At 58.8% G+C, this 53,944-nt stretch carries 62 protein-coding genes (1 of these 62 cut by a window edge); 38 read left to right on the top strand and 24 right to left on the bottom strand.

Annotated elements, in window-relative coordinates:
- A protein-coding gene (locus AXW79_RS19535; RefSeq protein ID WP_073531772.1) for a GNAT family N-acetyltransferase crosses the window boundary here: on the top strand, positions 1-149 show its final stretch. 406 nt of this gene lie to the left of the window's left edge; the window shows 149 of its 555 coding nt (coding positions 407-555); the start codon falls outside the window, past its left edge; the stop codon is at positions 147-149.
- Between the two features lie 85 nt (positions 150-234).
- A complete protein-coding gene (locus AXW79_RS22535) occupies positions 235-417 on the top strand; it encodes a DUF5363 family protein (protein WP_011899104.1) in 183 nt (60 codons plus the stop codon).
- Here the strand turns inward: AXW79_RS22535 and tppF are convergent.
- Positions 386-997, bottom strand: a complete 612-nt coding sequence (tppF, locus tag AXW79_RS19530) for a type IVa pilus pseudopilin TppF (RefSeq protein ID WP_005320404.1) — start codon at positions 995-997, stop codon at positions 386-388. The genes AXW79_RS22535 and tppF overlap by 32 nt on opposite strands.
- Before the next feature lie 43 nt (positions 998-1,040).
- On the opposite strand from tppF, the gene AXW79_RS19525 reads away from it, so the two are divergent.
- The 7 genes from AXW79_RS19525 (at position 1,041) to deoD (ending at position 8,243) form a co-directional block, all read left to right on the top strand.
- Positions 1,041-1,829, top strand: coding sequence for a TatD family hydrolase (locus AXW79_RS19525; RefSeq protein ID WP_005320406.1), 789 nt, complete (start codon positions 1,041-1,043; stop codon positions 1,827-1,829).
- A gap of 213 nt (positions 1,830-2,042) precedes the next feature.
- Positions 2,043-3,317, top strand: coding sequence for a NupC/NupG family nucleoside CNT transporter (locus AXW79_RS19520; RefSeq protein ID WP_005320408.1), 1,275 nt, complete (start codon positions 2,043-2,045; stop codon positions 3,315-3,317).
- A 123-nt stretch (positions 3,318-3,440) separates the two neighbouring features.
- On the top strand, positions 3,441-3,611 hold the full coding sequence (locus AXW79_RS19515; protein WP_005320410.1) for a XapX domain-containing protein: 171 nt from the start codon (positions 3,441-3,443) through the stop codon (positions 3,609-3,611).
- A gap of 403 nt (positions 3,612-4,014) precedes the next feature.
- Positions 4,015-4,788, top strand: a complete 774-nt coding sequence (gene deoC / locus AXW79_RS19510; RefSeq protein ID WP_005320412.1) for a deoxyribose-phosphate aldolase — start codon at positions 4,015-4,017, stop codon at positions 4,786-4,788.
- A gap of 106 nt (positions 4,789-4,894) precedes the next feature.
- Positions 4,895-6,226, top strand: a complete 1,332-nt coding sequence (deoA, locus tag AXW79_RS19505; RefSeq protein WP_005320414.1) for a thymidine phosphorylase — start codon at positions 4,895-4,897, stop codon at positions 6,224-6,226.
- Positions 6,227-6,240: 14 nt separating this feature from the next.
- Complete coding sequence (locus AXW79_RS19500) at positions 6,241-7,449, top strand: phosphopentomutase (protein WP_005320416.1); 1,209 nt, start codon at positions 6,241-6,243, stop codon at positions 7,447-7,449.
- 77 nt (positions 7,450-7,526) lie between these two features.
- A complete protein-coding gene (gene deoD, locus AXW79_RS19495; RefSeq protein WP_005320418.1) occupies positions 7,527-8,243 on the top strand; it encodes a purine-nucleoside phosphorylase in 717 nt (238 codons plus the stop codon).
- Positions 8,244-8,316: 73 nt separating this feature from the next.
- Here the strand turns inward: deoD and AXW79_RS19490 are convergent, their stop codons facing one another.
- Entirely contained in the window at positions 8,317-8,934 is a 618-nt protein-coding gene (locus tag AXW79_RS19490) for a YtjB family periplasmic protein (protein WP_005320429.1), read from the bottom strand.
- Between the two features lie 119 nt (positions 8,935-9,053).
- Between AXW79_RS19490 and serB the strand changes: the two genes are divergently transcribed.
- Both serB and AXW79_RS19480 read left to right on the top strand, forming a co-directional pair.
- Positions 9,054-10,064 (top strand): phosphoserine phosphatase SerB, encoded by a 1,011-nt coding sequence (serB, locus tag AXW79_RS19485; protein ID WP_005320431.1) that lies wholly within the window; start codon positions 9,054-9,056, stop codon positions 10,062-10,064.
- A 54-nt stretch (positions 10,065-10,118) separates the two neighbouring features.
- Complete coding sequence (locus tag AXW79_RS19480) at positions 10,119-11,024, top strand: alpha/beta hydrolase family protein (RefSeq protein WP_005320433.1); 906 nt, start codon at positions 10,119-10,121, stop codon at positions 11,022-11,024.
- Between the two features lie 46 nt (positions 11,025-11,070).
- Here the strand turns inward: AXW79_RS19480 and AXW79_RS19475 are convergent, their stop codons facing one another.
- The gene (locus tag AXW79_RS19475) at positions 11,071-13,449 is read right to left on the bottom strand and encodes a PilZ domain-containing protein (RefSeq protein WP_005320435.1); all 2,379 of its coding nucleotides are present in this window, start codon (positions 13,447-13,449) and stop codon (positions 11,071-11,073) included.
- 100 nt (positions 13,450-13,549) lie between these two features.
- Between AXW79_RS19475 and radA the strand changes: the two genes are divergently transcribed.
- On the top strand, positions 13,550-14,914 hold the full coding sequence (gene radA / locus AXW79_RS19470; protein WP_005320438.1) for a DNA repair protein RadA: 1,365 nt from the start codon (positions 13,550-13,552) through the stop codon (positions 14,912-14,914).
- A gap of 92 nt (positions 14,915-15,006) precedes the next feature.
- Here radA and AXW79_RS19465 read toward each other — a convergent pair whose 3' ends face one another.
- Positions 15,007-15,387 carry a PilZ domain-containing protein gene (locus AXW79_RS19465; protein ID WP_005320440.1) on the bottom strand — a complete coding sequence of 127 codons (381 nt, stop codon included), beginning with the start codon at positions 15,385-15,387 and terminating at the stop codon, positions 15,007-15,009.
- A 102-nt stretch (positions 15,388-15,489) separates the two neighbouring features.
- Complete coding sequence (locus AXW79_RS19460) at positions 15,490-15,972, bottom strand: Rsd/AlgQ family anti-sigma factor (RefSeq protein WP_005320446.1); 483 nt, start codon at positions 15,970-15,972, stop codon at positions 15,490-15,492.
- 75 nt (positions 15,973-16,047) lie between these two features.
- Between AXW79_RS19460 and AXW79_RS23250 the strand changes: the two genes are divergently transcribed.
- From AXW79_RS23250 to AXW79_RS19450, 3 genes are all read left to right on the top strand, one after another.
- The gene (locus AXW79_RS23250) at positions 16,048-16,233 is read left to right on the top strand and encodes a hypothetical protein (RefSeq protein ID WP_129712387.1); all 186 of its coding nucleotides are present in this window, start codon (positions 16,048-16,050) and stop codon (positions 16,231-16,233) included.
- A 58-nt stretch (positions 16,234-16,291) separates the two neighbouring features.
- Positions 16,292-16,564 carry a nucleoid-associated protein HU-alpha gene (hupA, locus tag AXW79_RS19455; protein ID WP_005305063.1) on the top strand — a complete coding sequence of 91 codons (273 nt, stop codon included), beginning with the start codon at positions 16,292-16,294 and terminating at the stop codon, positions 16,562-16,564.
- 101 nt (positions 16,565-16,665) lie between these two features.
- Positions 16,666-17,091 carry a hypothetical protein gene (locus AXW79_RS19450; RefSeq protein WP_005320448.1) on the top strand — a complete coding sequence of 142 codons (426 nt, stop codon included), beginning with the start codon at positions 16,666-16,668 and terminating at the stop codon, positions 17,089-17,091.
- An 85-nt stretch (positions 17,092-17,176) separates the two neighbouring features.
- Here AXW79_RS19450 and AXW79_RS23370 read toward each other — a convergent pair whose 3' ends face one another.
- Positions 17,177-17,326, bottom strand: a complete 150-nt coding sequence (locus AXW79_RS23370) for a hypothetical protein (RefSeq protein WP_005320449.1) — start codon at positions 17,324-17,326, stop codon at positions 17,177-17,179.
- A 2-nt stretch (positions 17,327-17,328) separates the two neighbouring features.
- Positions 17,329-18,315, bottom strand: coding sequence for a tRNA dihydrouridine(20/20a) synthase DusA (gene dusA / locus AXW79_RS19445; RefSeq protein ID WP_005320450.1), 987 nt, complete (start codon positions 18,313-18,315; stop codon positions 17,329-17,331).
- A gap of 138 nt (positions 18,316-18,453) precedes the next feature.
- On the opposite strand from dusA, the gene zur reads away from it, so the two are divergent.
- From zur to AXW79_RS19430, 3 genes are read left to right on the top strand one after another with little or no spacing between them, the layout of a single operon-like run.
- Positions 18,454-18,912 carry a zinc uptake transcriptional repressor Zur gene (gene zur / locus AXW79_RS22530; RefSeq protein ID WP_005320451.1) on the top strand — a complete coding sequence of 153 codons (459 nt, stop codon included), beginning with the start codon at positions 18,454-18,456 and terminating at the stop codon, positions 18,910-18,912.
- The gene (locus AXW79_RS19435) at positions 18,902-19,363 is read left to right on the top strand and encodes a chemotaxis protein CheX (protein WP_005320452.1); all 462 of its coding nucleotides are present in this window, start codon (positions 18,902-18,904) and stop codon (positions 19,361-19,363) included. Before zur ends, AXW79_RS19435 begins: the two co-directional genes overlap by 11 nt.
- A 4-nt stretch (positions 19,364-19,367) precedes the next feature.
- Complete coding sequence (locus AXW79_RS19430; RefSeq protein WP_005320453.1) at positions 19,368-19,598, top strand: hypothetical protein; 231 nt, start codon at positions 19,368-19,370, stop codon at positions 19,596-19,598.
- A 75-nt stretch (positions 19,599-19,673) separates the two neighbouring features.
- Here the strand turns inward: AXW79_RS19430 and brnQ are convergent, their stop codons facing one another.
- Both brnQ and AXW79_RS19420 read right to left on the bottom strand, forming a co-directional pair.
- On the bottom strand, positions 19,674-20,987 hold the full coding sequence (brnQ, locus tag AXW79_RS19425; RefSeq protein WP_017412062.1) for a branched-chain amino acid transport system II carrier protein: 1,314 nt from the start codon (positions 20,985-20,987) through the stop codon (positions 19,674-19,676).
- Between the two features lie 185 nt (positions 20,988-21,172).
- Complete coding sequence (locus AXW79_RS19420) at positions 21,173-21,883, bottom strand: tRNA1(Val) (adenine(37)-N6)-methyltransferase (RefSeq protein WP_005320460.1); 711 nt, start codon at positions 21,881-21,883, stop codon at positions 21,173-21,175.
- A gap of 128 nt (positions 21,884-22,011) precedes the next feature.
- Here AXW79_RS19420 and srmB point away from each other — a divergent pair, with 128 nt between their 5' ends.
- On the top strand, positions 22,012-23,235 hold the full coding sequence (gene srmB, locus AXW79_RS19415) for an ATP-dependent RNA helicase SrmB (protein WP_005320462.1): 1,224 nt from the start codon (positions 22,012-22,014) through the stop codon (positions 23,233-23,235).
- Between the two features lie 188 nt (positions 23,236-23,423).
- Here the strand turns inward: srmB and yaaA are convergent, their stop codons facing one another.
- The 3 genes from yaaA to tapT are packed head-to-tail and all read right to left on the bottom strand — an operon-like array spanning position 23,424 to position 26,408.
- A complete protein-coding gene (gene yaaA, locus AXW79_RS19410; RefSeq protein ID WP_005320464.1) occupies positions 23,424-24,197 on the bottom strand; it encodes a peroxide stress protein YaaA in 774 nt (257 codons plus the stop codon).
- A gap of 31 nt (positions 24,198-24,228) precedes the next feature.
- The gene (gene tapU / locus AXW79_RS19405) at positions 24,229-25,338 is read right to left on the bottom strand and encodes a type IVa pilus ATPase TapU (protein WP_005320465.1); all 1,110 of its coding nucleotides are present in this window, start codon (positions 25,336-25,338) and stop codon (positions 24,229-24,231) included.
- 35 nt (positions 25,339-25,373) lie between these two features.
- Positions 25,374-26,408, bottom strand: a complete 1,035-nt coding sequence (gene tapT, locus AXW79_RS19400) for a type IVa pilus ATPase TapT (protein ID WP_005320466.1) — start codon at positions 26,406-26,408, stop codon at positions 25,374-25,376.
- A 39-nt stretch (positions 26,409-26,447) separates the two neighbouring features.
- Here tapT and AXW79_RS19395 point away from each other — a divergent pair, with 39 nt between their 5' ends.
- From AXW79_RS19395 to AXW79_RS19375, 5 genes are all read left to right on the top strand, one after another.
- Positions 26,448-27,149 carry a YggS family pyridoxal phosphate-dependent enzyme gene (locus tag AXW79_RS19395; RefSeq protein WP_005320467.1) on the top strand — a complete coding sequence of 234 codons (702 nt, stop codon included), beginning with the start codon at positions 26,448-26,450 and terminating at the stop codon, positions 27,147-27,149.
- A gap of 90 nt (positions 27,150-27,239) precedes the next feature.
- A complete protein-coding gene (gene proC, locus AXW79_RS19390; protein WP_005320475.1) occupies positions 27,240-28,064 on the top strand; it encodes a pyrroline-5-carboxylate reductase in 825 nt (274 codons plus the stop codon).
- 28 nt (positions 28,065-28,092) lie between these two features.
- Entirely contained in the window at positions 28,093-28,644 is a 552-nt protein-coding gene (locus AXW79_RS19385; protein WP_005320477.1) for a YggT family protein, read from the top strand.
- Positions 28,644-28,943, top strand: a complete 300-nt coding sequence (gene yggU, locus AXW79_RS19380) for a DUF167 family protein YggU (RefSeq protein WP_005320479.1) — start codon at positions 28,644-28,646, stop codon at positions 28,941-28,943. The genes AXW79_RS19385 and yggU overlap by 1 nt, the downstream gene beginning before the upstream one ends.
- An 18-nt stretch (positions 28,944-28,961) precedes the next feature.
- Positions 28,962-29,381 carry a DUF4426 domain-containing protein gene (locus AXW79_RS19375; protein ID WP_005320482.1) on the top strand — a complete coding sequence of 140 codons (420 nt, stop codon included), beginning with the start codon at positions 28,962-28,964 and terminating at the stop codon, positions 29,379-29,381.
- A 68-nt stretch (positions 29,382-29,449) separates the two neighbouring features.
- Here AXW79_RS19375 and AXW79_RS19370 read toward each other — a convergent pair whose 3' ends face one another.
- On the bottom strand, positions 29,450-29,749 hold the full coding sequence (locus AXW79_RS19370; protein WP_011899099.1) for a hypothetical protein: 300 nt from the start codon (positions 29,747-29,749) through the stop codon (positions 29,450-29,452).
- Between the two features lie 109 nt (positions 29,750-29,858).
- A complete protein-coding gene (locus AXW79_RS19365) occupies positions 29,859-31,463 on the bottom strand; it encodes a peptide ABC transporter substrate-binding protein (protein ID WP_011899098.1) in 1,605 nt (534 codons plus the stop codon).
- A 181-nt stretch (positions 31,464-31,644) separates the two neighbouring features.
- On the opposite strand from AXW79_RS19365, the gene AXW79_RS19360 reads away from it, so the two are divergent.
- Positions 31,645-32,352, top strand: coding sequence for a ParB-like protein (locus AXW79_RS19360; protein WP_005320489.1), 708 nt, complete (start codon positions 31,645-31,647; stop codon positions 32,350-32,352).
- Between the two features lie 47 nt (positions 32,353-32,399).
- Here the strand turns inward: AXW79_RS19360 and AXW79_RS19355 are convergent, their stop codons facing one another.
- Entirely contained in the window at positions 32,400-33,062 is a 663-nt protein-coding gene (locus tag AXW79_RS19355) for a CatB-related O-acetyltransferase (RefSeq protein WP_005320492.1), read from the bottom strand.
- 305 nt (positions 33,063-33,367) lie between these two features.
- Here AXW79_RS19355 and AXW79_RS19350 point away from each other — a divergent pair, with 305 nt between their 5' ends.
- Entirely contained in the window at positions 33,368-33,796 is a 429-nt protein-coding gene (locus AXW79_RS19350) for a DUF2753 family protein (RefSeq protein WP_005320494.1), read from the top strand.
- Positions 33,797-33,799: 3 nt separating this feature from the next.
- Here the strand turns inward: AXW79_RS19350 and AXW79_RS19345 are convergent, their stop codons facing one another.
- Complete coding sequence (locus tag AXW79_RS19345; RefSeq protein WP_005320495.1) at positions 33,800-34,549, bottom strand: enoyl-CoA hydratase-related protein; 750 nt, start codon at positions 34,547-34,549, stop codon at positions 33,800-33,802.
- An 89-nt stretch (positions 34,550-34,638) separates the two neighbouring features.
- Between AXW79_RS19345 and AXW79_RS19340 the strand changes: the two genes are divergently transcribed.
- The 3 genes from AXW79_RS19340 to AXW79_RS19330 all read left to right on the top strand — a co-directional run bounded on the left by AXW79_RS19340 (position 34,639) and on the right by AXW79_RS19330 (position 36,500).
- On the top strand, positions 34,639-35,079 hold the full coding sequence (locus AXW79_RS19340) for a copper chaperone PCu(A)C (RefSeq protein WP_005320497.1): 441 nt from the start codon (positions 34,639-34,641) through the stop codon (positions 35,077-35,079).
- Positions 35,080-35,171: 92 nt separating this feature from the next.
- Positions 35,172-35,801 carry a TIGR04219 family outer membrane beta-barrel protein gene (locus AXW79_RS19335; protein WP_034283590.1) on the top strand — a complete coding sequence of 210 codons (630 nt, stop codon included), beginning with the start codon at positions 35,172-35,174 and terminating at the stop codon, positions 35,799-35,801.
- A gap of 21 nt (positions 35,802-35,822) precedes the next feature.
- Positions 35,823-36,500 (top strand): SDR family oxidoreductase, encoded by a 678-nt coding sequence (locus AXW79_RS19330; protein WP_005320501.1) that lies wholly within the window; start codon positions 35,823-35,825, stop codon positions 36,498-36,500.
- Between the two features lie 224 nt (positions 36,501-36,724).
- Here the strand turns inward: AXW79_RS19330 and AXW79_RS19325 are convergent, their stop codons facing one another.
- On the bottom strand, positions 36,725-37,636 hold the full coding sequence (locus AXW79_RS19325) for a LysR family transcriptional regulator (RefSeq protein WP_005320503.1): 912 nt from the start codon (positions 37,634-37,636) through the stop codon (positions 36,725-36,727).
- A gap of 217 nt (positions 37,637-37,853) precedes the next feature.
- Here AXW79_RS19325 and aguA point away from each other — a divergent pair, with 217 nt between their 5' ends.
- Together aguA and AXW79_RS19315 are read left to right on the top strand one after the other, a co-directional pair.
- Positions 37,854-38,951 (top strand): agmatine deiminase, encoded by a 1,098-nt coding sequence (gene aguA / locus AXW79_RS19320; RefSeq protein WP_005320510.1) that lies wholly within the window; start codon positions 37,854-37,856, stop codon positions 38,949-38,951.
- Between the two features lie 128 nt (positions 38,952-39,079).
- Complete coding sequence (locus AXW79_RS19315; RefSeq protein ID WP_005320511.1) at positions 39,080-40,783, top strand: amidase; 1,704 nt, start codon at positions 39,080-39,082, stop codon at positions 40,781-40,783.
- Between the two features lie 534 nt (positions 40,784-41,317).
- Here the strand turns inward: AXW79_RS19315 and AXW79_RS19310 are convergent.
- Positions 41,318-41,902: a hypothetical protein gene (locus tag AXW79_RS19310; protein ID WP_005320512.1), complete on the bottom strand. Its 585-nt coding sequence runs from the start codon at positions 41,900-41,902 to the stop codon at positions 41,318-41,320.
- Positions 41,903-42,186: 284 nt separating this feature from the next.
- Here AXW79_RS19310 and cphA point away from each other — a divergent pair, with 284 nt between their 5' ends.
- Both cphA and AXW79_RS19300 read left to right on the top strand, forming a co-directional pair.
- The gene (gene cphA, locus AXW79_RS19305; protein WP_011899094.1) at positions 42,187-42,951 is read left to right on the top strand and encodes a CphA family subclass B2 metallo-beta-lactamase; all 765 of its coding nucleotides are present in this window, start codon (positions 42,187-42,189) and stop codon (positions 42,949-42,951) included.
- A 224-nt stretch (positions 42,952-43,175) separates the two neighbouring features.
- Complete coding sequence (locus AXW79_RS19300; protein ID WP_005320514.1) at positions 43,176-44,447, top strand: lipopolysaccharide biosynthesis protein; 1,272 nt, start codon at positions 43,176-43,178, stop codon at positions 44,445-44,447.
- 88 nt (positions 44,448-44,535) lie between these two features.
- On the opposite strand, the gene AXW79_RS19295 is transcribed toward AXW79_RS19300, so the two are convergent.
- Together AXW79_RS19295 and AXW79_RS19290 are read right to left on the bottom strand one after the other, a co-directional pair.
- The gene (locus tag AXW79_RS19295) at positions 44,536-45,789 is read right to left on the bottom strand and encodes a DEAD/DEAH box helicase (protein WP_005320515.1); all 1,254 of its coding nucleotides are present in this window, start codon (positions 45,787-45,789) and stop codon (positions 44,536-44,538) included.
- A 196-nt stretch (positions 45,790-45,985) separates the two neighbouring features.
- Entirely contained in the window at positions 45,986-46,855 is an 870-nt protein-coding gene (locus AXW79_RS19290; RefSeq protein ID WP_005320516.1) for a LysR family transcriptional regulator, read from the bottom strand.
- Positions 46,856-47,079: 224 nt separating this feature from the next.
- Here AXW79_RS19290 and AXW79_RS19285 point away from each other — a divergent pair, with 224 nt between their 5' ends.
- Positions 47,080-48,312 (top strand): MFS transporter, encoded by a 1,233-nt coding sequence (locus AXW79_RS19285; RefSeq protein ID WP_005320517.1) that lies wholly within the window; start codon positions 47,080-47,082, stop codon positions 48,310-48,312.
- A 19-nt stretch (positions 48,313-48,331) separates the two neighbouring features.
- Here AXW79_RS19285 and AXW79_RS19280 read toward each other — a convergent pair whose 3' ends face one another.
- Complete coding sequence (locus AXW79_RS19280) at positions 48,332-48,790, bottom strand: hypothetical protein (RefSeq protein WP_005320525.1); 459 nt, start codon at positions 48,788-48,790, stop codon at positions 48,332-48,334.
- 180 nt (positions 48,791-48,970) lie between these two features.
- On the opposite strand from AXW79_RS19280, the gene AXW79_RS19275 reads away from it, so the two are divergent.
- Positions 48,971-49,879: an SAM hydrolase/SAM-dependent halogenase family protein gene (locus tag AXW79_RS19275; protein ID WP_005320527.1), complete on the top strand. Its 909-nt coding sequence runs from the start codon at positions 48,971-48,973 to the stop codon at positions 49,877-49,879.
- Between the two features lie 53 nt (positions 49,880-49,932).
- On the opposite strand, the gene AXW79_RS19270 is transcribed toward AXW79_RS19275, so the two are convergent.
- From AXW79_RS19270 to AXW79_RS19260, 3 genes are all read right to left on the bottom strand, one after another.
- Positions 49,933-50,373, bottom strand: coding sequence for a DUF6515 family protein (locus AXW79_RS19270; RefSeq protein WP_005320529.1), 441 nt, complete (start codon positions 50,371-50,373; stop codon positions 49,933-49,935).
- 1 nt (position 50,374) lies between these two features.
- Positions 50,375-50,665 carry a hypothetical protein gene (locus AXW79_RS19265; RefSeq protein WP_005320531.1) on the bottom strand — a complete coding sequence of 97 codons (291 nt, stop codon included), beginning with the start codon at positions 50,663-50,665 and terminating at the stop codon, positions 50,375-50,377.
- Positions 50,666-50,811: 146 nt separating this feature from the next.
- Positions 50,812-51,372 carry a gamma carbonic anhydrase family protein gene (locus tag AXW79_RS19260; protein WP_005320532.1) on the bottom strand — a complete coding sequence of 187 codons (561 nt, stop codon included), beginning with the start codon at positions 51,370-51,372 and terminating at the stop codon, positions 50,812-50,814.
- A 236-nt stretch (positions 51,373-51,608) separates the two neighbouring features.
- Between AXW79_RS19260 and AXW79_RS19255 the strand changes: the two genes are divergently transcribed.
- The 3 genes from AXW79_RS19255 to AXW79_RS19245 all read left to right on the top strand — a co-directional run bounded on the left by AXW79_RS19255 (position 51,609) and on the right by AXW79_RS19245 (position 53,659).
- Positions 51,609-52,259: a ribonuclease T2 family protein gene (locus AXW79_RS19255; protein ID WP_005320534.1), complete on the top strand. Its 651-nt coding sequence runs from the start codon at positions 51,609-51,611 to the stop codon at positions 52,257-52,259.
- A 72-nt stretch (positions 52,260-52,331) separates the two neighbouring features.
- Complete coding sequence (locus AXW79_RS19250; protein WP_005320536.1) at positions 52,332-52,610, top strand: hypothetical protein; 279 nt, start codon at positions 52,332-52,334, stop codon at positions 52,608-52,610.
- Positions 52,611-52,612: 2 nt separating this feature from the next.
- Entirely contained in the window at positions 52,613-53,659 is a 1,047-nt protein-coding gene (locus AXW79_RS19245) for an NAD(P)H-dependent flavin oxidoreductase (RefSeq protein WP_005320539.1), read from the top strand.
- The last annotated feature ends 285 nt before the right edge of the window (positions 53,660-53,944 follow it).

Here is a 53,944-nt window from a genome sequence, read left to right as displayed (position 1 = left end):
GTGTCATGGCCCATAACGAAGTGGCTCATTCACTCTACCGCAAGTGTGGTTTCAGGGATGAGGGGTTGCGGCGGCAGGCGTATCGGCTGGACGAGGGCTATGTCGACGAGATCAGCATGGGGCTGCTGTTGCCGTCCGAAGCGCCATGATGCCGTTGGCCCGATTGTGCTTGGCCGGTATGAGGCAATGGAGCAGGGTATAGAACCGCTTTATAGCAACCCCAAGGAGCAGACGATGAAAGGTGTCTTGTTACGCTGGTTGGCCCGTTACGATGACTGGTGTCAGGAGTGGGGGCTCACCCCGGAGAACCGGCGCTGCTGCATGCCGGTTCGTTATGATGACGATGAGACAAAGAAGGCTGCGCCAGAGTGCGATGCAGAGTCTCTCAATCAAAATTGCGAGTCACGGCACCAGTAACGCTGTTGTAGTCAAAACTCAAGCCATCCGGGTAAGCTGGAAAGCGGGAGATGGAGTCACGCAGAGTATAGCGGCAGTTGTCATGGCGTAGTGGTCCATCGATCTGGGCATCGGCCGGGATGAGTTGTGAGATGTAATCGCTCTCTGCATCAGTATGAAGTTCATCGGTCGCTGTCTGATTGGTATCGAGCAGGCCTTCGAACAGACTCTCGCAATCATCCCGGCTACTGACGGAGATCTGATCACTGTCGCCACCCGGGAAAATGGTATCGGGGCTCTGGCCTCCCTGGTCTTCCTTGGTGCCCACCGGCCAGCCAAACCGGTTGATGTCGAGATCCTGCTTACCCATGCCGCTAAAGTTATAGAGTGCCAGCGGCTCCCCTCTCGTCTTGACCGCCCAGCCAGCATGGGCCAGTTGCACCGCACCGGCAAAGCTGGCTGCGGTGGTGGAGACAGTGCTCTTGAGCGCATCATCCTTGATATTGATGAAGCGGGGCAGGGCGGTGACGGCCAGGATCCCCAGCACTATGATGACCAGCACCAGTTCAATCAGGGTAAAGCCAAGGTTCGAGTGTTTCATTATTGAGTAGACCCATCAAATACGACAAACAGGTGAAAGTGACATGCAACTGATCGACACCCATTGCCATCTCGACTTTCCGGTCTTCGATCCCGACCGGACGGCGCTGCTGGCCGAGTGCCGGCAGTTGGGGGTCGGCGAGTATATCATTCCCGCCGTGGGGGAGGAAAACTGGACCCGGGTGATGGCGCTGAGCGAACAGCATGCGGGCATTGCCTATGGACTGGGTATTCATCCCTGGTACGTGGGCGCCCAGACGCCAGGGGTATTGACCCGGTTGCAAGGATTGCTGGCTGCCCGGCCCCGCGGGCTGGTGGCGGTTGGGGAATGCGGGCTGGATCTGCGCTCCCATGTGCCGCAGGAGGGTCAGCTTGAACTGTTCGAGGCGCAAATCAGGCTGGCCATGGAGCATGAGCTGCCACTGATAGTCCACTCGGTACGGGCCAACGATACGGTCGCGAAAATATTGCGACGCTTCAAACCGGCCAGAGGCGGAGTCATTCACGCCTTCAGTGGTTCCCTGCAACAGGGACAGGCGTTCTGGCAATTGGGGTTTCGGTTGGGCGTCGGAGGAGTGATCAGCTTTGATCGGGCCAACAAGACACGGGAGGCGATCCGCGATCTGCCGCTGGAAGCCTTGCTGCTGGAGACTGACGCGCCGGACATGCCGTTACAGGGTCAGCAGGGGGCGCCAAACACCCCCGCCAACTTGCCAAAAATTGCGCAACTATTGGCCGAGTTGCGGCAACAGCCATTGTCTCATGTTGCTTCGGTGTTACATGAATCCACTTTGCGTACTTTCCAGATTGAAAGAGGCTTTGGTAACATTTGATTAACGTCAGGTTGCGTTTTGCTGAAAGTTGCAGGGAGTAAAAATCGTTTGCGGTCTAATTTGGCGACCTTCAGCGCATTTCATGCTTATAAAATGTGACCAGCATTCTACTTTGTCTTCCCGTAATTAGTATAATGCGCACCCTTGATTGACAGCAGAAATACACAAGTTGTTAACAAGCTGGAAGGTGCTACTAAAGAGGAAGTGTTAATAATGAATTTGATAATGGGTCTGGTGGGGATGGCAACGCTCATCCTTATCGCGGTGCTGTTTTCCAGCAACCGCAAGGCAATAAGAATTCGCACCGTGGCCGGTGCCTTCGCAATCCAGGCTGGTCTGGGTGCATTTGTACTGTATGTCCCTGTGGGTCGCGATATTCTGGTGGGTGTATCTGATGCCGTTTCCAGCGTCATCGGTTATGGCCAGAATGGTATCGACTTCCTGTTCGGTGGCCTGGTCAGCAACAAGATGTTTGAAGTGTTCGGTGGCGGCGGCTTTATCTTTGCCTTCCGCGTTCTGCCCGTCATCATCTTCTTCTCTTCCCTGATCGCGGTTCTCTATTATCTGGGCATCATGCAGTGGGTGATCAAGCTGCTGGGTGGTGGCCTGCAAAAAGTACTGGGCACTTCCCGTACCGAATCCCTCTCTGCGACTGCCAACATCTTCGTTGGTCAGACTGAAGCGCCGCTGGTCGTGCGTCCTTTCATCTCCAAGATGACTGACTCCGAGCTGTTCGCCGTCATGTGTGGTGGTCTGGCCTCCGTTGCCGGTTCCGTGCTGGCCGGTTATGCCTCCATGGGCGTCAAGATGGAATACCTGATTGCAGCCTCCTTCATGGCCGCGCCGGGTGGTCTCTTGTTCGCCAAGCTGCTGGTGCCGGAAACCGAATCCCCCAGCTATGACGAAAACTCTGCCGATGGCGACCTGGAAGACAAGCCTGCCAACGTGATCGATGCCGCCGCTGCCGGTGCATCCGCCGGTCTGCAACTGGCCCTGAACGTAGGTGCCATGCTGTTGGCCTTCATAGGCCTCATCGCCATGATCAACGGTATCTTCTCTGGTGTGGGTGGGTGGTTCGGCATGCCGGAGCTTTCTCTGGAACTGCTGCTGGGCTGGTTGTTCTCCCCGCTGGCTTTCTTGATCGGTGTACCCTGGAGCGAAGCCGTGGTTGCCGGTTCCTTCATCGGCCAGAAGCTGGTTGTGAACGAATTCGTGGCTTACCTGAACTTTGCACCGTATCTGAAGGATGAAGTGCTGATCAACGGCGTGGCCATGTCCGACCACACCAAAGCCATCATCTCCTTCGCCCTGTGTGGCTTTGCCAACCTGTCCTCCGTTGCCATCCTGCTGGGTGGTCTGGGTTCAATGGCACCGAACCGTCGCGGCACCATTGCACGATTTGGTCTGAAAGCTGTACTGGCTGGCTCTCTGTCCAACCTGATGTCTGCCACTATCGCAGGCTTCTTCCTGGCACTGACTGCCATGTAATATTTGCCTGACACTCAGGTAAAGACGAACGCCACAGCGAAATGCTGTGGCGTTCGCGTTTGGGGCGGTGACAACCGTTTTCCTTTCTAAACTAATAATAAAATGAGTCAAATCGGAGGTTATATGAATGAAGTGCTACTGGCGATGGCGGCCGGCTTTATTGTTGGCTTGTTGTTTTCTTTCCTCAAATTGCCGATCCCGGCACCACCCGTCCTGTCCGGGGTGATGGGGATCGTCGGAGTCTATCTCGGGGGCATTGCTTACTCCTGGGTACTCACACGTTTCTTCTCTTAACGCACTTTCCAGTACCGGATTTGCCAGATGTGAGGTACCTCTGAAATTGGCAAATCCGGCTTGCAAACACGGGGTATCTCGGCTGAAATAGGCATTGCCAGCAGGGTGCTGGCATTGACTAATACCCGATCAAGTCGGGTGTTGGCGGTCAAATGGAATTGATTGGGAAGTCGGGTCAGAAGTCGTCGGCCTTTCTCAAGTCTTCATGGAACCAAGTCCGCACTTTTGTAAGAAAGTGACAGGGCTCTTGCCTTATTTACAGTCGTAGTGCCTGCATGGTGCCTGTGCATTCGCGCTGTAATTCCATTCCCGTATCCTGGGGAGTCGTGTCTTGCTGGTTGCGTTGCGACAGGCAGACGCTCGCCCTTGAGATCTGGATTAAATCGAGACTTTGGAGAATAGAATGACTGATCTGAAACTGGCCGCTCAACGCGCTCTGAACCTGATGGACCTGACCACCCTGAACGATGATGACACCGATCAGAAGGTTGTCGACCTGTGCCGCAAGGCCAAGTCACCGGCCGGCCTGACCGCCGCTGTCTGCATTTACCCCCGTTTCATCCCCATCGCTCGCAAAACTCTGCGTGAAATCGGTGCCGCCGACGTGCGCATTGCGACCGTGACCAACTTCCCCCATGGCAACGATGACATCGAGATCGCCGTGGCCGAGACCCGCGCCGCCGTCGCCTACGGTGCTGACGAAGTGGACGTGGTGTTCCCGTACCGCGCCTTCATGGCTGGCAATGAACAGGTTGGCTTCGATCTGGTCAAAGCTTGTAAGGAAGCCTGTGGCGACAAGGCACTGCTGAAAGTGATCATCGAGACAGGTGAACTGAAAGAAGAGGCGCTGATCCGTCGTGCTTCCGAGATCTGTATCGATGCCGGTGCCGATTTCATCAAGACCTCCACCGGTAAAGTGCCGGTCAATGCGACCCCGGAAGCGGCCCGCATCATGATGGAAGTGATCAAGGCCAAGAACCCGAAAGTCGGCTTCAAGCCGGCCGGTGGCGTAAAAGATGCCGCTGTCGCGGGTCAGTACCTCGCCATGGCTGAAGAGATCCTGGGCAAAGAGTGGGTATCCGCCCGGACCTTCCGCTTTGGTGCATCCAGCCTGTTGGCCAGCCTGCTGGCCACGCTGGGGCATGGCGACAAACCTGCCAACACCAGCGGTTACTAAGTTGATGAGAGGGCGAGCGCGGCTCGCCCTGTTATGCCCCCGCCAGACGGCGTGCGGGCAGGGATAACGGCTTATGTAACGCCAGCAATGGTGGAGGGAATGAAAGATGTTTTTGCCTCAAGAAATTATTCGCAAGAAGCGTAACGGTGAAGCGCTCAGTACCCAAGAGATTCAATTCTTCGTTCAGGGCATTACCAACAACACCATAGGCGAGGGCCAGATTGCGGCGCTGGCGATGGCGGTTTACTTCAAAGACATGACCATGGATGAACGGGTCGCCCTGACCTGCGCCATGCGCGATTCCGGCATGGTATTGAACTGGGAGCACCTCAATCTGGGGGGCCCGATTGTCGACAAACACTCCACCGGTGGCGTGGGTGATGTGGTCTCCCTGATGCTGGGCCCCATGGTCGCCGCCTGCGGTGGTTTCGTGCCCATGATCTCCGGTCGTGGTCTGGGCCACACCGGCGGCACCCTGGACAAGCTGGATGCCATTCCCGGCTATCAGACCTCGGTCGACAACGATCGTTTCCTGAAAGTGGTGAAAGAGGCGGGTGTGGCCATCATTGGCCAGACCGGCGATCTGGCGCCCGCCGACAAGCGCATTTATGCGGTACGCGACATCACGGCCACCGTTGAATCCATCGCCATGATCACCGGCTCCATCCTCTCCAAGAAGCTTGCCTCCGGGCTGGAAGCGCTGGTGATGGACGTCAAGGTGGGGTCAGGTGCCTTCATGCCGACGTTTGAAGCATCTGAGGAACTGGCCAAGAGCATAGTGGCAGTGGCCAACGGTGCCGGTTGCCGTACCTCTGCCCTGCTGACCGACATGAACCAGGTGCTGGCCTCCAGCGCCGGTAATGGGGTGGAAGTGCGTGAAGCAGTGCGTTATCTGACCGGTGAATATCGCAACCCGCGCATTCACGAAGTCACCATGAGCCTGTGTGCCGAGATGCTGATCTCTGCCCATCTGGCCAGCGATGACGCCGATGCTCGCCGCAAACTGCAGGCGGTGCTGGACAACGGCAAAGCGGCCGAGATCTTCGGTCGCATGGTCACTGGCCTTGGTGGTCCGTCCGATTTCATGGAACGTTATGACAGTTACCTGCCCAAGGCTGCTATTGTGCGCCCTGTGTATGCAGCCAATGCCGGCTTCGTGACCGCCATGGATACCCGCGAACTGGGTCTGGCCGTGGTTGCCATGGGTGGCGGTCGCCGCGCGGCGGGTGACAAGCTCGATTACGCCGTCGGTCTGACCGACTTTATCCGACTGGGTCAAAGCGTCGATGCTGACAAGCCGCTCGCGCTGATCCACGCTCAAACTGAAGATCAATTTGCTCAGGCTGCCAGCATGGTGCAGGCAGCTGTCAAGATCGGTGATACCCAGCCCCAGGCGTTGCCTGAGGTTTACCGTCGCATCGGTCTGGCTGATTTGTAACAAGGGGAAAACCCATGAAACGTACCTTTATTCTGATGATGGACTCTTTCGGTATTGGCGCTGCTGCCGATGCCGACAAGTTCGGAGATGTGGGCGCCAATACCCTTGGCCATATCGCCAAGGCCTGCGCGGCGGGTGACATTGAAGGCCGTAGCGCCCTCAATCTGCCGAACCTGAACAAGCTGGGGCTGGGCCACGCGGGCGAACTCGCTTCCGGCTACTTCCCGGCAGGGTTGAAGAAGGATATCGAGGTTGTCGGTGCCTACGGTTTCGCTCAGGAGCTCTCTTCCGGCAAGGACACACCGTCCGGCCACTGGGAGATTGCAGGTGTGCCCGTGCTGTTCGAGTGGGGCTACTTCAAGGATCACCACAACAGCTTCCCGCAGGAGCTGCTGGACGCCATCGTCGAGAAGGCTGGGCTGTCGGGTTACCTCGGCAACTGCCATGCTTCCGGTACCCAGGTGCTGGATGACCTTGGCGAAGAGCACATGAGCACCGGCAAGCCGATCCTCTACACCTCTGCCGACTCCGTGTTCCAGATCGCCTGCCACGAAGAGACCTATGGCCTCGAGAAGCTCTATGAGCTGTGCCACATAGTGCGCGAGCTGCTGGAGCCCTACAACATAGGGCGCGTCATCGCGCGTCCGTTCGTGGGCAGCGGCAAGGGCAACTTCAAGCGTACCGGCAACCGTCACGACTACTCCGTGCTGCCGCCGGCGCCGACAGTGCTGGATTACATGAAAGAAGCGGGTGGTCAGGTGGTCTCCATCGGCAAGATCGCCGACATCTATGCCAACAAGGGTATCACCAAGCAGGTGAAGGGCACGGGTCTGACCGAGCTGTGGGATCGCACTCTGGAAGAGGTGAAAGCGGCCGGTGACAACACCATCGTCTTCACCAACTTCGTCGACTTCGACTCCTCCTACGGTCACCGTCGTGACGTCAAGGGCTACGCCGATGCGCTGGAGTACTTCGACTCCCGTCTGCCGGAGCTGTTCGAGATACTGCAGGACGGCGATGTGGTGGTGCTGACCGCCGACCACGGCTGCGATCCGACTTGGGGTGGCACGGATCACACCCGTGAATACATCCCCGTGCTGTTCTTCGGCAAGCCGGTCAAGGCGGGTTCCGTCGGTCGTCGAGAGACCTTTGCCGACATCGGTCAGAGCATAGCGGCCTACCACGGTTTGCCGAAATTGGAATACGGTACCAGCTTCCTGTAATTTACCCGCCCGTCACCCAGGTGGCGGGCAACCAATAAAGACAATAAAACTCAACCTAGTGTGAAGGAATCAAGAGAATGGCAACTCCTCATATCAATGCGAAAGATGGCGCCTTTGCTGATACCGTACTGATGCCGGGTGACCCCCTGCGCGCCAAGTACATCGCCGAAACCTTCCTGGAGAACGTCGAGCAGGTGTGTGACGTGCGCAGCATGCTCGGCTTTACCGGCACCTACAAGGGTCGTCGCATCTCCGTCATGGGCCACGGCATGGGCATTCCGTCCTGCTCCATCTACGCCAAAGAGCTGATCACCGACTACGGTGTGAAGACCCTGATCCGCGTGGGTTCCTGTGGTGCCGTGCGTGAAGACGTGAAACTGCGCGATGTAGTGATCGGCATGGGTGCCTGCACCGATTCCAAGGTCAACCGTCTGCGCTTCAAGGATCACGACTTCGCTGCCATCGCCGACTTCGACCTGGTCGCCAATGCAGTGCAAGCCGCCAAGAACAAGGGCGTACCGGTGCGTGTGGGTAACATCTTCTCCGCCGACCTGTTCTATACCCCGGATCCCTCCATGTTCGACGTCATGGAAAAATACGGCATCCTGGGTGTCGAGATGGAAGCGGCCGGTATCTACGGCGTGGCCGCAGAGTACGGTGCCAAGGCATTGACCATCTGCACCGTCTCCGACCATATCCGTACCGGCGAGCAGACCACCTCCGAAGAGCGTCAGCTGACCTTCAACGACATGATCGAAATCGCGCTGGACTCCGTCCTGCTGGGCGACAAGTAATCCCCATTCACATCATGCAAAACGGCGACCCTCGGGTCGCCGTTTTTTATGAGTCGACTGTCCTGTTGCCGGTTCAGCTTGCCGGCGTATCCGATGAGGGCGGACTCTTCTTCTTGTGTTTGCGCACCCGCATGTAGTTGCGGCGTACACCATAGGAGATAAGCAGACCGGCCAGCAGCGCCACCAGCAGCATCAGCCGCTGTTTTTCCTGAATCACCTTGAGCCGGGTGTCCTTCTCCGCCAGTAATTGATGCTCTTCCAGCGTGATGCGCAGGTAACCCAGCGTCTGTTCCTCATCAACTATCTCCTGCACAAACTGGATGCGTCCCTTGCCCTGCTCAGGCAGCGACTTGTTGTCACCGCCGATGGGGAGCAGGCTGTCCAGTGGCACGGCCTGATCCGATTGGGCGAGGGGAATGCCACGGGCATCATAGAGGGTGGCATCGAGGATCTCGGGCTCGGCGGCCAGATCCTGGGCCAGCCGTTCCAGCTCGCTGTTTTTGTCCTCCTTGATCCAGCGTTTCATGTCGCGGGCAGCATAGGCGACCAGTGCCTGCGCCCGGTTGCGCGCCTCGCTGTGCAGCGATGCCTGGCTCTCGCTCTGCATGTGGATGAGCACACCGAGCACCCAGAGGCCGAGCAGTATACCGGCGCCCAGGCTGAGAACGCGTTTGATGGGAAGATGACGCAAGCGTTGAGCCTCCTGATGACAAGCGGTGGCGGGATCTTGGCGCTTGCCTGTACAAAAAGCAATACGCTACTCTGGGCCAGTTTTGTAACCCCATGATCACCAAGGAAGGCTCTATCTCTATGCTGTTGTCCCAATTACCCGCTGCCTTGTCCGAGTGGCCAGAGTGCCTGCACAGCGCCCCCTGGTGGCAGCTGACGCCACAAGCCTTGCTGCCCGTTGCCCAGCCGCTGGACGGCGCCTGGCTGGTGCTGTTTGGCAAGCCTCTTGCCGCCCGGCATCTGGCGCGTCTGGCCGAGCTGCTGGCGGCGCAGGATATTCAGGCGCAGCTCTATCCGCCGAGTACACCAGCCGGGGTGCCCTTGCTGTTGCTGGGCACGGACAGGTTCTCCCCCGAGCTGGTGCAGTTGCTCAAGGCCGAGGAGTGGGACATTGACATCTGCCATCTGTCCGCGCTGCCTACCCTGAACGAGCCCGGCTTGCTGGTAATGGACATGGACTCTACCGCCATCCAGATCGAGTGCATCGACGAGATTGCCCGTCTGGCAGGCGTGGGAGACCAGGTTGCCGCCGTGACGGCCGCCGCCATGCAGGGCAAGCTGGAGTTTTCCGACAGTTTGCGTAATCGGGTCGCCCTGTTGGCGGGCGCACCAGTGACCATTCTCGATGAGGTGGCGGCCCAGATGCCCTGGATGCCAGGGCTGCAGCTGATGGTCGATACCCTCAAGCAGGCCGGTTGGAGGGTGGCGATCGCCTCGGGCGGTTTCACCCGTTTCGCTGGTGAGTTGCAGCAGGCGCTGGGGCTGGATGCCATCTTCGCCAACGAGTTGGCAGTCGAGGGGGCACAGCTGACCGGCCAGGTGAGCGGGCGCATCGTCGATGCCAGCGTCAAGGCAGACGTGCTGCAACAGCTGGCGACAGCGTTCGGTATTCGTCCTGCCCAGACAGTGGCCATTGGCGATGGCGCAAATGATCTGAAAATGATGGGGGTGGCCGGACTCGGTATCGCCATTCACGCCAAACCGCTGGTGCGGGCCCAGGCTGCGGCCACCCTAAACCATCATGACCTGGAAGGGGTGATCTGCCTGCTGGGGGCTCTTGCCTGTCGCGATCGCCGCTGGGATCGCAACTGATCCCTGATTAGCCGCGAACAACTGACCCCACGTCACGGAGGACGTCACATCGAGATGGAACTGTTACAGCAATCCCTGTTTATCCCCTGTGGCGCACATCAACTGCATGTGCGCCATATACAGCCGCGGGTGGCGGTACATGGCGAGCCGATCCTGATGGTGCACGGCGCCATCGAGAATGGCCGCATCTTCTACACCGAATCGGGCAAGGGACTGGCCTGCTTTCTGGCACGCCACGGTTATCAGGTCTATGTGGCCGATCTGCGGGGGCGGGGCTTGAGCACTCCGGCCATCGCCGAGCAGTCGGAGCATGGCCAGCATGAGTTGATCACCGAGGATCTGCCCGCTTTGCACCGCTGGATTGCGGCGCGTCACAGCGGTTTCAAGCTGCACTGGATGGCCCACTCCTGGGGTGGCGTCATCATGGCCTCGACTCTGGTGCGTTTTCCTGAGCTGATCGAGCAGATCGCCAGCCTGGTGTTTTTTGGCACCAAGCGCGGGGTATCGGTACAAAACCCCGAGCGCTGGTTGAAGGTGGATCTCATCTGGAATCGACTGGCGCCCTGGCTGGCACGTCGCACCGGTTTTCTGGCGGCCCGCCGTCTGAAGATGGGGGCGGATGACGAGCCGCTGCGCTATTTGCAGGAGACGATTCCCTGGGTCAAATGTGGTCCCTGGCAGGACCCGTTTGACGGCTTTGCCTATGACGAAGCCGCGGCGTGGGTCAACTGGCCGCCGCTCTGGATGATTTCGGCCAAGGCTGACAAGGTGCTGGGTCACCCGACCGATGTGCGTCGTTTCACTGTCGAGATGGGGTCAGCTGCGCGCCACACCCGGCTTGGCAAGGATAACGGCAACCGGCTCGATTACGATCACATCAATATGCTGACTGCGCCGCAGGCGCAGGAGGATCACTTCCCGCAGATCCTCGCATGGCTGCTCAACCCGCAGGCGGCATGACAATAAAAACAGGGCGCATGTTGCGCCCTGTTTCGTTCAGGCGGGCTCAGTGTTGCGGCGAAGTGATGCCGAGCCGGAACAGGGTGGCCTGACTGGTATCGGTCAACTCACCCACGCCCACCACGCTCCACAGCTCCTCTTCCAGCTTTTTGGCCTTGTGAATGGCGAACTTGGCGATGTAGTCCAGCTCGTTGGCGATAAAGTTGGTGTCGGGTCGCCCGGTGCGGGAGATGCCGACCAGCACAGAGTAGAAGTCCCCCTGGCGCAAGGCCTGTTCGATGAAGCTGCGTTTTTCCGCCAGGCTCTGAAAGCTGCTGGCCAGTCGGCTGGTAAACACGGGCAGGCCGGCTGGCGTATGCAGGCTGGCGATGTAGACCTCTTCCTCCTGGGGCTTGTCCTCCCGCTCGATAGCGCGCAGCGGGTTCATGACCAGTTGTTTGAGCAGGTCTCCCTGGAACAGGGGATAGAGGTTGTCTTGATCGCTGCGCTCGGCATAGGCCCGCAGCAGACGTGACAGGCTGCGTGTATGAGGGGCATGGCCGATGGAGGCCGGTCTCGGGGCTCCCTTCAGCTTGTTGATGTACACAGGGGTACTGAAGACATGGTGGGTGTAGATGTTGCGCAGCGCCCTGGCCATGCCGCGATAACGGCGCTGTTCCTGCGCCGCCTTGAGTTTGTTCTGGTTGCTTTCAATCAGCAGGCTGAAGAACTGGCGGCCGGTATGGCGCTCCGGGTCCCCCTCGATGCAGAGATGCAGCACAGTCCGTGTCTGGTTGATGCTGACCAGCCGATAGGAGAGGTGTTGCAAGTCCATGCTCTTGGAGAGCTCCTGCAAACGGGGCAAGGCGATGGTGACTATGTCGTCTTTCGCGCCATCGATCGCCTCTTCCAGCTCTATCTGCATGCCGTGGGCCGAGATGTCGCGGGTCCAGCCCAGCCAAGCCTTGCCATTGTGCTTGATGGCAACGGCCGTCTTGTGGATGTAGCGTGCTTCTTTGCGCAGTTGAACATAGTGCAGCGTCTCGATTTCAAAGGGGGCCGCCCCGGTATCGTGGCCGAAGCGCTGCAACTCGTTGGCGTTGTGCTGCAAGGTGGCATCGTATTGAAACTCTTCCCGCTGGTTTTCAAGGCCAATCTCCTGCAGCAAGCCGACATGGCTTATCTGCTTGAGCCGTTCTTGCAGCAGCATGTCCTGCAACTGCAGGCTCTCCTGGTTCTGCTGGCTGGCGAGGTCGGCCTCGTGCAGCGCGCAGCGTTCGAGGCTGAATTTATAGACGCGCCAGCTGGGCCGACGAGCACCAACCTGGAAAAACAGTGAGGTCAGGCCGCTCTGCTGCAACTCTTCCAGGGTGGCGGAGAAAAAATAGAGGTGGCTGCGAACCGAGTGGGTGAAGCAGTAGATCAGGGTCTCACGCAAGGTACCCGCTGCGGGCAGCAGGGATTGCATACGGGCTGCCGAAAAGAGGCTGGCGAGCATGTCGCGGTTCTTGGCATCGCGCCAGTATTCGAGAATGTGCTGGTTATTCTCGGTACGAAGGGCAATCTCGAGGCTGGGGCTGTCTCCCGAGCCGAAGAAAAGCGGCATGCCGGTCATGCGAGGCAGGTAGAACTGCTCGTAGCCCTTGATGATGGCGGCCGACAGCAGGTAGTCGACACTGACCCGATAGCGGCTCTTGTTGTTCTCGATAAATTCCGTGAGGAAGGTATCAAAACCCGGGTGCTCACCTGTCTTGACCAGCCTCAGCCAATATTTCCCCTCCTTGCTTTCTTCTCCCAGGATCTGGTAGCTGACCGGTTGGTGCAGGACTGGGTTGGGATGGTCCCGTTCCAGGCCGGTAAAGAAGACTTCGACCTGGGCCCCGGTCTGGTAATTGGGCAGATAGGAGACCGAGACGCGAATGCCGCCGATGGAGAGATCCGAGCTTTTGGCAAACAGCTTTTCTCCATCGGCAAACTTGATCACCACGGGAGAGCTGAAGTGCATTCGCTCCTGACGTCGACCATAGTAGCTGGCGAAGGGAATGGCATTGACGTCGAATTGTCGAAAGGGGCTGGTGGGCGGCTGCAACTGATTGTCGCTCTTGTGCTGGTGGTGCTTCTGCCAATATTGCAGCGTCTCGTACACGCCGAGGGTGTACAGATCGCGATAGAGATAGCATTGGGACTGGAACAAGCCTATGGCCTCGGCAGGCATGAAGTGGGTGACCCCTTCAAATTCATGAACCAGGCACTCCTCTCCCAGCTCGTCACGCATGTCGATGATCCGCCGGCAGGGAGTACATCTGCGCTTGATCTCCATCTTGATCAGAAAACGGCTGTTGCTGTTTTCACCTTGAGTCAGGCGGTTGAAGATGTCATCGAAATCTTTTTCTCTGAGCAGAGGAATGAGCTGTTCGATCAAGTGTTGTTGTTGTTCTGAATCCATGTGTTCCTGCCACGGAAAGTCATTTTTCCGATTCTGGGTTTGATCTGTCGGTCGCAAACAAGTATATCAAGCAGGAATTCATCCTGTCCCCGAGTTATCCATGGCCAAAAATAAAACTGCCTATGTTTGTACCGAATGTGGTGCCGACTTCACACGCTGGCAAGGCCAGTGTGGTGAATGCAAGGAGTGGAACACCATTACCGAGGTTCGTCTGGGGTCGGTGACGCCAGGCAAGAACGCCCGCTATACCGGCTACGCTGGCGCCATCGGCAGTCAGGTACAGACGCTGGCGGAGATCGCCACCACAGAGATCCCCCGTTTCTCCTCCGGTTTCAAGGAGCTGGATCGGGTGCTCGGCGGCGGTGTGGTGCCGGGTTCTGCCATTCTTATCGGCGGGAATCCGGGGGCGGGCAAGTCCACTCTGCTGCTGCAGACCATGTGTGGCCTGGCCGAGCGGATGAAGACCCTCTATGTCACGGGGGAAGAGTCGTTGCAGCAGGTGGCGATGCGCGCCGGCCGGCTGGGGTTGCCCACTGACAAGCTGCGGATGCTGTCGGAGACCAGTGTCGAGCAGATCTGCATCATAGCTCAGCAGGAGCAGCCGCAGATCATGGTCATCGACTCCATCCAGGTGATGCATGTGGCGGATGTGCAGTCATCCCCCGGCTCCGTCTCCCAGGTGCGGGAGGCCGCGGCCCTGTTGACCCGTTATGCCAAGCAGAATCACGTCGCGATCTTCATGGTGGGCCACGTCACCAAGGACGGCACCCTGGCGGGCCCCAAGGTGCTGGAGCACTGTGTCGACTGCTCAGTGCTGCTGGATGGTGCCAATGACTCGCGTTTTCGCACCCTGCGCTCCCACAAGAACCGCTTCGGTGCCGTCAACGAACTCGGCGTGTTCGCCATGACGGGGCAGGGCATGCGTGAGGTGAGCAATCCCTCAGCCATCTTCCTCAGCCGGGGTGAAGAGCAGGCGCCTGGCTCCATCGTCATGGTGATCTGGGAGGGCACCCGGCCACTTTTGGTCGAGCTGCAGGCGCTGGTGGATTACTCCCAGCTCTCCAATCCGCGTCGGGTGGCGGTAGGGATGGATCACAACCGGCTCGCCATGCTGCTGGCCGTGCTGCACCGTCACGGCGGGCTGCAGATGGCGGATCAGGATGTCTTCATCAACGTAGTGGGGGGCGTCAAGGTTGAAGAGACCAGTGCCGATCTGGCTCTCTTGTTGGCCATGGTCTCCAGCTTTCGCGACCAGGCCTTGCCCAAGGATCTGGTGGTCTTTGGCGAAGTGGGTCTGTCCGGTGAGATCCGGCCAGTGCCGTCCGGTCAGGAGCGGTTGCAGGAAGCGGCCAAACATGGTTTCCGCCGTGCCATAGTGCCCTATGCCAATGCACCCAAGCACCCTATCGAGGGGATGGAAGTGGTACCGGTGAAGAAGCTGGCAGATGCGCTTGAGGCGTTGTAACCCCACATCCAGCGTTGTTTGCACAGTGTGAAGATTCAGCAATAAAAAGGAGCGCAAACCGGCGCTCCTTTTTATTGGTTCTGGACTGGTATTCAGGGGTGAGGATGTTCCAGGTGCTCATCCAGCAGTTGCTCCAGTTCACGGTGGAGCAAGTCCTCGTCGCCGACATTGAGCTCTATCATCCGCTTGAGGTGGGTCGCACTGTCGATATCGATATGGTGGCAGTAGAACCCCAGTTTCTTGCTGGCTTCATGGGTCAGCTCCACCTGCATCTTGATCTCGATGTCACTGCCGCTCAGGACAAAGCCGAGTTCATACTCTTTGTTATCACGGCTCTCCCAGTCATCGGGCCGGATCAGAAGCGCCCCTTGCAGAGAGACATCGACCAATTGGGTCCGCCATGTTTTATCTCCCTGGACGAGGTCGGCCATGGTCAAGTAGAGGATCCGTGAGAAACGGCGACGCTCGGACATTATCATCTCCTGTCAGCAATAGGGATTAGCGCTATAAGGTCATGACATAGAGTGTAATGCACCTTGCGCATCAGGATCTTGAACTGGCTCCGAAATTGGATATCAAACCCGTTGGGCGCTGAGTGACTCTACCACTTGCAGTGCCTTGACCAGCCGATCTTCCTGTTTGAAGCGATCCTCCAGCACCGGCCCCAACTGATTCAAATCCTCATCCAGCAGCAACATTTGAGCTTCGTCTGCGTTGCTGTACTTGTCGTTGAATTCCAGTGCGAATTCAGTGCATTCCCGAATGTGGGGATAGATGCGCTTGGCCAGTTCCAGCTTGTCACCGCTGGCCTGTTCAAAGGCGGCGACCACATGGTTGTAGATCTCGAAGTGACCGGCGCTGACGTAGTCGACCAGCTGATCACAAAAGCGCTGCAGCTCGGATGGACTGGGCAGTGAGCGTTGTTTGTTGCGTGCGGGGGTCAGCCCGGCGAGCCGCATGTATTCGACCAGCAGTGCCTGCCTGGCATCCAGCCAGTCATCGATAGCACGGTGTTTTCCTGCCAATGCGCGCTTTGTTTTTTCCAGTTCAGTTAACATAATCCCTCCGTGGGGCATAGGCATGGAGTGCTATCGCTACAGTGACGACACTCCCTATAACTAGGGAAAATCCGGTTGACCGTCAATAGGTGTATGGGGATATTGTTACGTCAGGTGGTGTTTTGGCTACAAGACGTCATCATTTGTTCTCCCCTTCCTGTCGCTCACGATAACGAAGTGGCGAGATATGTGACTATTTCCGCAGATCTTGATGAAAACCCCAGCATTCAAGCCAATCTGGCTGATAAAGCCTTTGCCTGAGTGTTTTTTTTTGAATAGAGTGGCTTGGTGCTAAATGCCCGATCATAAAGGAAATGTTATGAACAAAGCTCAACTTGTCGATGCAATTGCAGCCAAAGCAGATCTGAGCAAAGCTCAGGCCAAAGTGGCTCTGGAAGAGATCATCAATGGTATTACCCAGAGCCTGAAAGAAGGCGATGCCGTGCAGTTGGTGGGTTTTGGTACCTTCAAGGTGAACCATCGCGCTGGCCGTACTGGCCGTAACCCGCAGACTGGTAAAGAAATCCAGATTGCAGCCGCGAATGTGCCGTCCTTTGTGGCAGGCAAGGCGCTGAAAGACGCCGTCAAGTAATCGTGCAAAACCCGGCGCCAGCCGGGTTTTTTATTGCCATCGTCAGCGGAATTTGTTTCAGATACACTCAAGATATGGCGTGCGCCGTAGTGAGGTGGATGATGGAACAGAAAAATGCCATTCGGCAGGTTGCCGTACCTTGGGCTCCGTCCCGCCAACTCCCCCCAGGCCTGGTTGTGGCCGAGCTTCATCAGGATATCTGGAGTGACTCCCTGACCGTCATGCTGGGTCGGGCGCGCAGTATCGATCTGCCGCCACAGATCCTGTGTCGAGTCTATTTTCGTCATATCTTCGCCGTTCGGGTCATGGAGGACTGTGATCTGTCGGAAGGCAAGGAGAGCCATGCCATCGAGGAGCAGATCCAGCTCATCACCCCGTCCCGTTTCGCCAGCTGGTTCCATCAGGAGTCGGAGGGTCTGCATCTGGATGAGGATCTGCAGCACTATCGCATCTCGACCTGGGACTACTGTGCCGACGTACTGACATCATTTGCGCCCGAACTGCAGTTTGTGGACAAGGGGGAGTAACTCAGGAGCGATGGCCCCATAGAGAAAAGCGGGTAACACCTGGTGTTACCCGCTTTTTCATTGGTTGGCAGGGAGGTGACAAGGATCAGCTCAGCAAATGATCCTTGTGCAGGCCCAGCACGATCAGCAGACCGAGAAAGTAGAAGGCGTTGAGCTTGATGCCGAGGATGGCCAACAGTCCGGCGCAGAGCCGGACGACTGCCTTGTGCAGCCATGAACCCGTGAAGCGGTACATGATTACTCTACCGATTCGGCGCTGGCGAATTCCGGCACCTTGGCCATGGCATCCAGCACGACTTGAATGCCGGCGCCCTGCTTGCAGGCGTTCTCGCTAAGGTGACGACGCCAGGCACGGGCTCCCTGCATGTTCTGGAACAGGCCCAGCATGTGGCGGGTCATGTGGGAGAGGTAGTTGCCTTTGGCCAGCTCCTGCTCCATGTAGGGGAGCATCATTCGCACCACCTCATGGCGGCTCGGGATCTCGCTCGCCAGACCGAACAGCTGGCTGTCTACCTGCGCCAGTATGTAGGGGTTCTGGTAGGCCTCACGCCCCATCATGACCCCATCCACCTGCTGCAGATGTTCCAGCGTTTGCTCGAGGCTGGTGACACCGCCGTTGAGGGCTATGGTCAGCTCGGGATAATCCTGTTTGACCCGATAGACGCGGGGATAGTCGAGTGGCGGGATTTCGCGGTTTTCACGTGGGCTCAGACCACTGAGCCATGCCTTGCGGGCATGGACGATGAAGGTATCGCAACCGGCATCGCGCACCTGCTCGATAAAGGTCTGCAAAAATTCGTAGGAGTCCTGATCGTCGATACCGATCCGGGTCTTGACCGTCACCGGGATATCGACCACATCGCGCATCGCCTTGACGCAGTCGGCCACCAGCGCCGGTTCACCCATCAGGCAGGCACCGAAGCGGCCATTTTGAACCCGATCGGACGGGCAGCCGACGTTGAGGTTGATCTCGTCATAGCCGCGCTCCCGGGCCAGCTTGGCGCAGTGGGCCAGATCCGCCGGATTGCTGCCACCCAGTTGCAGGGAGACGGGGCGCTCCTGCTCGCTGTAACCCAGATAATCTCCTTTGCCATGGATGATGGCACCCGTGGTCACCATTTCGGTATAAAGCAAGGTCTGGCGGGTCATCAGACGGTGGAAATAACGGCAATGCCGATCGGTCCAGTCCAGCATGGGGGCGATGGAAAAACGCTGCGCCTGCATAAAAATCATCCGGGTTGGCTAAACAAAGGGGCAGGATTTTATCACAACGTGAGGCAGCCCCAGAAAATGAATTTTGTCGCCGCGCCATGCGAGGCCCTGTGGTAGTATCCGGCTAATAGAAAGGGTATTTGCGTGATCATGAATCAAGACCAACTTTTACAACGAGCCGAACGACTCTGCGAACAACGCGGGATCCGCTTCACCCCTACCCGGCGCCAGGTATTCACTCTGCTGGCTGCCCACGGCAACGCCATTAGTGCCTATGATCTGCTGGCTCAACTGCAGCAAACCGAGGCTCATGCCAAGCCGCCGACTGTCTATCGAGCGCTCGATTTTTTGCTCGAGCAGGGTTTTGCCCACAAGGTGGAGTCGCTCAACGCTTTCATATTCTGCTGTCATTTTGACCATGCCCATCCGATGCAGTTGCTTATCTGTGACGAGTGCGGGGATGTGGTAGAGCTTCATGACACTGCCATCGATAGCGCGTTTTCCGAGCAGGCCCACCAGCATGGCTTTACTATTACCAATAAGACAATAGAGGCACATGGACAATGTGCTCGCTGTACGCCCACCGTAGGAAGTCAACATGAAGGCTGATTTTGTAAACCCATTCCTGCTTTCCCTGCTCAATGTGCTTTCTACCATGGCACAGCTGGAGCTCAGACCAGGGAAACCCAAGCGCAAGATGGACGAACTGGCGCGCGGCGATGTCTCAGGTCTTATCGGCATGGTCGGCCCGCAGACCCGGGGTTCCCTCTCCATCAGTTTCGAGAAGGGACTGGCACTGGAGATCATGCGCCGCATGCTGGGTGAAGCCCCGGCGACCATCAATGAAGAAGTGACCGACATGGTGGGCGAGATCACCAACATGGTGACCGGCGGCGCCAAGCGCATGCTGGGGGAGAAGGGGTACGAGTTTGATATGGCGACCCCCATCATAGTTTCGGGCCCGAACCATACCATTACCCATAGGGCCGACGGCACCAAGATCATGATGCCGTTCGAGTCAGACTACGGTCGTGCCACCATCGAAATCTGTTTCGAGTAATGCTATGTGGAAAGCGCTGAAATGGCTTTTCATCGGCTGGGTTTTGCTACTCATATTGTCTGATGTCCAGATCAGCACCTCGCTCTACAAGTACGACGACAACAAGGTGGTAGTGAGTTTTCCGCGCTGGCAGGCAGACAGGCCCTGGGGCACGTTTCAGTGGCATGCCGGTCGGATCGAGACGCACTGGTATGGCCTGGAAGGCAAACCCAAACCGATAGTCCCGCTGCTTTGATGTTGTGGTGACGGATCAGAGAAAAGAGAGAGGCCAGCATATGCTGGCCTCTTTTTATATCGGAACAAATTGTTGTCAGGCGGCTTCGGCAGCCAGCTTCTCGCTGGAGCGCACCGCCATGCCCAGGCCACAGGCCAGCAGGGTCGGCAGCAACCAGGCCAGGCCCTTGTCAAACAGTGGCAGGAAGGCAAAGGCATCCATCTTCATGCCGGCAGCACCCAGACCATCCAGGCAACCGAACAGGAACGCTACCATCAGGACAGAGCGGAATGCCAGACGGGGACGACCGAAGTATCCCTTCAGGAAGGTGACCAGCACCAGTGCCACTGCGACCGGATAGATGGCGACCAGCACAGGGATGGAGAGGCTGATAAGCTGGCTCAGACCCACGTTGGCGACGATGGCGCAGATGGTACCCAGCAGGACAACTAGCTTCTTGTAGCTCATGCCTGTGAGATTGTGGAAGAAGTCGGAGCAGGCGGAGATGAGGCCCACTGCGGTAGTGAAGCAAGCCAGGGTGATGATGCCGGCCAGAATGAACTGACCCGGTTGACCGAACAGGCTCAGCACATAGGCGTTGACGATGGCGCCGCCATTGCTGACGTCGGTGGCAACCCCGGCTGCGGTATTACCCAGCTGGAACAGGGAAACATAGACCACGGACAGACCGATCGCAGATATAAGGCCTGCAATGGCCAGATATTTGAACTGGCTCTTGTAGTCGTTGATCCCCTTCTGGCGCAGCAGATCGATGATCAGGGCACCAAACATCAGGGAGGCCAGGGTATCCATGGTGTTATAGCCTTCCAGGATCCCCTTCACGAACGGGCCCTCCAGATAGTCACCGGTGGCGCTCGGTATTGTGCCTTGCGGTGCGACGAAGACGCCGACGGCCAGGGTTAGCAACAGTACCATCAGAACCGGCATCAGGTATTTGCCGATGGTATCCATCAGCTTGCCCTGATTGAGGGAGACCAGTATGGCAATGCCGAAGAAGATCACTGTATAGGCGGCAAGACCGGCTTGCCCCATATCACCGATAAAGGGCTTGAGGCCCATTTCATAGGCAACCAGACCGGTACGGGGAGCAGCAAAGGCTGGGCCAATGATGATATAGATGGCCACGGCCAGTGCGGTTGCCAGTCCGGCAGGCAGAAATTTTGTCATGCCAGCCCAGCCATTGCCCGCTTTGGCGACAGCAATGATAGTGATGAGGGGCAGGCCCACGGCTGTGACCAGGAAGCCCAGCATGGCCAGGGAGAGGTGCTCACCTGCCATGTAGCCTGCCAATGGCGGGAAAATGATGTTACCGGCGCCCAGATAGAACGCAAAGGTCATGAAGCCCAATCCGAGTACATCGGATAATGTGAGTGATTTCGTCAAGTTCAACCTCGTCTGTCTTGTAAACTATTGCTTGTTATAGTTTTTTATTGGTCAGTGACCGGCGTTATTCAGGGGTAAAAAAAAGGAGCCCCGCGTATTTTTTCATCACAACCAGTGGTTTGAGCTGGTCTGGAGCGGGCGCTCGTTTGAGAGTCAGCATAATGGCGTGAAAAAATAGTTCAAGACGAAATTTACATCTTCAAATAGAAGGGGTGGGTCAGTTGGATGTATCTGTCGGAATAGGCTCCCCCAGCAGAATGGATCACAATCTCACCCTGCTCACACCTGTTTAATCCTCTGCCAAGTAGCAATAAAACACGATTTGCCTCTTTCCCGGCTCTGTTGATAACAGCTGTATAACAAACCCCATGCAGATCATAATCTGCCGAGATGCATAAAATTTCATCGGCCATGGCGGTTGGCAACACCAGCGCGACTTGTCCGACAGGGGTCAGCAAGCGATCGCATGCGGCCAGCAGATCCCGGCTGTCGAGGGAGCCTGTATGTCGAGCCAGTGCCCTGGCAGGGTCGCGCAGAGACTGGCCTGCTCCAAAGTAGGGAGGGTTGGAGACGATGAGGTCATAGGGGGTCGCCTGATAATCCTGAATGGCGCCCTCCATGATGTTGATCCGGGTTTCCCAGGGGGAGGCCGCCACATTCTCTCTGGCCTGAGTCGCTGCATTCATATCCAGCTCTACCGCATCTATGATGCAGTCGGATCTGCTGCGTTGGGCCAGCATGAGTGCAACCAGGCCGCTACCGGTACCTATGTCTAGTACCCGGCGGGTCTCGGCCACCGGTGCCCAGGCGCCCAGCAGTATGCCGTCCGTGCCGACTTTCATGGCGCAGCGGTCGTGCTCGACGTGAAACTGTTTGAAGGTAAAGCCGCTGTTTCGTCCCATCTGACCCCCGTCATATGCCAGTTACACACAAAATGGTCGGCGATTATAGCGACTAAGCCACAGTCACCATAGGAGCCGACGGCATAATCGCCTATAATCTGCCGTTTCCTTAATGACCGAGTATTGCCATGAGCCAGTCCTTTGATGATTTCGACCTGCATCCAGCCCTCAACCGGGCCTTGGCCGAGATGGGATTCACCCGCCCGACCACCATCCAGCAGATGGTGTTGGAGCCAGCCCTGGACGGCCGCGATATTCTGGCATCCGCTCCGACCGGTACCGGCAAGACGGCGGCCTTCGTGCTGCCTGCCCTGCAACATCTGCTGGATTTCCCGCGCCGCAAGCCGGGCCCGTGCCGCATGCTGATCCTGACCCCGACCCGCGAGCTGGCGTTGCAAGTTACTGCCCACGCCAAGGCGCTGGCGGTGCACACCAACCTCAGCATCGAGACCATCATTGGCGGCGTCAGCCACGAAGAGCAGCTGCCTGCCCTGACCAAGACCACCGACATAGTGGTCGCTACTCCGGGCCGTCTGCTCGAGTACATAGATAAAGAAGAGTTCGAGAGCCACGACATCGAAGTGCTGGTGCTGGATGAAGCGGACCGCATGCTGGACATGGGTTTTGTCAAGGATGTGAATCGCATAGTGGCGGAGGCGCGCTATCGCAAGCACACCATGCTGTTCTCTGCGACTCTGGAAGGGGCCGGGCTGGAGAAGTTTGCCAACGAGATCCTCAACGAGCCGGTAGAGCTGCATGCCGAGCCGCCCCGCAGCGAACGTCGCCCAATTACCCAGTGGGTACATCTGGCCGATGACGCCGCCCACAAGCTGGCCCTGTTGATCCACATCCTCAAGGATCCGGAAACCCAGAAAGCCATCGTCTTCGTCAGAACCCGCGAGCGCCTGGCCGAACTCTCAGGCCAATTGCAGGCTGCGGGTATTCCATGTGCCTGGATCCGTGGCGAGATGGAACAGAGCAAACGTGTCGAGTCGATCCGCAAGTTCCATGCAGGTGAAGTCCCCTTCCTCGTTGCCACCGACGTTGCCGCCCGTGGTATTGACCTGCCCAACGTCAGCCATGTCATCAACTACGACATGCCCTATGGTACAGACGTCTATGTGCACCGCATCGGCCGTACCGGTCGCGCCGGCAACCGTGGCTGCGCCATCAGCCTGGTGGAAGCCCACGACATGGGCATGGTCGCCAAGATTGAGCGTTATACCGAAGAGCGTCTCAAGCGCCGGGTGATCGATGAGCTGCGTCCCAAGCACAAAGAAGCACGAGTGCCGGTGAAGAAGAAAAAGCCGAAGGATGGCAAGAAGAAGAGTGCCAAGAAGAAAAAGAAGTAAGCCATACCTGCAGCAACGGCCATCCTCGGATGGCCGTTTTGCCAAGTGGATCCTGGATGGGGGAGTAGCGCGGGAATCGCGCGCAGAAAAAAGCCGACGCATAGACGTCGGCTGATAAAAAGTGCTTACAACAGAGGATTCACGTATTCAGACCCGGGGATCCTGAATTTGGTTCCCTCTTTCTGTAATTAATTTTCGGCACGTTTAAACATCAGGGTATGAGCGTCAGACTCTTCTGGCACGAAGTAGTAACCATCGACGTTGAAACCAGTCAGTTGCTCAACCTCGGTCAGCCTGTGTTTGATGATGTGGCGGGCCATCATGCCGCGCGCCTTCTTGGCGTAGAAGCTGATGATCTTGAACTGGCCATTCTTCTCGTCCTTGAACACAGGGGTGACGATCCTGCCCTTCAGTGCTTTCGGTCGTACCGACTTGAAATACTCGTCAGAGGCCAGGTTGATCAGCACCTCGTCCCCCTGCGCCGTCAGCGCTGCATTGATGTGCTGGGTAATCACATCCCCCCAAAACTGGTAGAGGTCCTTGCCGCGACTGTTATCTAGCCGGGTCCCCATCTCCAGCCGATAGGGCATCATGAGATCGAGCGGGCGCAGCACGCCGTAGAGGCCGGAGAGCATGCGAAGGTGCGCCTGGGCAAAGTCGAAATCCCCGTCGCTGAAATCTTCTACCGCAAGCCCTGTGTAGACATCTCCCTTGAACGCAAGCAGCGCCTGGCGGGCATTGTCTGGATGGAAGTCATGTTGCCACTGGGCAAAACGGGCGGCATTGAGGCCGGCCAGCTTGTCGCTGATCTTCATCAGGCTGGCGATTTGATCCGGGCTTAGCTGGCGGGCCCGGGTGATCAGCTCAGCCGAGTGATCCAGCAATTGGGGTTGGGTGAAACGGGAGATCACCAGAGGTGACTCGTAATCCAGCGTCTTGGCCGGGGAAACCACAATCAGCATAACGATCCTTTATAGCGGTGACACACGCCCCTCATTCATCCAGGGTGACGTTGTCGAGTGTGCCTGCACCCATCTGCTCACGGCCGGACAGCTTGATCAGCAGTCGCAGGTCGTTGGCCGAGTCGGCATGGGCAAGGGCCTCACTGTAGCCAATTTGGCCGGCACAAAACAGGGTAAACAGCGCCTGATCGAAGGTCTGCATGCCAAGCTCGGTGGATTTGGTCATCACCTCTTTGAGGCGATGAACCTCGCCTTTGCGGATGATATCCGTGATGAGCGGCGTGTTGAGCAGCACTTCAAACGCCGCGAAGCGGCGGCGGCCATCCAGGCTTGGCACCAGTTGCTGGGCGACGATGGCGCGCAGGTTGAAGGAGAGATCGAACAGTAACTGACGGTGTTTCTCCTGCGGCACCAGATGCAGGATGCGATCCAGCGCCTGGTTGGCATTGTTGGCGTGAAGGGTCGCTAGGCAAAGATGGCCGGTCTCGGCAAATTGCAGTGCGAACTCCATGGTTTCCTGGCTTCGGATCTCGCCGATGAGGATAACGTCAGGGGCCTGGCGCAGGGAGCTCTTCAGCGCCACATCGAATGATTCCGTATCTATGCCCACTTCCCGCTGGGTGATCAGACTGCGGCCGTGCTGATGCACGAACTCCACCGGATCTTCCACCGTCAGGATATGGCCATCCGCATTCTGGTTTCGATAGCCGATCATGGCTGCCTGAGTGGTGGATTTGCCCGTTCCGGTGGCGCCGACGAACAGCACCAGGCCGCGCTTGGCCATGGCCACCTCCTGCAAGATGGGCGGCAGGGTCAGTTCGTCGAAGGTTGGAATGCGGGTCTCGATACGGCGCACCACCATGCCCGGCAGCTCCTGCTGCCAGAAGGCACTCACCCGAAAGCGTCCCAGTGCCTCGCGGTGGATGGCGTAGTTGCCCTCCCTGGTGCGGATGTAGCGCTCGAAATGCTCAGGGCTGAGCGTCTCCCTGACCAGGGTCAGCGCGCTCTGCTTGTCGAGCGCTTCGCTGCCGAGGGAGACCAGATGCCCGTTGATCTTGAGGGTGGGGGGCGTCCCAACCGTGATGAACAGATCCGAGCCTTTGCGTGCGACCAGTTCGGCCAACAGGGCATCCAGATTCATAACGACTCCTTCCTTAGATTCGTTTTCCGTTGTGGTTACACGCTATTGGGGTCGACCGCCTTGGCCTTGGCATCGAGTGAGGCGACCACACCACGGCTGACCAGCTGCTTGAGGCTCTGATCCATGGTCTGCATGCCATGGGTCATCCCGGTCTGGATCACGGAGTAGAGCTGGGCGATCTTGTCTTCCCGTATGAGGTTGCGCACAGCGGGTATGCCCATCATGATCTCGTGGGCCGCCACCCGGCCGCCGCCTATCCGTTTGAGCAGGGTCTGGGAGATAACCGCCCGCAGGGATTCGGAGAGCATGGATCGCACCATGTCTTTTTCCGCACCGGGGAAGACGTCGATGATCCGGTCTATGGTCTTGGCTGCCGACGAGGTGTGCAGGGTGCCGAATACCAGATGGCCGGTCTCGGCCGCCGTCATTGCCAGACGAATGGTCTCGAGGTCACGCATCTCGCCCACCAGTATGATGTCCGGGTCTTCCCGCAGTGCCGAGCGCAGGGCGTTGCTGAAGCTCTTGGTGTCCCTGTGAACTTCCCGCTGGTTCACCAGACAGCGTTTGTTCTCGTGCACGAATTCGATGGGGTCTTCGATGGTGAGTATGTGGTGATGGAAGTTCTCGTTGATGTAGTTGACCATGGCCGCCAGTGTGGTGGACTTGCCCGAGCCGGTCGGTCCTGTCACCAGTACCAGGCCGCGCGGGTATTCGGAGATCTTGCGGAAGATTTCGGGGGCATCGAGATCCTCCAGGCTCAGCACCGTGCTGGGGATGGTACGGAATACGGCCCCCGAACCGCGGGATTGCTGGAAGGCATTGACCCGGAAGCGGGCCAGATTGGGGACTTCGAACGAGAAGTCGACCTCGAAGTTCTCTTCCAGTTCCTTGCGCTGGTGGTCGTTCATGATGTCGTAAATGAGGGCATGCACTTCCCTGTGTTCCAGGGCGGGTAAATTGATCTTGCGAACCTCACCATCAACCCTGATCATCGGGGGAACCCCGGCCGAGAGGTGTAGATCCGAGGCTTTATGCTTTACACTGAAAGCCAATAACTCTGTGATATCCATAGACTTGTCATTCTCCCATCACAAGATCACTAACGAAATATGAGCCAGATTGCCCAGCACCTGCTTCAGGTAAAGGAACGTATTGTACAGGCCGCTCGCCAGGCGGATCGCTGTGTCGATCACATCAACCTGCTTGCGGTCAGCAAAACCAAGCCGCTTGAGGCCATTCGCGAAGCTTATGCCGCCGGTCAGCGACGCCTCGGTGAGTCCTATGCCCAGGAAGCGGCGACCAAGATAGATACACTGCGCAAGCAAGCCGTCTGTACAGACATAGAGTGGCACTTTATCGGCCCCTTGCAATCGAACAAGTCCAGGCTGGTGGCCGAACGGTTCGACTGGGTACAGAGCGTGGATCGTGACAAGCTGATCGAGCGTCTCAACAACCAGCGTCCAGCCGGGTTGGCGCCGCTAAATATCTGTCTGCAAATCAATATTAGCGGAGAGAGCAGCAAATCCGGAACGTCGGAGCAAGAGATTTTCCGGCTGGCCGAGCTGGTCTCCCGCAGTGAAAGGCTGGTATTGCGGGGGCTGATGGCCATTCCGGAACATACCAGTGACGAAGCGGTATTGGCTGCCCAGATGGTGCGCATGCAGACTCTGTTCACCGAGCTTGCGCAACAATACCCGAGCGTCGATACCCTCTCGATGGGGATGACCGAGGATCTCGAACTGGCCATCGCCCATGGCAGCACCATGGTGCGGGTCGGTACCGCCATCTTCGGTGCCCGTGACTATTCATAAGCAAGACCACCTGATGCAATATGGAACCCTCGCCTTTATCGGCGCAGGCAGCGCAGGTGTTTGCAGCCATTTCATCCACAGGAGTGTTTGATGCAGCAGAGAATCCTCGCCTTTATCGGCGCAGGCAATATGAGCCGCAGTATCATTGCCGGCCTTATCCAGGCGGGTTATTCGGCCGAGCGTATCATCGCCGCCAATCCCAGCCGCCCCAAGCTGGATGCGCTGGCGAGCGAATATGGCATTCGCATCACCCAGAATAATGCCGAGGCGGCCCGCGAGGCCGACGTCATAGTGCTGGCGGTCAAGCCCCAGCTGATGGCGGGCATGCTGAGTGCGCTGGTCGGTGAGCTGGGGTCCCTTGAGGGCAAGCTGCTTATCTCCATCGCGGCCGGCATCAAGGTGGCCCGTCTTGGCGAGATGGCGGGCGGTCATACTCGCATCATCCGCACCATGCCCAATACCCCTTCTCTATTGGGGTTGGGCATGACGGGTCTCTATGCCCCACTCGGGGTTGAGCAAGCCGACCGCGACGTTGCCGAGCAGATGATGCAGGCCGTGGGCAAGACCCTCTGGACAGCGCAAGAGTCCGGCATCAATGGCGTGATAGCGGCGGCAGGCAGTGCGCCTGCCTACTTCTTCCTGTTCATGCAGGCGATTGCCGAAGAAGCGGAGGCCATGGGCTTCAGCCCCGAGCAGGCCCGCCTGCTGGTGCAGCAGACAGCCCTTGGCGCCGCCGCCATGGTGGAGCAGAATCCCGATTTGTCGCTGCAAACCCTGCGCGAGCAGGTGACCAGCAAGGGGGGCACCACAGCCGAGGCCATCAAGACATTCGAGGAACAGGGGCTGATGCCGCTGACCGCTCACGCCATGCAGGCAGCCGTTGCACGGGCTGCCGAGATGGAAACTCTTTTCTGAACACTCTTCTCTTACCGCTGGAGCTCAGATGAACACCGCTTACTTTCTGATTAACACAATTTTTGATATCTACCTCATGGTGGTGCTGCTGCGCGTCTGGTTGCAGTGGGCCCGCGCCGACTTCTACAACCCCATGAGCCAGATGGTGGTCAAGGTGACCAATCCGCTGGTGATACCGCTACGCCGGGTCATTCCTGGCTTCGGTGGGGTGGACATGGCCTCGGTGCTGCTGGCGATTATCATTGCCTTCGCCAAACTGGCACTGCTCAAGAGCATGAACGTGCTGCTGGCAGACTGGCTCACCATCAGCCTGTTTGCCGCCCTGACAGTGCTGAAAAAAGCGGGTTCCATGATCTTCTGGGTGCTGCTGATCCGCGCCATCCTGAGCTGGGTCAGCCAGGGTCGCAACCCCATCGAACACGTGATGCACCAGCTGACCGAGCCCTTCCTGGCCCCTATCCGCCGCATCCTGCCGGCACTGGGCGGGCTGGATCTCTCCGTGCTGGTCGCCTTTATCGGGCTGCAGGCCATCAACTATCTGCTGGGTGATCTGTTCGGCCAACTGTGGTGGATGATTTGATGCCAGCCGTCCTGCGGGAAGGGGATGAGCTGATATTGCATCTGATGATCCAGCCCAAGGCGAGCCGGGATCAGATCGTCGGATTGCACGGAGACGAGTTGAAAGTGGCCATCACGGCGCCGCCGGTGGATGGCCAGGCCAACAGCCACTTGATCAAGTACCTGGCCAAGCAGTTCAAGGTGGCCAAGGGACAGGTTCGCATAGTGCGCGGGGAGCTGGGACGGCACAAGACGGTTGCCATCGAGTCGCCCAGGCAGATCCCCGCCGAGATCCATGCCCTGCTGGAGACTCAGGGATAACACGAGAAGGATGACACCATGAAAACAGCCTGGATAAGCTGCCTGCTGGCACTGCTGATGACGTTGCCGCTGCGGGCGGAACAGATGAAGGAGCTGGGGCCCTGGCAAGTGCACTACAGCGCCTTCAACTCCAGCTTCCTTACTCCGGACGTGGCCAAGGCCTACGGTCTGGAGCGCAGTCGCTACAACGGCATCATCAATATCGCTGTGCAGAACAAGCAAGGGGTGGCACAGGCGGTGGGGATCACGGGCGAGGCCAAGAACCTCACCGGCACACTGCGCACCCTGACCTTCCAGGAGGTCAAGGAGGGGGACGCCATCTACTATCTGGCTGTGCTGCCCTATCGCAACCAGGATACCTACCAGTTCACCTTGAAGATCATGGGGGAGGGGCAGCAACAGACGCTCACCTTCCAGCAGACCTTCTACGTCGACTGAAGCAAGTGTCTCGTTCGATAAATGAAAAAGCCCCGAACTCAGGTTCGGGGCTTTTTCATTTGGCTGATTCAGCTGGCGGGCGTGAAGTCGTGGATCTCCCCCGGTCTCGGGTTGAAGCGGGGGTCCTGATCCTGGTGATGCGTCGCCCACTCCATGGCCTGACAGAAGCTCTCCTGCTTGGCAAATTCGTCGCGCATCTGATCGATGGCCCGCTCGGCCAGGCGTCGCTTCATCTTGCTGGCATTGCGATCGCTGAATTGCTGGTGCTGGGTCAGCATCCAGTCCGTGAACGCCTGACGGCATTGTGACTCGCTTGCAGCGTGGGCAGGCAGTGTGACCAGCAGGGGGATCATCAATAAGAAACGCATAACAAACCGGATAAGAGAGTGGAGGTTGATGGAAAGGGCGGCATTTTATGCCTAAAACGTGAGCATGAACAGCCCTGAATGGGGGCCAGTCAGGCTGGCCCCCACATGATCAGTGCTTGATGAGGTAGAGCTGGCGGCTATAGGCCACGTCTTCCGGGTTGTTGATGGGATACCCCTTGAGCCAGGGTTTGATCAGCCGTGCATTGGTGTACTGATAGATGGGGGCGATCGGCGCCTCATCTTGCAAGATGGACTCGGCTTCGTCGAACAGGCGGGCGCGCTCACCGGGATCCCGGCTCTTGGCCGCTTGAGTCAGGATCTCGTCATAGCGTGCGTTGGCAAAGCGGGCCATGTTGCCACTGTGCCGGGAGCCCCACAGGCCGAGGAAGGCGGAAGGATCGTTGTAATCAGCCACCCAGGAGGAGCGGATCACCTCGAACTGACCGCTCTGGCGGCTGTCGAGATAGGTCTTCCACTCCTGATTGGTGAGCTCGACTTGCGCCCCCAGTTTCTGTTTCCACAGGTTGGCGATGGCCAGCGCCATCTTCTTGTGGATTTCGGCGGTGTTGTAAAGCAGGGTCAGCTTGAGCGGCTTGGCCGGGCCATAGCCCGCCTCTTGCAGCAATACTCTGGCCCTGGCATCGAGATCTTGCTGGCTGGTGCTGGAGAGCAGGTTGGCCTTGGGTTCAAAATCGGCCGTCACATCCGGCGTGAAGCGATAAGCCGGTTTCTCGCCAGTGCCCAGTACCTTGGCGGCAATGAGGCCGCGGTCGATGGTGTAGGAGAGCGCCTTGCGCACCCGCACATCGTTCAGCGGTGGCAGCTGGGTATTGAAGGCGTAGTAGTAGGTGCCGAGTTGATCCGGGGTATGGACCTCACCCGGGATCTGCTGCATCAGCTTGTGATACTGCTCCTTGGGGAAGGATTCCGTGATGTGCAGATCCCCTGCCAAGTAGCGATTGGTGGCGGCGGTTTCCTGGTTGATGGGGACGAAGGTGACCTTGGTCAGCACTGTATGAGCCCTGTCCCAATAATGGGGATTGGGGGCCAGCTCCAGCTTCTCGTTCACCACCCGTTGGCTCAGCACGAAGGCGCCGTTGCCGACCAGCTTGCCCGGCTGGGTCCACTGGTTGCCGTATTGCTCCATGCTGGCCTGATGCAGGGGTGACAGACTGGGGTGGGTAAGCAGGCTCAGGAAATAGGGCACAGGCTGGGAGAGGGTCACCTGCAGCGTGTGCTCGTCGAGGGCTTTTACCCCGAGCGCCTCGGGCGGCAGCTTGCCAGCCACTATCTCGTCCACCTTGGTGAAGTGAGCCAGCTGGGCAAACCAGGCGAAGGTGGCGGCCTCCTTTGGATCAACCAGCTTGCGCCAGCCGTAGACGAAGTCGGCAGCCTTGACCTTGTCACCGTTGGACCAGCGTGCATCCGGTCGCAAATGGAAGGTAAACTGCTGATTGTCCTTGTTGTCCCACCGCGTCGCGACGCCGGGCAGCACCTTGCCATCCGGTCCCTGGGTCAGCAGTCCCTCGTAGAGGTCTCGCAATACCTGCAGTTCGGGCAGGCCGACCAGCTTGAGCGGGCTCAGGCTTGCCGGTTCATCTTTCAGGTGACGCACGACGGCCTGTTCGGCGGCGAGTTGGGTGCGGGGCGGAACATCGGCGGCCTGGACACAGGCACAACCCAGCAGGGCCAGCAAGGGACTCCATCCTTTCATGGTTAATCCTTCAAATAGTGTGAAGCGGGGAGAAAACTCGGCGAGAAATGATCGCCGGCAGACGGGAAATCATGATATCCCCTTTGCTGGTCAGACCGCCAGTATGAGTCCCGGTATTTCAGGGACGGTATGGAACCTTATTTGACCCGCTGATCTGCGATCAGGGGAAGAGGAGTGAACGATGAGAGCATGGATCCTGTTGGCCTTGGCCATCAGTCAGGGCGCCTGGGCGCTGGCGCCTTGTGAGCGCGAGACTCAGGTCGGCAGCTGGTGCGAGGTGAACATAGATCAGTTGCATCCGACCCAGGGCGGTGTTGGCCAGATCCAGGTCGATAATACTCAGGCAGAACTGGCGGGCAAGAGCGAGAAGCAGCTTGATAAAGTGATGAAAAAGAAAGAGATCCCCATCGTCATAGCACCGGATGGCGGCTACTGGCTGGTGGACAGGCATCACCTCACCAAGGCGCTGTGGCAACTGGGGGTGAAGCAGGCCAGGGTCAAGGTGATAGCGCGGCTGCAGGACAAGTCCAGCTTCTGGAGCCAGATGCAGGGCAATCACTGGGCCTGGCTCAAGGATGAGAAGGGAGCCCCCCTGACTCCGGAGCAGTTACCTGTCCATATCGGCGACTTGCCCGATTACCCCTACCGGACTGTGGCGGGCATGCTGCAGGATGCGGGTTATTTCGAGAAGCGGGATCAGGTCTATTTTGTCGAGTTTGCCTGGGCCAGCTGGCTCGGCCAGCAGCTGAACTGGCTACCGGTCGATGGCGCCAGCTTGATGGAACGCCTCAATCAGGCCAAACGGCTGGCGTGCAGCAGCAAGGCCAGTGATCTGCCCGGTTATCCCGGCAAGCAGTGTCGGGTCAATCAGTCACGCAGCGGCAGCTGAATCAGGGAAACAGCAGGTCGAGTACGGGGCGCCCCGTACTCGTGTTTTTACTCCTGTTCGGCTGAGTGCCAGCGAGCGGCGGCCTGTTCCAGCAGCGCCACCTCTCCTTGCTGGATCAGCGGCAGCAGGGCTTGCACCTGCTCATCCGGCCAGTCCCACCAGGCCAGTGCTTGCAGCCGTGTTGTTTCTTGCACAGCAAAGCGCTGGCGGATCACCCTGGCGGGCGCACCCGCCACCATGCAGTAAGGTGGCACGTCCTGTGTCACCAGGCTTCGGGCGGCGATAATGGCGCCATCCCCGATAGTGACCCCCGGCATTATCATGGCGTCCATCCCGATCCAGACATCGTTGCCGATACGGGTATCGCCGGCGGGGCGGTAGCTGCGCTTGAGGGCATCCGGATCGGCAAACGGATAGGTGCTGATAAACGCCGGGTTGTGGGTGTGGTTGCCTCCCATGATGATCTTCACGCCCGCGGCGATTTGCACATAGTCGCCGATATGGAGCCTGTCTATGTGCCAGAGCGGCTCCCAGCCGGTGTCGGGTGAGCGGCTCCAGCTGTCACCGTGCAGATAGCGCACGGCCTCCTCTTCAAAAGGACCGTCCCAGGCCCCCGAGTAGTAGCTGTGCTGCCCCTTGAGGCTGATATTGGGATTGGTCACCGTCAGATGCAGGTACTCGACCTGCGACCAGTGTTGGCAGTGCTTCATGGCTGTGTTCCTCGTTCAATGGATAAAGGGATAAATGGCGCGAGGAGCGCAGCTAATAGATCCAGACCAGCAGGCGGGGCACGCACAGTGTCGAGCAGCCGAGCTCCTGGGGTAAACGGGGTCGCAACATGAAAAGGGGATCCTGACAGTGGAGGCCAGATAATGGGACCGGATGGTAAGACATGAGAAGGGCGATGCCAACCGGTTGAACGCCTTGCTGGTCAAATCCTGCACAAAAGGTCCGGTTGATATTCATTCTCAACTGGGCATGATAAGGATCACACCCATAGACTCGGGAGATCAGCATGACCCATCATATCTGGCAGCGTTACATGCTGGAGGCGGAAAACGCACTGGGCGCGGGGGCGCTGGGTGCGGCTATTTGCCTCTATCAGCAAGCCCTTGCCGAAGTGTACGAACTGGCCAGCGATGATCTGGATGAGCTGGCCAGCATGCGGGTGGCAACCTGCCATCGACTGGCGGATTTCTGGCGCGCCATGGAAGAGCCTGCCTATGAGCTGCGCTACCTCAAGCTCGCCTCCGAGCTGGTGACGGCACTGGTGCCCCAGTGCCCGAACCGGGAGTGCGAGTCCCTTGTCAGCGAGCTGGGTTGCTGCCAGGCGGCGCTCATCTCCTTCCTCAAGCGCCACCCCAATCCCGAGATCGCCCGACTGATCCAGCTGCAGGACAAGGTACAGGGCTGCGAGCTGATAGGCCGGTTTCGTCTCAACTGAGGATCAGGCCCTGGGTTTGAGCCTTTGCGCGATCCTGTGTTGCGCCTCTTCCCCCTGCAAGGCGAGGGAGAAGGCGCGCGCCTCCAGATCGATGACGAAGTGCACCGCCTGTTTCAGCTCCTGTTTGAGCAGTGCCTTGCTCTTTTGCAGCGCCTTGGGCGGCTTGGCCGCCAGCTTCAATCCCTGATCCCGAGCCAGTGCCAGCAGCTCATCGGCGGCAACTACCCGGTTGGCCAGACCCAGGCGCAGTGCTTCATCAGCATCGATGGCCTCGGCCAGCAGCAAGAGTTCCGCCGCCTTCAGATGACCCACGGCGCGGGGCAGCAGCAGGCTGGAGGCAAACTCCGGCACCAGCCCCAGTTCGACGAACGGCAGTTGCAGCCGGGCATTATCCCCCAGATAGACAAGATCGCAGTGCAGCAGCAAGGTGGTGCCGATCCCGACTGCCGGCCCCCCGACCGCGGCGATGACGGGCTTGGGAAAATCCGCCAGTGTGTGCAGGAACTGCAGTATGGGGTCATCGGCATCCAGGCTGGATTTGCCCATAAAATCGGCCAGGTCATTGCCGGCGGTGAAGCAATCGCTTTGTCCCTGTATCAGCAACGCGTGTACGGCGTCATCTTGTGTCGCTTGCCGCAGTGCCTGAGTGAGCGCACGATACATGTCGGTATTGAGGGCATTGCGCTTGTCGGGGCGATTGAAGGTCAGGGTGAGCAAGCCATCCTGCTGCTCGGCAACGATAATGGGGTCCATGTCTAAATCCTTGTTATCACAGGCTGCCAAAAGATTACTGCTGCGGTAAGCTTCACGGCGTTTAACAACATCATAAAAGGATTTCAACCATGTTTAAACGTGCGTTTTACTCCCTGCTGGCGCTCGGTCTGGCCGCACCGGCCCTGGCCAAGGTCGAAGCCGTCGATGGTTATGTGCGCCTGTTGCCTCCGGGATCTCCCAATACCGCGGCTTTTCTGGTGCTGAAAAATGACGCCGACAAGCCGGTGAAGCTGGTGGCCGCGGCCTCGCCCGAGGTGGGGCGCGCCGAGCTGCACACCCATCTGCATGAAAATGGCGTCATGAGGATGCGCCAGGTCGAGAGCATAGCAATCCCGGCCAAGGGGGAAGTGGCACTGAAACCCGGCAGTTTTCATGTGATGTTGTTCGAGGTGCGCGAGTTGTCACAAGGCACTCCTTTCCCGCTGACCCTGACCATGGATGATGGCCAGACGCTGGAATTGAGCCTGCCAGTGAAGCCGATTGAACCCATGGCAGGGATGCAGCACTGACATTAATGGACGCTTGTTCAGCTTTTTGCACTGTGTATTCCCGCCACACTGGGTAAAATGATGGCCTTTCCAGTCCATAAGAGAGTGAAATGATGAAGAAGACCTTGATTGCCGGTTGTGTGCTGGCCCTGTTCAGCCAGGCTGCCATGGCCGCTGATGACTGGCGTATCGCTGCCGGTGCCGATGTATGGAACGCTCAGGGCAGCGGCCAGATTGACGGTATCGGGGCCAACGGCAGCTATGACGAGAACTACAACTGGAGCGGCTACCTGCAACTGGAGCACGGTATCATTCTGCTGCCCAACGCCAAGTTCGAGATCTCCGATTTCGGTACCAGCGGTGGTGCCCTCAACAACGATCTGATGGCCTACGACCTGAGCCTCTACTATCGCCTGTTCAACAACGACCTGTTCCAGATCGATCTGGGCCTGACCGGTCGTCGTTACGATGGCGATTTCAACACCCAGCACTACTCCTATGACAAGGATGTGCTGATGGCTTACACCGGTGCCGAAGTGCGCATTCCGGGTACCGGCTTTGCCGCCTTTGGCGATGCCCGTGTGCAGGATGCCGACAACTATGACTACCGTCTGGGTGGCTCCTACAAGTTCGCTGCTGTACCTCTCAAGGTCCGTGCCGGCTGGCGTGATGCGAGCATTGACTTCGATCGCGTTGATCAGCGTGTAGATGGCTGGTTCATCGGCGGCGAATTCACATTCTGATCTGACTGACAGGAGCTGATAATGGGTCACATCATAGTGACGGGGGCCGGGTCCGGTCTGGGTCGAGCCCTGACCATAGGACTGGTTGAACGGGGCCATCAAGTCTCCATGATGGGGCGTCGTTATCAGCGACTGCAGCAGCAGGAACTGCTGCTCGGGAGCGCCGTGATCGGCATAGTCGCCGATCTGGCGCACCACGAAGACGTGGATGTGGCGTTTGCCGCTGCCGTGGAGTGGGGTGGTCTGCCGGAGCTGGTGCTGCACTGTGCCGGCACCGGCGAGTTCGGCCCGGTTGGTGTCTACACCGCCGAGCAGATCCGCCGGGTGATGGAGAGCAATCTGGTCTCCACCATACTGGTGGCCCAGCAGACGGTACGCCTCATCGGCGAGAGAGGCGGCGTGCTGGCCAATGTGCTCTCCTCCGCCGCTCAGGTAGGCAAGGCCAACGAGAGTCTCTACTGTGCTTCCAAGTGGGGCATGCGCGGCTTTCTGGAGTCCTTGCGTGCCGAGCTCAAGGATTCTCCATTGCGACTGGTGAACCTCTATCCGAGCGGGATCCGCAGCGAATTCTGGGACAACACGGATCACGTCGACCCGAGTGGTTTCATGACCCCGGAAGATGCGGCCGCCTACATGCTGGATGCGCTGGAAGCCAGAAGCAGTTGTCATGTGACCGACCTCTTTATCGGTCGCAACTAGGCCCCGTCGTCAGCCAGTACGCCACTGCTGTGATGCACTTCCAGGCCCGCTGCCCACCTCTGGGCAGCGGGCCTTATCACAGCGCCCAGATGGCGCATCGAGTTGCCTCGCGTCAAACACGGGCTGCTTCTCCTCGAATGCCTTGCTTCCCACCGCCTGCCAGGCGCCCGTTCAACTCCTTCCCGCTACGCCAATCTCCCCAACACCATTTGCAAGCCTGCTGTTTATGGCTGATTCACCAGTTCCTTCATCAGGTCTTTCAGCCATATCAGTGCGGGTTGCTGTGCATGCACCGGGTGCCAGACGCAGTTGAGGTGGTAATCCGGTACATCCGCAGGCAGGGGCAGGCTTTTCAGCGGCCAATGGTTGGCGAGCAGTTCGGCCACCATGCTGGGCAGCACCAGCAGGTGGTCGCTCTGGCTGACGATGGTCGCTGCCGACATATAGCTCTGGCTGTTGACCGAGATGGTGCGGCTGTGGCCCTGAGTGCTGAGGTAGCGATCCAGACTCGCCTCCGAGGTGCCCAGCGGCGAGTGGAACACATGGGGCATCTCGATAAGCTGCTGCAAGGTGATCCGCTCCTCCTCCAGCTCTAGGGTGGCGCGCACCAGACCGGCCAGGGGCTCGGTGAGCCAGGTCTCCTTGCCCAGATACCTCGGCACCTGCATGTATTCGTCAAACCCCAGCACCAGATCGATCTCGCCGCTTGCCAGCTCGGCTTCCGGCAGCGTGTCGCGCAGTATGCGGATCTCTATGGTGACGCCGGGTGCCAGCTTCTTGAGGCGCTGCATAAGCGGCGGGATCAGCACGCACTCCACATAGTCAGTGGTACAGAGCACGAAGCGCCGTTTGGACTGGCTCGGTTCGAACACCTCCTCGTCGCTCAGTTGTTGCTCCAGCAGCCGCAGCGCCTGCTGTACCCCCAGATGCAGTCGCTGGGCGCGGGGAGTGGGCAGCATGCCTTGCGGGGTTCGCACCAGCAGCGGGTCGCCAAAAAAGGTGCGCAGCCGGCCGAGGGCGTGGCTCATGGCAGGCTGGCTGATAAACAGCGCTTCGGCGGCGCGGGTGACGCTGCCCTGTGTCATCAGGGCGTCAAAGGCGAGCAGCAGATTGAGGTCGAGCTGGTGCAGTTTCATGGAGGGATTATTTGCCTTGTTTATGGGACAATCCATCCTATTCATTTGATGGATGTGAGCGCAACTTCTTACACTGCGGCCACACTCATTTTTTCCCGGGTGCGCCAGGCGGTTGCGCAGCCGATGACCAACTGGTGGGCCGTCCGGCACGCTGTCGGGGCGATCGACCGCCCGTTTCCCCTTTTACCGGCCCTGTGAGGCCCGCAAGGATATTGCGATGAGCATCAAGACTATTGACTCCACCCCTGCTGCTGACGGCTTCACCATGCCTGCCGAGTGGGCGCACCAGCAGGCCGTCTGGATGATCTGGCCGTTTCGCCCGGACAACTGGCGTGAGGCCGGTCGCTTCGCGCAAGCCACTTTCGCCAAGGTAGCCGATGCCATAGGGCAGGCCACCCCTGTCTTTATGGGCGTGCCCGCCCAGTTTATGGAGCAGGCCCGCGCCATCATGCCCGCTCACGTGACCCTGGTCGAAATGGCCAGCGATGACTGCTGGGCCCGCGACACAGGCCCGACCGTGGTCACCAACGCCGCAGGCGAGTGCCGTGGTGTGGATTGGGGCTTCAACGCCTGGGGCGGTCACAAGGGCGGGCTCTACTACCCCTGGGATCAGGATGAAAAAGTGGCGGCCCAGATGCTGGCCCAGCACGGCATGGATCGCTACGACGCGCCGCTCATTCTGGAAGGGGGCTCCATCCACGTCGATGGCGAAGGCACTTGCATGACCACAGCCGAGTGCCTGCTCAACGAAAACCGCAACCCGCACCTGACCAAGGATCAGATCGAAGCTTATCTGCGTGACTATCTGGGCGTGAAGAGCTTTATCTGGCTGAACGAAGGCGTCTACATGGACGAAACCGACGGCCACATCGACAACGTCTGCTGCTTCGTGCGCCCGGGTGAAGTGGCCCTGCACTGGACTGACGATCAGAACGATCCCCAGTACGCCCGCTCCCTGGCCGCCCTCAAGGTGCTGGAAGCTGCGGTCGATGCCAAGGGGCGCAAGCTGAAAGTGTGGAAGCTGCCCCAGCCGGGCCCGCTCTACTGCACTGAAGAGGAGTCTGCCGGTGTCGAGAGCGGTACCGGTGTGCCGCGTGAAGCACAAGGTCGTCTGGCCGGTTCCTATGTGAACTTCCTCATCACCAACGATCGCATCGTCTATCCGCTGCTGGATGCCGCCATCGATGGCGAAGCCCAGCGCATTCTGGAAGAGATCTTCCCCGAGCATAAAGTGGTCGGCGTACCGGCTCGGGAGATCCTGCTGGGCGGTGGCAATATCCACTGCATTACTCAGCAGATCCCTTCTGGTCAGTAAGCTGGCCGAAGAGTGTAGACATTCAAAACCCCACGCCGTGGGGTTTTATCTCTTGCTTGCGTGATGGTCAGCAGGCGCTGATGCGGCGATCATCATTACAAAAAGTCACCCTTTTACAGGAGATCCAAATGATCGAAGTGACAGAGGTTTCCATTGCCGAGCTGCGTGCCGCGCTCGAATCAGGCCGCACCACAGCGGTCGAACTGGTCAAGGCCTATCTGGCCCGGATCAAAGCCTACAATGGCCCCGAGACACAAACCCGCCTCAACGCCGTCGTGGTGCACAACCCCGACGCGCTGAAAGAGGCGCAAGATTCTGATGCCCGCCGCGCCCGTGGTGAAACCCTGAGTCCGCTGGACGGCATCCCCTACACCGCCAAAGACAGCTATCTGGTCAAGGGGCTGACGGCCGCCTCCGGCAGCCCGGCCTTCAAGGATCTGGTGGCCCAGCGCGATGCCTTTACCGTTGAGCGCCTGCGGGCCGCAGGTGCCATCTGCCTGGGCAAAACCAATATGCCACCTATGGCCAATGGCGGCATGCAGCGCGGCGTCTATGGCCGTGCCGAGAGCCCCTATAACGCCGACTACCTGACAGCGCCGTTTGCCTCCGGCTCCTCCAACGGTGCCGGTACCGGCACTGCAGCCAGTTTTTCTGCCTTCGGTCTGGCGGAAGAGACCTGGTCGAGCGGCCGTGGCCCTGCCTCCAACAACGGCCTCTGTGCCTACACACCATCACGTGGCGTGATTTCGGTGCGCGGCAACTGGCCGCTGACCCCGACCATGGACGTGGTAGTGCCCTACGCCCGCACCATGAACGATCTCTTGGAAGTGCTGGATGTGGTGGTGGCTGACGATGCCGACACCCGTGGCGATCTGTGGCGCATGCAGCCCTGGGTCAAGATCCCCAAAGCCTCCGAGGTGCGTCCGGCCTCCTACCTTGAGCTGGCCGCCAAGCCTGATGCCCTCAAGGGCAAGCGCCTCGGCGTGCCACGCATGTTTATCAACAAGGATGAACTGGCCGGCACCAGCGAAAACCCCGGCATCGGCGGCCCGACCGGCCAGCGTATCCATACCCGTCCGTCGGTGATTGCCTTGTGGGAACAGGCCCGTCAGGCGCTGGAAGCCGCAGGCGCTGAAGTCATCGAAGTGGACTTCCCGCTGGTCTCCAACTGCGAAGGGGACAGACCCGGTGCGCCAACCGTGTTCAATCGCGGCATAGTTTCACCTGAGTTTCTCAACGACGAGCTGTGGGAGCTCTCCGGCTGGGCGTTCGACGACTTCCTGCGTGCCAACGGCGACCCGAAGCTTAAGCAATTGGCCGATGTCGATGGGCCGAAGATCTTCCCCCACGATCCGGGCACCTTGCCGAACCGCGAAGGGGATCTGGCGGCAGGCATGGACGAATACGTCAAGATGGCCAAGCGCGGCCTCAAGCGCTTTGACGAGATTGCCTCCGTGCCGGACGGCCTGCGCGGCCTTGAAAAGACCCGCAAGCTGGATCTCGAGGACTGGATGGACGAACTCAAGCTAGACGCCGTACTCTTCCCCACAGTCGCTGATGTCGGCCCGGCTGACGCGGATGTGAATCCGGCCTCCGCCGATATCGCCTGGAGCAACGGCATCTGGGTTGCCAACGGCAACCTCGCCATTCGCCACCTCGGTGTGCCGACCGTCACAGTCCCCATGGGGGTGATGGCCGATATCGGCATGCCGGTGGGCCTGACCTTCGCCGGCCGCGCCTATGACGACAATAACCTGCTGCGCGTCGCCTCGGCTTTTGAGTCAACCGGCAGCAAGCGCAAGGTGCCGCCACGCACGCCGCCGCTGGCCTGATTGCTGTTGTGAGTTAAATATTCTGGGTTAGTCCGGTGATAACGAACAATAACACCCGCCATATGGCGGGTGTTATTTATTTCCCGTTTCGGGGGCCTGAGTGAAAAAGTTGGAGGGCGATGAGAGGGGGGGAAATCTGAGACACTCATCTTTCCTCTATAGGTGTACCGGCTTATGGGAGCCTACCGTGTGGAGGAGATATCCGCTGCATCACCCAATAGACTCCCTTTGGCAAGTAATCAACTCACTAGTGGATGATTGAAAAGCCCAGCAATGTAGGGAAATAAATCATCTTGAAATTAAGCCATTAGAGATGATTAAATTACCATATTTTTACTTCAGTGTGATCTGATATAGGGGTGATAATAAGTTCGTCGTCAAGGGTTTTAAGATATGCATTTTTTGGTGTTAGCAATATTAGTAAGCCATTCTGTGACTTATTGGTTTTCTCTGAATATCCCATTTCTATAATTGAAACATGTTTTCCACCACCGATATTAAAATTACGGAGGCCCATGGATATAGCTTCTGAAGTTATATCTTGATTCCAAAACGGGAGGATGACTGATGCCGCAACAAAAATAAAAGGAGATAGCCAGTTCTGAATGCTTCTTTTAAATCCATGTCCAACGATAGAGTAAAAAAAGCACATAATAAAGCTGATATGCTCATAAACCAAAGTATTAACTGGGGTTTGTTAGCTGACATAGCATGTTCAAAGAAAACATAGTGAGTCATAATCGAAATTATGATAGCAAGCCAAGTCAGAAATCTAAGGCTGTTTTTTCCTTTTTCTTTCTGCTCTTTTATACCGAGTTTAAAAAGCAAGATAAACCCATAGAAATAAAGTGACATGAACGCAAATAGTATAGCTGTTACAACTACGAATGTATTTAACCCAAAAACACCATCAACAAAAAAATCATAAGAGAAAAATTTATTTTCATGCATATATATAATGAATAGATAGAAAGGCAAGAAACCTATCCATGCAGCAGTAATAACTCCTATGAAACACCTCAATGCTATTTGAGATGGTGTTAGTTTAATGTCTTCTTCATTCTTTGGAGCTAAAAACAAAAATCTAGGTTTTAGGAGTTCATCTATTATTTTAATCATCTTGAGCCTGCATATAATAGTGTTATGATAGGTTTGTTTTTTGTAAATATATAAAATGCAGGTCAGATTAGCATTGTCTGATGTTTTATGAATCCCTCAAGTGGGTAAGTGCTTTAAGTGTACAGATCTAGTTACTTCTCGTTCCTGCTGATTTTTACTGACTTCACTTTCTCTTCACAGAAGCCCATCTTCCCCTCACAAATCCCCCGTATCTTCTGCCCACTGCATAAAGGGTCCTGCTTGCCACAGGGGTGGCGAGGGGCTGGTTGTATCGAGGGAGCAAGATGATGAAAGGTTGGATAAAGTGCGGGCTGGCCGGAGCTGTGGTGCTGGTGGCGAGTTTCTGGGGCGGCAGCGTGCATGCGGCGGCGATCTCCCTCACTCAGGTAAGCGGCCCTGTCTATGTGGTGGAGGATAACTACTACGTCAAAGAGAACTCCATGGTTTATTTCGGAGCCAAGGGAGTGACGATAGTGGGGGCGACCTGGACGCCGGATACCGCCCGCGAGCTGCACAAGCTGATCAAACGGGTCAGCAACAAGCCTGTGCTGGAGGTGATCAACACCAACTACCACACGGACAGGGCAGGGGGTAACGCCTACTGGAAGTCCATCGGTGCCAAGGTGGTCTCGACCCGCCAGACCCGGGATCTGATGAAGAGCGACTGGGCCGAGATCGTCGCCTTTACCCGCAAGGGGCTGCCGGAGTACCCGGACTTGCCGCTGGTGCTGCCGAACGTGGTGCACGATGGTGACTTCAATCTGCAAGAGGGCAAGGTGCGCGCCTTCTATGCGGGCCCGGCCCACACGCCGGACGGCATCTTTGTCTACTTCCCTGACCAGCAGGTGCTCTATGGCAACTGCATCCTCAAGGAGAAGCTGGGCAACCTGAGCTTTGCCGATGTGAAGGCGTATCCGCAGACGCTGGAGCGGCTGAAAGCGATGAAGCTGCCCATCAAGATTGTGGTTGGCGGTCACGACTCGCCGCTGCACGGCCCCGAGTTGATTGATCACTACCAGGCGCTGATCAAGGCCGCCCCGCAGGCATAGAGAGCCAGGGCGCAGGGATCACAAGAAGTGGCGCACCCTTGAAGGGTGCCAGCCAGAGAAAACGCCCGAACGGGCGTTTTCCTGTTTTCAGCGCACCGGATTTTCTGTGGCTGATTTCCGAGTCTTGCCGACCGGCAGCTGGTCCTCGGCATTAAGGCTGTTCAAGCCGGGTGCGCTTTCATAAGATGGATTTCTCTCTGGCTAGGCAGCAACAAGTGACTGTTATGCAATATAAATCCCTCGAGCGCCTGAAGCAGGCCTTTATCACCGGTATGTGGGCCTCGCTAGTCAGCATCGTCATTGGTTTCGCCTTCAAGGTGTGGCTGGCGCAGTGGGTGGCCAAGGGGGACCTGGCGCTGTTCAACAGCGTGGTGGATTTGATCTCCCTGTCGCTCATCCTGATGACCGGCTTTCGCTCCTCCATGGTGGTGAGCTACTCCCAGACCAAAAACGATAGAGACATCATCAATACCTTCCGCTACTTCCTCATCGGCATTGTGCTGCTCACCTGGGGGATTGTGATCCCCTATATCAAGCACGGGCTCCATATCCGGGTGGAGTACCTGCAACTGGTGGGGATCATCTTCGGGCTGGGGCTCAAGGTCTACTTCACCAATCTGGTGGCCATGTACCGCATGTATGACATTTCCAACAAGGTCACCTGGCTGGAGCCGCTCGCCAACGCCCTGATGTTTATGGCCTGCTACTTCGGGCTGGGGATGGATGCACTCTCGTCGCTCTTCTACGGGCTGACGCTCTCGTCGCTGGGCATTGCCCTCTATATGTATCTTTATCGCCGCCGGGACATCGCCACCCGACCGCTCGCCAAGGTGGCGCTCGGCCCGGAGATGGTCAGCTATGTGAAGAAGAGCTTTACCGCCTCGCTGGAGGCGGGGGCCAGTATCCTGATGATTTACATTACAGTGCTGCTCACCATACGCCACTTCAGCATCGACGAGCTGGGGGATTTCCAGGTGGTGGTGCGCCCTATCTTCACCTATATGACGCTGCTGTTTGTCTTCCCCATCTACCGCTTCGTGCTGCCGGAGCTGGCGGTCAATCTGCGCAACGGCGATCACCGCCAGATAAGGCTTATTCGCCGCTGGATCTTCCGTCTCTCCGCCATCGTCAGCCTGGTGTTCTTTGTGCTGATGCTGCTGGCGGGCAAGCCGCTGGTGTTGCTGCTGTTCCCGGCCGAATACGGGGGCGCCGTGCCCGTGCTGTTCCATTTCTCCATCTTCTTTATCTTCATGATGCTCAACGGCTATCAGCTCGCCTATATCAAGGCCCATGGTCACTTTACCCAGAGCCTGCTGATCCGGCTGGCGGGCATAGTCGCGCTGGTGGCGGCCTACTATCTGGTAGCCCGCTTCACCACCAATGTGGTGGCCATTATCGTGGCACTCGGTCTCGGTTATATGGCGATGTTTATTCTCTCCACCCTGGCGGAGCGGCAGATCCTGAAATCCCTGCCATTGGTGCTGGCGACCCGCTAGGTGTTCAGTCGCCAAGGGTGGTGCTGGTCTGTATTGGATAATGAAAAACGCCCATTCGGGCGTTTTTCATTGGTGGGATTTAGGCGGCTTAACGCTTGCCCTTGCCGCCCTTGTTACCGCCGCCGAGGGCCTGCTTTCTGGCGCGCTGCTTCTGGGCTGCCTTGCCGCTGCGGCGTGGCTCGGGTTCGAAGCGGGTGAGATCCGGCTCAAAGCCCGGGAACCACTGCTGGGGCAATCGGGTGTCGAGCACAGCTTCCACCTTCTCCAGCAGAGGCGCATCTTCCGGGCTGAACAATGTGATGGCGAGCCCCTTGTTGCCTGCGCGGCCGGTACGACCGATGCGGTGGACGTAATCTTCGGCCACAAACGGGAACTCCAGGTTAATCACGTAGTTGAGATCCAAGATATCGAGACCGCGGGCAGCCACGTCGGTGGCGACCAGGGCTTGCAGGGTGCCGGCACGAAACGCCAGCAGCACTTTTTCTCGCGCGCCTTGCGACAGATCGCCGTGGAAGGCGAGCGCATTGATGCCCGCCTTGCCGAGCTGCTGGGCCAGTTTGTCGGCCCCCTGGCGGGTACGGCTGAAGATAAGTACGGGCGCCCAGCCCTTCACCTTGATCAGGTGCTCCACCAACGCCACCTTGCGCTCGCCATCCACCGCATAGACCCGCTGCTCCACCTCGGCCGCCGTTGTGTTGCGCGGTGCCACTTCGATCAGTTCCGGGTCACGCAGCAGCACACGGCTCAAGGCAAACAGGTTGTCGTCGCAGGTAGCCGAAAACAGCAGGGTCTGGCGATCCGCCGGTATCTGTTTGAGCAGCGCCTTGATCTCGTCCATAAAGCCCATGTCGAGCATGCGGTCCGCCTCGTCAAACACAAGATGGCTGAGGTGTTCAAGGCTCAAGGCCCCCTGACGCAGATGGTCGAGCAGGCGACCTGGGGTGGCGATCAGCAGATCCACCCCGGCTTGAAGCGCCTCTACCTGGGCGGCTATGCTGACTCCGCCGTAGACCAGGGCGCTGGTGAGACCCGTACCTTGCCCGTAGCGCACCACGCTATCAAAGACCTGCACCGCCAGCTCGCGGGTCGGCACCAGCACCAGCGCGCGGATCGGGCGGGCGGTGTCGCTCGCCGGGTGTTGCATCAGTTGCTCCAGCAGCGGCAGCACAAAGGCGGCGGTCTTGCCGGTGCCGGTCTGGGCCCCCGCCATCAGATCCCGCCCCGTCAGAATGACGGGGATGGCGCGGGCCTGAATGGGAGTGGGCGCGGCATAACCGAGCTCGCTCAGGGTCTGCTGCAGACGGGGGGAGAGGGCCAGTTCGGCAAAGGAGGCAATGGACATAGAAGGCACCAGTGTGGGGTTATCGCGGCCAGGGCCACGATGGAAACAATCATAGTGGCCGGCATGGTAACAGAAGCGGGGGCATGGGCAGAAGGCGGGGAGGGGACTGGCCTTTATCCCTCACCATATTCCCCTGCTCGGGCTCGGGAGCTGCGCCATGGCGAGCAACTCCCTGTGCTGGAACACTCTGTGCTGGTTAACGGCAGTGAAACACCTCTTCCAGCGCATCCACCACGGCGCGCACCCGGCTGGCCTTCTGCAGGTTGGGGTGGAGCACCAGCCAGATATCGACCGGATCGCTGAGGGCGGGCAGCACCCGTACCAGCTCAGTCTCTTTGTCTGCCAGAAAGGTGGAGAGCAGCGCTATCCCCAGCCCCTGACGGGCCGCCGCCAACAACAGCAGCTGGGCATTGCACTGCAGCACCACATTCGGCTCGTGCAGCGGCTCCCCGCACAGGCTGTGCCAGTGGCGGGAGACCAGCTCTTTGGCAAACAGCAGCAGGGCATGCTGGCTCAGGCCGAGGCCGCACTTGGGTGTACCGTGTCTGGCCAGATAGTCGTGAGAGGCGTAGAGCCCCATCTCTATGGTGGTGAGGCGTTTGATCACCAGCTCGTCGTTGTCGGGACGCATGCCCCGAATGGCGAGATCGGCTTCGAGACAGGCGATATCACTGACGTTGACCGCCGTCTGCAGGCTGAGACGAATGCCGGGATGGCGCTCGCGCAGCAGGGTGAGGGCTGGCAGCACGAAGGCCTGTGCCAGGGTATCGGTGGTGGCGATGCGTACCTCGCCGCACAGGCTCTGATCCCCGGCGCTTGCCTTGCGCTCTATGGCCTGGATGGCCTGCTCCATGGCGCTGGCATCAGCCAGCATGGTTTCGCCGAGCGGGCTCAGGTCATAGAGTTTTGGTGTGCGGATAAAGAGTTTGGAGCCCAGACTCTGCTCCAGCGCCGTGATGCGTCGCCCGACGGTAGCCTGATCGACCCCCAGTACCCCGGCCGCGCCACGCAGTGTGCCCTGTCTTGCCAATGCCAGAAAAAAACGCGCGTCATCCCAGTTGATCATCGAGCCTCCCACTCAAGTTCCCCCCGCTGGGGCGAGCCCATTAGAAGCCAGCACAGGCGGGATCACAAGCCAAGTGTGCCCTGGTGTGCGTGCAAATAGATGTCGAACGCATGCATTATTGAAGCCGCATGATGCATTTGTGCTGCTGTCGGCGGCGCTGTGCGGGCGCTATCATGGCCGCCTCTCACCAGCGGGGTTTGGCCCCGTGCCCATCGGAGCCGTACATGTCATCACCCTTGTCTACCCCCGGGCCCTGCCAGTCGGGCGCTGCCCATGGCGCCATTCTGCTGTTTCTGCCGCTGGCCCTGATGTCGGCGCTGCTCAACAGCAGCGTGCCTACGCCGCTCTATCCCCACTATCAGCAGATGCTGGCGTTGAGCGATGTGAGCCTCACCCTGATTTATGGTGGCTATGCGGCTGGCGTGCTGATCTCGCTGTTCGGAGTGGGCAATCTGGCGGGCCGGGTGACAGACCTGCGTGCCATGATATTGCCTGCGTTGCTGGCGGTGTTGGGGGGAGCCCTGCTCTTCTCCCTGGCCGATTCGTTCTGGTCGCTGCTGCTGGCGCGGGTCTTGGCTGGCATTGGCACGGGGGCGCTGACCGGCGCCGCCAATGTGGCCTTGCTGCGCTTCGGCCCCCGGGATGGCGGCAAGCGGGCGGCGCTCAGCGCGACCCTCTCCTTCACCGCCGGGCTGGCGCTCGGCCCGGTATTCAGCGGCTTGGCGCTGCAACTGGACTTCTATCCGACTCAACTGCCCTTCCTGCTCATCATGGGGCTGGCGACCTGCGCCATGGTCGGCGTTGTGTTGAGCTGGCCCGCCAGCGCACGAGCGCAGCCGCCAGTGGCATCGGGGCAGGGCAAGGGCTCCTTGGGGGAGGGGCTCAAAGCCACGGGGGCGGCGTTCTTCCTCTGCGCCCTGGCTCTCTTTACCGCCTGGGCGGTGGCGGCCAGTCTGCTGGCAATCGGCCCCAAGGTGGCGAGCCAGTTGCTGGGGATGCGGGATCTCGGCCTGTTTGGCTATCTCATCGCAGCCTATCTGGTGTTCTCCGGCCTGTGCCAGCTATGGGCTCGCCGCCTCGATGCCCGCCACACACTGCAGAGCGGCTGCCTTGCCCTGGCGCTCAGCGTGCTGCTGTTTACCGGCGCCGTTCACTATCAGTCGTTGTGGCTGGCAGGGTTCGGGCTGTTGGTGTCCGGTTATGCCCAGGGCGCCGCGTTTGTCGGCAGCGCGACTTTGGTCAATCGCATTGCCCCCAGTGCCAGCCACGCCCGGCTGGTGTCGCTCTTCTATGTGATCGCCTATGTGGCCAACTGGGTACCTGTGCTGCTGGGCTGGGTGAGCGACAGCGTCGGCCTGCTGGCAGCGGTGGATGTACTCGCCCTCGGCTCTGTTCTGATCAGTCTTGGTCTGGCCTGGGTTGTGTCGCGAACCCGCTTCGAGCGAGCCGCGGCCTGAGCCATTTATCCGCCAGCACTTACTCCGCTACGACTACCCGTTTGGCATCCAGGTGGTGCATCCATTCCCGCAGGATCAACAAAACGGCGGCAAAGTGCCGCCCCTTGGGCAAGTGGGCCGCCGCCAGTGGGTCCCCTTCCACCATGGCGGCAAACTGGCCGAACAGCTGCTCAATGCTCTCCCGGCTCAGCTCATGGCTGCCGAGCTCGCCAGCCAGCGGGACCGGGCTGTGCAGCGTCACCAGCTCGTGGGCCGGAATGCGGGCCGCCAGCGGCATGAGCGCATCCTCCACCACCATGATGGCCCGTTCCAGTTCGTGCGCCGTCGGCGGATCCTGGCGAAACGGTCCCGGTGTCATGGCGTCGAGACCAAATGCCAGCTTGTAGGTGATGGTGATGCCGTCGGCCTGGGTGATCAGTACCTTGCTGATCTGTTCACCCAGATTCAACGCCAGGGTGGGGGCTTGGGGTCTGGTCATGTTGCTTCCTCTGTGATCCCGTCACGGCAAAGCCTATCCATACACCCGCCAGCATGCATAGGCGAGTGCTTTTCTGTTCCCCCCATACAGGTGAAACGGCTTGCAATGCTGATGATAGGTGGCATTCTGGATGTCTAAATGGCTATTCTTGTTCATCTATCACGATTCAGGAGTTCTGATATGGATATTCGCACCGCTCCCCGGGCCCTTGCGCTCGCCCTCCTGCTGGCCAGCGGCATCGCCGCCGCCAACGAGGCACTGGTGATCCAGACCGATTTTGGCCTCAAAGATGGCGCAGTGTCAGCCATGAAGGGGGTTGCCTTCGGGGTGGACCGCACTCTGCCGCTCTATGATCTGACCCACGAGATACCGGCTTACAACATCTGGGAAGGGGCTTACCGCCTCTATCAGACCCTGCAGTATTGGCCCAAGGGCTCTGTGTTTGTCAGCGTGGTAGATCCCGGTGTGGGCACAGATCGCCACTCTGTGGTGCTCAAGACCAGGAGTGGCCACTACATAGTCACCCCGGATAACGGCACTTTGACTCTGGTGGCCGAGCATTTCGGCATAGACGCTGTGCGTCAGATCGATGAGAAAACCAACCGTCTCAAGGGATCCGAGAAGTCTTACACCTTCCACGGTCGCGATGTTTACGCCTATACGGGCGCTCGGCTCGCCTCCGGTGCCATCAGCTATGAGCAGGTGGGCCCGCTGCTGCCCGCCGACGTGGTGAAGATCCCTTATCAGCCGGCTGTGGCCGAGAAAGATGGCACCCTCAAGGGCACAATCCCGATCCTGGATGTGCAGTACGGCAACGTCTGGACCAATATCGACGAGACACTGCTGACCCAGGTGGGGATCAACAAGGGGGACAAAGCCTGTATCAAGATCAGTGAAGGGGATGTGGTCCGGTATGACGGCAAGGCGCCCTACGTCAGCAGCTTCGGCGACGTGCTGGAAGGCCAGCCGCTGGTCTACCTCAACAGCCTGTTGCAGGTCTCGGTTGCCCTCAACATGGACAGCTTCGCCGCCAAACATCAGGTGCAGTCGGGTGCCAACTGGCATATCAGCCTGAAAAAGTGCTCATGATCATCCGCTGACACACATAAAAACGGGCGCTACGGCGCCCGTTTTGTTGCTGCTTACCGCAGCGCTGCGGGGGGCGGCACTTCCGTGTAGCGCCCGTCAATCTCCCGCTGATAGTAGTGGCCGTCTCTGACGTAGTAGCGGCGGCCATTCAGATCCAGCGGGATGAGGTGGGTCCCCGTTTGCACCAAGATGGCCTGAGTGGGTGGCGTGACCACCACATAGTGGCTCTCCTGTTGCTGGTAATAGATGCCGCCGAGCACATAGTAGGTGAGCCCCGCCAGCAATAGGGTCTCCACCCCGCCTGGCAGCCTGTCAATGCGATGGCCCGGCGCTGGGGCTGACCAGGGGCCTGCGTAGTGACCATGGCGGAGGGCGGAAGGTGGCATGTCGCGTCCCGGCGGGCCGCCCGGTCTGCCCATCTCGCCCGGGCCCGCGAGCGCAGGAAGGACGATGAACAGCGCCAGCGCCCACGGCCACGGGCGATCCTTGTTCATATTATTGGCCCTTGAGCGGGGCAGTGATGGGCTGGGCCCGGATGGCTTGCGGCGGCAACTCCCGCACACTGATCACCACCTCATAGCGTTTGTCTGTCTCGGCGGCAGGGATGTTCTTGAACAGCTCCTGAGCAGTCGCCTGGGGATCCTTGCTCTGCTTGCTGGCCTGATAGAGTACCGAGGGTGGCGGCATATGGGCGCCGGGGCGATCGGGAAGGGGAGGCTGCATGTCGCTGGCGTGCACAAACAGGCTGCCGAGCAGCAGGGGCAATAGAAGGGCTTTGCATGACATGGGATGACTCCATCCGGGTGAATATGGCCCATCAAACGCCACACCTATGCTGCGCTCAATCGCTTTTACACACCCTTTTCGCCCCCTTTACACTTGTGACAACGGGCGCCAGAGCGCCCGTTGTGTGTCATGAAACCGGGTCGGCCTCAAAACTCGTTGGAGAGCGCCTTGTAACCTTTGACCAGGTCTATGTTGGTGTGAGCCACATCTTCGGAAAACTCGGTGGCATCCACAGTGACTCTGGGGATCTCGGCCAGATCGCTCTGCTGGTTGATGCGGGTCGTGGAGGGCACATAGAAGCCGGGGGGCAGATCGCAGCCATCCACCACAGAGTTGTGGCGCACCACTGAACCTTCACCTATATGGCAGTTGAACAGCACGCTGTTGAAGCCGATGAAGACCCGGTTACCGACTTCGCAGGGGCCATGCACTATGCTGCGGTGGGCGATGGAGGTGTACTCGCCTATGGTGACGGCAGCGCCGGACTTGGAGTGGATCACCACCCCGTCCTGAATGTTGGAGTTGGCGCCGATGACAATGGGCTCCATGTCGCCATTGGCATCCACCTCGTCGGCGCGGATCACCACATAGGGGCCGACAAACACGTTTTCCTTGATGATCACCTTGCCACAGATGATGGCTGTCTTGTCGATATAGGCGGACTCGTCGATGACCGGCAGGTGGCCGGATGGATTCTTGCGGATCATGTTGCATCCTGTTGAAGATGAAATCGGGATGGGGAAAGGGCGAGGCATGAGGGCCTGCCGGTGGGTCAGCTTACGCCTGTGGAACGGGAGGGGGAACCCTTTACTGGTCTGACCCCCAGGGGCGCGCTGTCATCTTGCCGGGGTGTTCCCTCTTCTCAAAATATGGGAGCATGACGTCTGCCGACGGGGCTGCTCTGCCGCGTTGGCACTCTTTTGATATAACGCTGGAACCCAAGATGAAGAAGATTGTTGTGCTGCTCGGCATTCTGCTGCTCTCCCCCTTGTACTCTTCTACCGTGCAGGCCAAGGGGCAAGCGGGCGAGTTTGACTATTACGCCCTAGCGCTCTCCTGGTCGCCGGAGCATTGCGCCATCAAACCTGCCGATCGGGATCAATGCTCCCGCCAGCTGGGCTTCGTGTTGCACGGCCTCTGGCCCCAGTACCAGCGCGGCTACCCGAGCAGCTGTTCCCGCGAGCGGCTGGATCCCGACATGGAGCAGCAGTTTGCCGGGCTCTACCCCAGCGGCTTTCTCTATCGCCATGAGTGGGAGAAACACGGTACCTGCTCAGGCCTCAGTCAGCGCCAGTATCATCAGCTTGCCAGCGACCTGCGTCAGAAGGTGAAGATCCCGGCCGTGTATCAGTCCCCTGCCGAGCCTCTGCGCAAAAGCCGCTTCCAGCTCAAGGCGGATCTGGCCAGTGCCAACGACTGGCTGGCGCCAGACAACATCACGGTTGCCTGTGCCGACGGTGGTCGCTTCCTGCGGGAGGTCTACATCTGCATCAACAAGGAGGGGACGGATGCCGTCACCTGTTCCGACGAGGTGCAAAAGCGTGAACTGCGCTCCTGCGGTCAGCCGGACTTCCTGCTGCGCAGCGTGCGCTGATCATTCTCTATCTTCATCGGGCCCCTTGCGGGCCTGATGTTCAAATACCGCCATAGGAAAGGAGTCTGGGCAATGACCGACATAAAACAGTTCTCGGCACAGGAACGAAGCTTGCTGCTTGGGGTGAAAGGGGTGGGTCCCACCGTCATAGGGCGGCTCGAACAGCTGGGTTACCACACACTGAGCGAGCTGGCCGAGGCGGATACAGCCCATATAGTCCAGCTGGTGGCCAGCATGCTGGGGTCGACCTGCTGGCAGAACAGCCCGCAGGCCCGCGGCGCCATCAATGGCGCCATAGCGCTGGCGCGCAGCCAGGTCGCTGCTGTTTCGGACTGTACGCGGGGTACATAGCCATGAACCTGTTTGCAGAGCTCGGGATGCGTTATCCCCTCATTCAGGCCCCCATGGCGGGAGTGCAAAACAGTGCACTGGCGCTGGCCGTCACCGGCGCGGGTTGTCTGGGCTCCTTGCCGGCGGCCATGCTCAGTCCGACTGACCTGCGAAGCGAGCTCGCTCGGCTTGCCGCCAGCGGTCTGGGGCCATTCAACATCAACTTCTTCTGTCATCAGCAAGGGGATCCCGATCCGCAGCAGGTTGCACGCTGGCAACAGGCGCTGGCGCCTTTTTATGCCGAGTTCGGTGTGAGTACCGATGCTGTATCGAGTGGGCCAGGTCGTGCCCCGTTCAACGCCGAGCATGCCGCCATCCTGACCGAGTTCAAACCTGCGGTAGTCAGCTTTCATTTCGGCCTGCCCGAACCGGGCCTGCTGGCCCGGGTGAAAGCCACGGGAGCAAAAGTGTTTGCCAGTGCGACCACGGTAGCTGAAGCGCAATGGCTGGCTCGTCATGGCGCCGATGCCATCATAGCGCAGGGGCTGGAGGCCGGCGGCCATCGCGGCCATTTCCTCAATGAGGATCTCGCTTGGCAGCAAGGTACCTTTACCTTGCTGCCACAAATAGTCGCGGCGGTAGAGCTGCCCATCATCGCTGCCGGTGGCATAGTCGATGGCAAAGGTATCGGGGCCGCCCTGGCGTTGGGCGCCAGCGCCGTCCAGATGGGAACTGCCTTCCTATGTTGTCATGAGGCGACGACCTCTGCCCTGCATCGCGCCGCGATTCATTCTGCCCAGAGCCAGCACACTGCCCTGACCAAGGTGTTCAGCGGCCGCCCGGCGCGAGGGATAGTCAACCGGCTGATGCGGGAGCTGGGCTCGCTCTCGGATCTGGCACCTGACTTCCCCCATGCCAGCAGCGCGCTGGCACCGTTGCGTGCGGCAGCTGAAAAGGTGGGTGATAGTAGCTTCTCGCCATTGTGGGCGGGGCAGAATGTATCGGGTTGCCGTGACCTCCCGGCCGCCGAGTTGATCGCCGCATGGGTGAAAGAAGCGGGCTTGGCGTGATCGCTTCTTTATATAGGTAGATGAGCGGGAGGGGCGGCACGCAAGGAGTGGTACTTCCACTGGCTAAACGGGGGGCACTCATGATGCCAATAGTGCCGTTTTACGGCATTTCTGTGGATAAGTTTGTACAAAACCTGTGGTTGGATATGAATAACTAAAAAAGTGCCGATTTTTGCAGTTTTATTGCATTGAAGGCCTTGCCAACGCGATCAATCTCTCTATAATGCGCCACATCGACAGGGCAAGCGGCAACGCAATCAAGCCAGTCGGTGCCTCGAAAAGCCT

Origin of the sequence: Aeromonas salmonicida subsp. salmonicida (assembly GCF_001643305.1) — a bacterium.
GTDB lineage: Bacteria > Pseudomonadota > Gammaproteobacteria > Enterobacterales > Aeromonadaceae > Aeromonas > Aeromonas salmonicida.
This window is presented reverse-complemented; position numbering and strand designations above follow the sequence as displayed.

Coding starts and splice junctions, on each gene's coding strand:
- AXW79_RS22535 (WP_011899104.1), top strand. CDS start 235: ATGAAAGGTGTCTTGTTACGCTGGTTGGCCCGTTACGATGACTGGTGT.
- tppF (WP_005320404.1), bottom strand. CDS start 997: ATGAAACACTCGAACCTTGGCTTTACCCTGATTGAACTGGTGCTGGTC.
- AXW79_RS19525 (WP_005320406.1), top strand. CDS start 1,041: ATGCAACTGATCGACACCCATTGCCATCTCGACTTTCCGGTCTTCGAT.
- AXW79_RS19520 (WP_005320408.1), top strand. CDS start 2,043: ATGAATTTGATAATGGGTCTGGTGGGGATGGCAACGCTCATCCTTATC.
- AXW79_RS19515 (WP_005320410.1), top strand. CDS start 3,441: ATGAATGAAGTGCTACTGGCGATGGCGGCCGGCTTTATTGTTGGCTTG.
- deoC (WP_005320412.1), top strand. CDS start 4,015: ATGACTGATCTGAAACTGGCCGCTCAACGCGCTCTGAACCTGATGGAC.
- deoA (WP_005320414.1), top strand. CDS start 4,895: ATGTTTTTGCCTCAAGAAATTATTCGCAAGAAGCGTAACGGTGAAGCG.
- AXW79_RS19500 (WP_005320416.1), top strand. CDS start 6,241: ATGAAACGTACCTTTATTCTGATGATGGACTCTTTCGGTATTGGCGCT.
- deoD (WP_005320418.1), top strand. CDS start 7,527: ATGGCAACTCCTCATATCAATGCGAAAGATGGCGCCTTTGCTGATACC.
- serB (WP_005320431.1), top strand. CDS start 9,054: ATGCTGTTGTCCCAATTACCCGCTGCCTTGTCCGAGTGGCCAGAGTGC.
- AXW79_RS19480 (WP_005320433.1), top strand. CDS start 10,119: ATGGAACTGTTACAGCAATCCCTGTTTATCCCCTGTGGCGCACATCAA.
- AXW79_RS19475 (WP_005320435.1), bottom strand. CDS start 13,449: ATGGATTCAGAACAACAACAACACTTGATCGAACAGCTCATTCCTCTG.
- radA (WP_005320438.1), top strand. CDS start 13,550: ATGGCCAAAAATAAAACTGCCTATGTTTGTACCGAATGTGGTGCCGAC.
- AXW79_RS19465 (WP_005320440.1), bottom strand. CDS start 15,387: ATGTCCGAGCGTCGCCGTTTCTCACGGATCCTCTACTTGACCATGGCC.
- AXW79_RS19460 (WP_005320446.1), bottom strand. CDS start 15,972: ATGTTAACTGAACTGGAAAAAACAAAGCGCGCATTGGCAGGAAAACAC.
- hupA (WP_005305063.1), top strand. CDS start 16,292: ATGAACAAAGCTCAACTTGTCGATGCAATTGCAGCCAAAGCAGATCTG.
- AXW79_RS19450 (WP_005320448.1), top strand. CDS start 16,666: ATGGAACAGAAAAATGCCATTCGGCAGGTTGCCGTACCTTGGGCTCCG.
- AXW79_RS23370 (WP_005320449.1), bottom strand. CDS start 17,326: ATGTACCGCTTCACGGGTTCATGGCTGCACAAGGCAGTCGTCCGGCTC.
- dusA (WP_005320450.1), bottom strand. CDS start 18,315: ATGCAGGCGCAGCGTTTTTCCATCGCCCCCATGCTGGACTGGACCGAT.
- zur (WP_005320451.1), top strand. CDS start 18,454: ATGAATCAAGACCAACTTTTACAACGAGCCGAACGACTCTGCGAACAA.
- AXW79_RS19435 (WP_005320452.1), top strand. CDS start 18,902: ATGAAGGCTGATTTTGTAAACCCATTCCTGCTTTCCCTGCTCAATGTG.
- AXW79_RS19430 (WP_005320453.1), top strand. CDS start 19,368: ATGTGGAAAGCGCTGAAATGGCTTTTCATCGGCTGGGTTTTGCTACTC.
- AXW79_RS19420 (WP_005320460.1), bottom strand. CDS start 21,883: ATGGGACGAAACAGCGGCTTTACCTTCAAACAGTTTCACGTCGAGCAC.
- srmB (WP_005320462.1), top strand. CDS start 22,012: ATGAGCCAGTCCTTTGATGATTTCGACCTGCATCCAGCCCTCAACCGG.
- yaaA (WP_005320464.1), bottom strand. CDS start 24,197: ATGCTGATTGTGGTTTCCCCGGCCAAGACGCTGGATTACGAGTCACCT.
- tapU (WP_005320465.1), bottom strand. CDS start 25,338: ATGAATCTGGATGCCCTGTTGGCCGAACTGGTCGCACGCAAAGGCTCG.
- tapT (WP_005320466.1), bottom strand. CDS start 26,408: ATGGATATCACAGAGTTATTGGCTTTCAGTGTAAAGCATAAAGCCTCG.
- AXW79_RS19395 (WP_005320467.1), top strand. CDS start 26,448: ATGAGCCAGATTGCCCAGCACCTGCTTCAGGTAAAGGAACGTATTGTA.
- proC (WP_005320475.1), top strand. CDS start 27,240: ATGCAGCAGAGAATCCTCGCCTTTATCGGCGCAGGCAATATGAGCCGC.
- AXW79_RS19385 (WP_005320477.1), top strand. CDS start 28,093: ATGAACACCGCTTACTTTCTGATTAACACAATTTTTGATATCTACCTC.
- yggU (WP_005320479.1), top strand. CDS start 28,644: ATGCCAGCCGTCCTGCGGGAAGGGGATGAGCTGATATTGCATCTGATG.
- AXW79_RS19375 (WP_005320482.1), top strand. CDS start 28,962: ATGAAAACAGCCTGGATAAGCTGCCTGCTGGCACTGCTGATGACGTTG.
- AXW79_RS19370 (WP_011899099.1), bottom strand. CDS start 29,749: ATGCGTTTCTTATTGATGATCCCCCTGCTGGTCACACTGCCTGCCCAC.
- AXW79_RS19365 (WP_011899098.1), bottom strand. CDS start 31,463: ATGAAAGGATGGAGTCCCTTGCTGGCCCTGCTGGGTTGTGCCTGTGTC.
- AXW79_RS19360 (WP_005320489.1), top strand. CDS start 31,645: ATGAGAGCATGGATCCTGTTGGCCTTGGCCATCAGTCAGGGCGCCTGG.
- AXW79_RS19355 (WP_005320492.1), bottom strand. CDS start 33,062: ATGAAGCACTGCCAACACTGGTCGCAGGTCGAGTACCTGCATCTGACG.
- AXW79_RS19350 (WP_005320494.1), top strand. CDS start 33,368: ATGACCCATCATATCTGGCAGCGTTACATGCTGGAGGCGGAAAACGCA.
- AXW79_RS19345 (WP_005320495.1), bottom strand. CDS start 34,549: ATGGACCCCATTATCGTTGCCGAGCAGCAGGATGGCTTGCTCACCCTG.
- AXW79_RS19340 (WP_005320497.1), top strand. CDS start 34,639: ATGTTTAAACGTGCGTTTTACTCCCTGCTGGCGCTCGGTCTGGCCGCA.
- AXW79_RS19335 (WP_034283590.1), top strand. CDS start 35,172: ATGAAGAAGACCTTGATTGCCGGTTGTGTGCTGGCCCTGTTCAGCCAG.
- AXW79_RS19330 (WP_005320501.1), top strand. CDS start 35,823: ATGGGTCACATCATAGTGACGGGGGCCGGGTCCGGTCTGGGTCGAGCC.
- AXW79_RS19325 (WP_005320503.1), bottom strand. CDS start 37,636: ATGAAACTGCACCAGCTCGACCTCAATCTGCTGCTCGCCTTTGACGCC.
- aguA (WP_005320510.1), top strand. CDS start 37,854: ATGAGCATCAAGACTATTGACTCCACCCCTGCTGCTGACGGCTTCACC.
- AXW79_RS19315 (WP_005320511.1), top strand. CDS start 39,080: ATGATCGAAGTGACAGAGGTTTCCATTGCCGAGCTGCGTGCCGCGCTC.
- AXW79_RS19310 (WP_005320512.1), bottom strand. CDS start 41,902: ATGATTAAAATAATAGATGAACTCCTAAAACCTAGATTTTTGTTTTTA.
- cphA (WP_011899094.1), top strand. CDS start 42,187: ATGATGAAAGGTTGGATAAAGTGCGGGCTGGCCGGAGCTGTGGTGCTG.
- AXW79_RS19300 (WP_005320514.1), top strand. CDS start 43,176: ATGCAATATAAATCCCTCGAGCGCCTGAAGCAGGCCTTTATCACCGGT.
- AXW79_RS19295 (WP_005320515.1), bottom strand. CDS start 45,789: ATGTCCATTGCCTCCTTTGCCGAACTGGCCCTCTCCCCCCGTCTGCAG.
- AXW79_RS19290 (WP_005320516.1), bottom strand. CDS start 46,855: ATGATCAACTGGGATGACGCGCGTTTTTTTCTGGCATTGGCAAGACAG.
- AXW79_RS19285 (WP_005320517.1), top strand. CDS start 47,080: ATGTCATCACCCTTGTCTACCCCCGGGCCCTGCCAGTCGGGCGCTGCC.
- AXW79_RS19280 (WP_005320525.1), bottom strand. CDS start 48,790: ATGACCAGACCCCAAGCCCCCACCCTGGCGTTGAATCTGGGTGAACAG.
- AXW79_RS19275 (WP_005320527.1), top strand. CDS start 48,971: ATGGATATTCGCACCGCTCCCCGGGCCCTTGCGCTCGCCCTCCTGCTG.
- AXW79_RS19270 (WP_005320529.1), bottom strand. CDS start 50,373: ATGAACAAGGATCGCCCGTGGCCGTGGGCGCTGGCGCTGTTCATCGTC.
- AXW79_RS19265 (WP_005320531.1), bottom strand. CDS start 50,665: ATGTCATGCAAAGCCCTTCTATTGCCCCTGCTGCTCGGCAGCCTGTTT.
- AXW79_RS19260 (WP_005320532.1), bottom strand. CDS start 51,372: ATGATCCGCAAGAATCCATCCGGCCACCTGCCGGTCATCGACGAGTCC.
- AXW79_RS19255 (WP_005320534.1), top strand. CDS start 51,609: ATGAAGAAGATTGTTGTGCTGCTCGGCATTCTGCTGCTCTCCCCCTTG.
- AXW79_RS19250 (WP_005320536.1), top strand. CDS start 52,332: ATGACCGACATAAAACAGTTCTCGGCACAGGAACGAAGCTTGCTGCTT.
- AXW79_RS19245 (WP_005320539.1), top strand. CDS start 52,613: ATGAACCTGTTTGCAGAGCTCGGGATGCGTTATCCCCTCATTCAGGCC.